The sequence below is a fragment of the Lysinibacillus sp. HST-98 genome (assembly GCF_016757845.1).
In the GTDB taxonomy this organism is placed as follows: domain Bacteria; phylum Bacillota; class Bacilli; order Bacillales_A; family Planococcaceae; genus Lysinibacillus; species Lysinibacillus capsici.
Genome location: NZ_JAENHX010000001.1, coordinates 921,674 through 979,344, shown reverse-complemented (window position 1 = coordinate 979,344; position 57,671 = coordinate 921,674). Strand labels below are relative to the sequence as shown.

The following is a 57,671-nucleotide window of genomic DNA, read 5'->3' as shown; positions in this document are numbered from 1 at the left end:
AGCTTGTGAACAATCGTGACTGGATTGGTAATATAAACACAATTGAATTTTTACGTGATTATGGGAAATTAATTAACGTAAACTACATGTTAGCAAAAGATACGATTGCTTCTCGTCTTGATACAGGAATCTCATTTACAGAGTTTGCCTATACGTTAATTCAAGGTATTGATTACAATCATTTATACAATCACTACAATTGCCGTATTCAAGTAGGTGGCTCTGACCAATGGGGTAATATTACAACAGGGTTAGAGGTTATTCGTAAAACACACGAAGAAGAAACGAAAGCCTTTGGAATTACGATTCCATTAGTAACAAAGGCAGATGGCACAAAGTTTGGTAAAACAGCAGGTGGTGCTGTTTGGCTCGATAGTAAGAAAACATCTCCATATGAGTTCTACCAATTCTGGATCAATGCAGCTGATGCAGATGTCATAAAATACTTAAAAATCTTCACGTTCCTATCTCGTGAAGAAATTGAAGCTTTAGCCGTATCTGTAGAGGAGGAGCCACATTTACGTAAGGCACAAAAGGCACTAGCTGAAGAAATGACTCGTTTAATACATGGTCAAGAGGCATTAGAGCAAGCCATCCGTATTACAGCTGCTTTGTTCTCAGGAGATCTAAAAGCACTTTCAGCTGAAGAAATGAAGGATGCTTTTAAAGATGTTCCTTCTATTGAAATGGCTAAAGATGATAAAAACATTGTGGACCTACTTGTGGAGGCAGGCATTTCCTCTTCCAAACGTCAAGCACGTGAAGATGTATCAAATGGTGCAATTAGTGTAAACGGTGAAAAGGTAACGGATTTAGAATATGTAGTCGATGCGAAGGATCGTTTAGAGGATGCATTTAGTATTGTCCGTAGAGGTAAGAAAAAATATCATATGGTGAAATTTATCTAATTTCTATTTGCAAAACCACATCCCCAAAAAAGTTGGATGTGGTTTTTTAATCATAAGAAACTCGGAAGTTTTATTTGTTCATATTCTTTAGGATGCAGTATTTTTCCAAGCTTTATAGCACCTTCAATAAGTCGTGGAGAAGGACGACAATACAGCCATTCTTCCATTACATGAAGCTGTTCCGATTGAACGGCATGTAGCTCTTTGGCATATGGACGTTTTAATAAATTAGCAGGTTGGATACGCTCAAAGGCTACGCCAACCCAAGCCATCATGATATAGTCAGGCTGGCGTTTAACAACATCTGTCCAATCTGTTTGAACACTAGCAAGCTCAACATCTTGAAATAGATTAGTGCCACCAGCAAGAGCGCTAATTTCTGTTAGCCAATTTATTTTCCCAGGAGTGAAAATAGGGTTTGGCCACCATTCCCAATAGAGGGTAGGTTTCTTCGGAATTGTTTGTGCAATGGAATACATTTTTCCGATGGAATGCATGTACTCTTCAGCAATTGTCTTTGCTTGTTCCTCTACTTGACAAGCTTTCCCTAGTGTCAGAAGATCTTGCGCAATTTCTTCTAATGAGTTTGCATTAAAAATAATATGAGGAATATTTCTTTCTTTTAGTGCCTCAATGTTTTTTTCCATACCAGGTACACTCAAGGAAGCCAGAACAAGATCAGGCTGTAGTGCCTCTAATGCCTCCATGTTAATTGATAAATCAGGCCCAAGCTGTGGTAGATCTTTAACCGATGATGGCCAATCGGAATAATCATCAACTCCAACGAGCTGGTCTGTCAGCCCTAAATAGGCGACTAATTCTGTATTGCTAGGACAAATTGAAATTAAACGCATATTGTTTTCTCCTATTCTTTTTAAGAAAAGTATAGCGAGAGTTCCCGTGATAGACAACGTGTGTGTATCGAGCCCATAAAAAAGGGGAGAAAACATTTGTTTTCTCCACCCTTTGTATAGGTTTATAGGAAACCATCGATTAAGAGAGGGCAACTGCCTCGAGTGACTCTTCTTTTTTCACAATAGGACCCATTGCATTTGTGATGATTTGTTTGATATCCTCTAGTGTTGCTTTACGAGGATTCGTCTCAGCACACACATCTAACAATGCATTTTTTGCTAAGATCTCAATATCCTCATCTTTTGCACCTAATTCACGGAAGCCGCTAGGAATATTTAAATCTTGTGATAACTTCTCAATAGCTGTAATAGCCTTTTCAGCGGCGTCGCGCTTACTTAAACCTTCTACATTTTCTCCTAATAACTCAGCGATACGAGCAAAGCGCTCTGTACGTGCTGTGACATTAAATCGACAAACGTGTGGTAATAAAATTGCGTTGCACACGCCATGCGGTAGGTTATAGAAACCACCCAATTGATGAGCAATTGCATGAACATAGCCAAGTGATGCATTATTAAAGGCCATTCCCGCTAAAAATTGTGCATATACCATTTGTTCACGAGCTTCTATATCAGCTCCATTTGCATAGGCACGAGGTAAATATTCAGGGATTAGTTGAAGGACCTTTTCAGCACATGCGTCCGTGATTGGTGTAGCATTCGTAGAAACGAATGATTCAATAGCATGTGTTAGTGCATCAACCCCAGTAGCTGCCGTAAGAGCAGGAGGTAAACCAATCATTAATTCAGGATCGTTTATAGAAAGTAACGGTGTCACGTGCTTATCAACAATGGCCATTTTTACTTTGCGTGCTGTATCCGTGATAATAGTGAAACGAGTCATTTCACTGGCAGTACCAGCAGTTGTATTAATTGCAATTAATGGCACAAGTGGATTTTGTGATTTGTCAACGCCTTCATAATCATGAATGCGTCCACCATTCGAAGCAATAAGTCCGATACCTTTTGCTGCATCGTGTGCGCTGCCTCCTCCAAGAGAAACAATAGAATCGCAGTTTTCCGCATGATACACGGAAATACCATCTTCAATGTTTTGATCTGTTGGATTTGGTTCTGCTTTAGGGAAAATTGCTACATCAATTCCAGCAGCTGTAATGATGTTTGCAATTTGTTCTGAGAGACCTAATTTGTGTAGGCCCTCATCTGTTACGATTAATGTCTTTTTCACTTCTAAATCATTTAAGCGTTTACCAACTTCTTGAATTGCTCCAGGTCCAAATAAGTTTGTTTTCGGCATAACAAATTGCTTTAGAACGTCTGACATATTTCCAACCCCTTTTAAAAAATTATTATTGCTTGAATGATGGTGAACCACCTTTCGCAATTCATCGTATTCTATTTTTTGTAAAAGTTCAACTCGTATTTTTATTAAAATTGTTAATTTTTTTCGTGTTATTATTTTACAAAAAAGTTAAGGGGATGAAAGAAGGGCCGGAATGTTGTTTTGTAGTAGAATATTGAATTTAATAAGGTTTTAAAAATATTTTACTATGAAAGTAAATTATATTTTTTGGAAAACAGTTCTATTTAGATGATCTGATCTAATGAATAGTAAATAACTGATATTTTGTTTTTAATATAAAGGTAGTGATTATGTTATATTGAAACTATGTAATTGCTATTTTAAAGTACATAAAAATGTCACAATATAAGAGAAAAAATTATTGTTGGTTATAATAATCTGGGCAATGCGTCTGCGCTAAAAAAGTAGTGCATCATTTTGAAGAAATCAGTGAATATAAAAATTCTTGCGTTGGATTAAATTTATAGTTAGAATAGTTGATAGTTAGATAATCTAATTAAAAGGTGATTGTAATGACAAAAAGTAAGAAAACGTACACACATGAAGATGATTTACCTGTATTAGGGGTAGAGCCGTATATGGAACTGATTCAAATGTCTTCTTCAAGTGATACAAATCGAGAAGATGCCAAGCTGGGATTAATGTTGTTATGGTTAAGTGATTATGTGCTGGATGTAGCAGACAATGAGTTAGCTCCTTTTGGCATTACGGAAAGTAAATTAGACTTATTACTATTGCTGACTCTACATGAAGATAGACGAGCGACTCCATCCGCTTTAGCTCAACGATTAGGAATTACGAGAGCATCAGCAACGTCAATGCTTGATTGGCTAGAAAAGAGAAATCTTGTTGTACGGAATCATAGTAAAGAAGATCGGAGGAAGGTCTATGTAAGTTTAACGGATGAAGGTCGTGCTTTTATAACGAAAGTGTTACCGACTTATTGGTCGTCATGTGCTTCTAATTTAATTGCTTTGGACCCTGATGAACGAAAAGTATTTGAAAAGCTAGTGAGTAAATTATTAAAATCTATACAAAGAAAATTAAAGGTGGAACGTTAAACTGTAGCTATGTTGGTACAGTTTAATTTTTAATCATTTAATTAGATTATCTAACTATAAGTTAATCGAACTAAAAGGGTGATGTATGTAATGAACATTCTAATTTCAGGAAATCGAGCAAATTATGCTTTAATGACAACTATTTTATCCTGGACAGGTATGGTAGTGATGTCGAGTCTCTATTTAACAATACCTCTGATAAGTGTATTCAGTGATTATTTTCATATTTCATTGACTAAAGCGGGTTTTACATCTAGTGTTTTTTCACTTGGATTTGCACTAGGGTGTTTTTTCTATGGTGCGATATCAGAAAAATATGGTCGTAAAAATATCATTGTATTTGGGCTTTTTTCATTAAGCGGAATAACGTTACTTCTAGGTTTAATTAATGACTTTTCTTTTATCCTTCTATTGAGAGGATTACAGGGGCTTGCGGCAGCAACATTTTCACCAGTAGCACTTGCCTATACTCTTGAGGTTTTTCCAAATGATCGAAAAGTTGGGGCAGTAGGTTTTATCAGTACGGGATTTCTTGTAGCGGGTATAGTTGGTCAGGTGTTTAGTGGATATGTAGGCGATCATAGTCATTGGCACGTCATCTTTTATGTACTTGCTGTAGTGTATGTTATGACTGCTTTGTTAGTCATGTGGATCTTACCGAAGGGAATGATTCAGAATGAAACTAAAAATATATGGGCTCCTTTGAAGAGAATTGGTATTATTTTCACCAATAGAAATTTGATTTTTAGTTATATCATTGCGTTTGTATTATTAATGTCATTTGTCAGTATGTACATTATTTTAGGGGCTTATTTAACGAGTGATTTCTTTGGTATGAAAAGTCAGAACCTTATTTACATTCGTATCTTTGGGATAGTGGGGATGGTTATGTCACCATTTGCGGGGAAAATAGCAAAGCGTTTTAATGTGCTGTTTGTACTGAAAATGGCCTTAACTCTTTCGATTATTGCACTGACCGCGATGAGCTTTATTTCAACTATAGCTGGTTTAACAATCTGTAGTATTTTATTTGTTGGTGGGATTGCACTTGCTGTTCCTTCATTAGTAACGCTTGTTAGTCAGTTTGGTTGGAATATGGGAGGGATTGCAGTTTCTATGTACACGGTAATTTTATTTGCTGGAACAAGTGTTGCACCGTTCATATCTGTTTATTTCATACAATTTGGTAGCTTTACTGTAGCCTTCCTCCTACTTGCTACAATACTTGGTACTGGATTAGTTTTTGCGCTAATGATTAAAAGCGGAAAAAACGTAGGTTCTAATTGATTGTTCATAGAAAATAGGATCATGACGATTAAACGTTGAAAAAAAGCCCTGAAGCCTTGGTATACAAGGGATTTCAGGGCTTTTATTAGCATCATTTGATTAACGAGAGTAGAATACAACTCACCTAGAAAATGCATTAACATCAATGGTTTACGGTACATATTTAATTTTTAGCCCCAGAATTAGCCCCAATACTATCACTGAAAATCTGAACTGTTTCTTCTTCGAGTTCTTTTAATACATGTCCATATACTTCATAAATCATTGCTGGTGTATTTCCTAAACGTTCGGCAATTACTTTCACATTGACACCTTTATTTAATAATACGGTACAGTGTGTATGGCGTAATCCATGAAGTGTGATTTCAGATAGACTTGCTTTTTCTACCACACGTCTAGTCATATAAAGTAGTCCAGAATCCGAAATTGGTTCACCTGTTTGATAGGAGACGAATATATAACTTGTATCTTTAATTTTCTTTCCGAAAGCAAAAAGAGTGGCTTTACACCATGTATGGTATTTCTCTAGTTGTGCAAGTACAGACTTTTCAACTTTAATCGTACGTAGGCTATTTTTAGTTTTAGGGGGACGTGTCCCTTTTTGATCTCGAGTACGTTCAATAGTAATTGTATTATTTTTAAAGTCGATATTTTTCCATTGAAGTCCGCATGCTTCACCTCTACGAATACCTGTATAGGCGATCAATAGAAGGAAAGTATAATTTGTAATGTTTTCTGTTTCCTTAGCAGTTTTTAAAAACAGGCCTAATTCCTCAGGAGTTAGATAATTTTCATCTGCTTTATTGGAAACGTTCGCTGTTTCATCAAATGCAATTTTGGTAAAACGATTTCGAAGTAAAATTTCTTCTTCTACTGCAGCGTTGATAGCAATTTTAAATAAATTGTGGAGCAATCTAACTGTACTTGGCTTATATGTCTTTTCTAGCTCATTAATATAATGCTTTTGATAGATAGCTTTCGTAAGTTGTTGCAGCTTGAAATGTCCAACTAATGGCTTCATTTGTAAACGGATAGCCATTTCACGTTGTTTACGTGAGGTTACTTTCCATTTCTTTTGATTGGATTCATACCAAATATCTAGCCATTGGCCAACAGTTAGGTTATCATTTTCAATATACTTTGTTTCACCGCGCAGCGTTTGAGCCTTGACTTCCAACAGGGCTTTCAATGCTGCTTTTTCTGTTTTAAAGCCACTTTTCTTCTTTTCTCTCCGTTTATTAGCAGCATCATAATACTTATGCCTAAACATCCATAGCTTTTCTTTATTTGCATTGAAATAGTGATATATTTCAGGTTCTTTTGTTGATTTATATAATTTCACCTTGTCCATTCCTTTCATGCTTGGCGGCGTGTGTACAGGAATAGGTTAGTAGGTGAATACTAATCAAGAATTGTTTTAATCATTAACCGAAGTTTTTCCTGAATGTCATCTGGAAAAGGACCATCATCATTGAAAAAATAAAAACAGCCTTCATTATTTGAATTCAAGTAAATTGGCATCTCAACATTATGATTAAAAGTAGCTTTAACAAATTCAGGAGATGTTGCTTGTTTTAAAATTTTTCCAGTTGAATCCTGATAGACTTCATCATAAACTTGCCAATCAATATTGTAGCCAGCTTCTTTCATAAGAAGGTTATATACTCTTAAAAATTTACTATCGTCATTACCAGATAAACCTTTGGACAGTTGTTTAATCATTGTAGGTTTTGGAGGATTTCTTCTTGAGTTCTCTAATTGTGAAAGATATGAGTGAGACGTATCTGATCGTTCTGCCAATTCTCTAATAGTTAACTTATGTTCTTTCCTTAAGCTTTTTAGACAAGTGGCAAAACTAATATTTTCTGTAGTCATTATAAAACCCCCTTTAAATGAAGTATAAATTAAAACCTTAAAAAAATAAACAAAAGTTAACCAATTTGGTTGCAAAAGTATAACAAAACATGTTAGATTATAGATATAAATTAAATGAAGGAGGAGGAAGGGTGACGAAGTTATTATTGAAAAATGGTGATGAATTGCGTTCTCATATTGCATTAAAAGGACATAGTTTAAAAAGTTTCAGTAACTTGTTAGGAGTTAATAATAATTATTTATCGGCTATCTTAAAAAAGAGAAGGCATCCATCACCAATGTTGGCTAAGAAAATCTCCAATGAATTAGATTCGAAAATTGAAGATTTTTTTTATACAGACATTGTTCACAAAAGTTAACCAAAATATAAGAGGTGAAAAAATGTTACCAGCACATATTGAAGTAAATCTTGATAAAGTAGCTATTCGACAATATATCGAGCAAAAATTGAATGAAGAGGTGAGAGAGGTTCTTTGGCTAGTTGATATAGACAAAATGGCTGATTTAACGTGTATGTCACGTCGATGGTTAGAGGATGTAATTATTTGTGATGTGCGTATGAGAGCAATTGAAGTCAAAAAGAATCGTAAGCGATGGTGGCCATATCGACAAGCTTTTGAAATTATAAATGAAATTACAAGTGAGTGGTGAAATTACACAGTTTGGCGGCGTGTGTACTGAAAGTAGGTGAGTAAAATATATAAAGGATATTTACGGGGAAATGGTAAGCATGCTGCTTCTGCATTCAAAGATGGTAGCAAGCTACTTTCTTACAATACAGCTAGGTTAGAAGATTCCTATGTAGGTATTTTGGATGATGAATTTATTATGGTCGATGTTGATGATATGGATGAAGCTGAAATAGTGCTCGACATAGTAGAAGATAAGGATATTAAATGTTCTGTATTACAAACGAGCAACGGCATGCATTTTTATTTTAAAGGTTATGATTTAACAGCAAACAAAATCAAGTGGTATTCCAACATTGGAATATGTTGCGATTATAAGCTTGGGATAAAAAATACTGCTGATCCACTTAAAATAAATGGCCAGGTTCGCAAATGGCTAAGAAAGTGTGAAGAACATGATCCTTTGCCAACTTGGTTGTATCCTTACAACAAGAAAAATCCTAATTTGACCAAGTTGTCTGATGGTGATGGACGAAACGATAAACTTTTTACTTACATTTTAAAAATGCAGTCGCAGGGCATGGCCAAGAAGGATATTAAAGAAACCATTGCCATTATCAACAATTATATTTTAGAGCAACCCGTTGATAAGAGTGAATTAAACATTATTTTACGTGATGATGCATTCATGAAAGAATCATTTTTTATTAAGGGTGTGTTTCATCACGACAAATTTGGTGATTTTTTAATCAATGAACATCACATTTGCAAAATAGCGAACGTGTTGCATATTTACCATGATGGGGTGTATTCAGATCGAGAGGAAGATATTGAGCGAATGATGGTCAAACACATATCATCACTGACCAGGGCAAGAAGACAAGAAACACTCGCTTATATCCAGCTCAATGCAAAAGAAAAACAATTCGCTTCAACACAATACATTGTTATGAAAAATGGCGTGTTTAATTTAGAGACATGGCAGCTGCAAGACTTTTCACCTGAGATTATTACACGTAACAAAATTCCAATTGCTTATGTGCCAGGTGCTTATTATGAAGTAACTGACCGTACTCTAAATAAAATTGCAGTCCATGACAAAAAGATACGATCTATCTTAGAGGAAATCTTAGGTTATTCAATATTAAGGGATTGTCGTTATTCTTATTCGTTCATTTTGACAGGTAACGGTTCCAACGGTAAATCATCGTATTTAGAAATTCTAGCTGCACTTGTCGGCGAAAATAATCTTTCGTCATTAGATTTAAAAGAGTTGGACCAAAGATTTAAAACTGCAGAACTGTTCGGAAAGCTCGTCAATATTGGTGATGACATTTCAAAAGGTTATATCAAAGAATCATCTATTTTTAAAAAGCTGGCAACTGGTGAACGTTTAAATGTAGAGCGTAAGGGAAAGGATCCATTCGATTTTAAGAATTACGCAAAATTAATATTTTCAGCAAATGAAATGCCACGCATTAATGATTATTCCAACGGATTAGTTAGAAGGTTATTTATTGTACCCTTTAATGCAAAATTCGAGATTACAGATGAAGATTATGATCCGTTAATTAGGCAGAAATTAATTTCAGATGAATCGATGCAATATGTGTTGAATTTAACACTTAAGGCATTAAAGCGGTTGCTTGAAAATAAAGGATTTACAAAATCGAAAGTAGTAGAAAAAGAGCTGCAAAAGTATCAAGAAGAAAATAACCCAATTATTAGCTTTGTTACAAATGAAGATGTGGAGTTGGAGCGATCTGTTGTGGGTGATGTCTATTTACAGTACAAGGTTTATTGCAGTGAAAACGGATTTAATCCAGTGAGCAACATTAGCTTTAGTAAGCAGATTAAACAACTTTTCGGTTATGCTACTAAGCAGCAAAAAATAGACGGTAAAAATAAACGCATCTTTGTTAGTGATTAATTTATAAAATGCGCTACCTTTTTAACGAATAAAATACCTTTTTCATGCGTTTGATATTTTCCCTAGGGAAACACGTTGATATATCAAGGAAGTTTTAAAAAAAGTGATGGAATTTCCATCACAAAAACGACTGAAAATTTACCGTTTTCCATGGTTTTCATTAAAAAAATAGGTTAAATGCGTTACCGGTAACAGATAACTGCTACCTCACAAGTTCAGTCATATCAAGGGTTTAGAGATAAGTAACAGATGGTAACAGATAAATTCAACTTCTTTATATTTTATATATTTATATAAGAATATTTTTTTTATCTTATAAAAGAAAAATAGGGGGTAAATGCGCTACCTTTTTTGAGCTGAAATCATAAGAAACGCTGATATATAAGGGTTTAAGAGGGTAACAGATGGTAGCAGAAGGTAACGCATTTTAAATAACATAGGTGTTCTAATGAGGTGAATATAGTGGAGTTAAATGAAAATAAACGAATAACCAAAGCAATGATTCAGGATGCAAAACGGAAAAGAGATAAAATGTTTCAAGAAATGAGTGATAAAGAAATATTAGCTTATCTGCCAAAAAATAAAGGTTATTTTTATGAATTTGAAAGGATATCTGATATAGGCATTTTTATTCCAGAATGTTGCATATGTGGTGGATTGCATAAACACGGTAAGGAAGAATACAACGGTACACGTATAACCATGTGTAAATTAAAAGGCCTTGTTGGAAGTAATGAAGTCATTCCACATAATTATAGTATTAATATCGATTGGGATGATTTAGATAATGTCAGATTAGCTAATAAGTATGGCATTAAGATACCAGTGGAAGTTAATAAGAAAGAGGCCAATAATGAAAGAGATACGTTGTGCTAAGTGCAGTAAGTTATTACTTAAAACAAATAAAGAGTATGAAGTAAGTACAATTGATTGTGAGTTAGAAGTACAATGCACACGCTGTAAAGCAATCAATCAATCAATACAAAGTTAAATAACATTAGAGACTCATGAAGTCCAGTAGCTGCACAGTGATGTGTATGTTATTGGATTTTTTATTTTCTATTAATAAATATAATTCGTGAGAGTACCCCCCAGGGATGTGGTCTAAAATCGTGAAATTACTGTACACCGACTGCCCCCATTTGTTCTAAAAAAATTCCCTAAATGAAAATTTTTAAGGAGGTGAGGAAATTGAAAAAACTAGCAAATTTAAAAAGTATCACATTAAAGGGATATGTGAATTTAGTCGGCAGACCAAGTGTGATGCTGCATAGCGAGGAATATGGGGATTTTATTGAAATTATTCTACCAGGTGCATTTGAAAAAGCTTTATTGTTGGCTGAAGATGTGGACTTGATATTTAATCACAGGGAGTCGCGGAAAATGGGATCCATTAAACAAGGAAATGTTGAATTGTATGAAGATAATTTAGGATTGCGTATTAAATGTACAATAACAGATCCACTAGTGATTAAACAGGCCAAAAATGGTGAACTAAGGGGTTGGTCTTTTGAATTCAAGCCATATAGACAGCATTGGATCAAGGGAAATGATGGCACTAAAAGAAGATTTATTAGAGATTTATCTTTAAAGTCTGTGTCTCTTTTAGGGATGGGACAGACTCCAGCTTACAACGATACATCAGTGGAAATTAGTGCTACACCTTATAATTCTCTAGATATTATTGGGGAGAAATGAAATTTCTAAAATTGAAAGGAATGAAAGCAAATGAATTTAGAACAATTAAACTCTAAAACTATTAACAAAATTAATTTATACATCGAAAATAAGCAAAAATTAGCACTTAAACTTAACGAAAAGCGTAATGAAGTTAATGATTTACAGGTGGAATATGAACTTGAAGAGCAGGCATACCTCGTTGATTTAAACGAGGGCGCTATTAGTCGAATGAAAGAGATTAAACAAGACATTGCTGGTCTAGAAATCGAAATTAGAGGAATAGAAGTCATTTTAAATGAAAACAGCAAATCGAAGTTTATTTTATCGGATGATGATCGACAAGAGTTATCCAAATCGTTTTCAAAAGTAAGTGAAAAAAGAGACAAACTTTTTAATGATTTTTTGAAGAAAAAAGGAGAAGTAATTGCAGCATATAACAAACTCAAAGAAGAGCATGAAGATGTTAATGATTTATTTTTAGACATTATTACTCTAGTGGAAAATAATCTGGAAAGAGCAGAATATCGACAAACAAAAGCAGCACTTTCAAATATTCAAAATGGGGACATCATCCAAGAAGCGAAGGATATGTTTGAACAGTGTTCCACAATTAAATCCAATCCTGACTGGTTATTCTAGATGTGATTCTTACATTTGGGAAGGGGGTGTAAAACATGAAATTAAGAGCGTTGCAAAGTTTTAGTGGTGCTATAGGTAGTTTCCATGAGGGACAAGTTTTTGAGATTCAAGACTTTAATTTTGCCCAGAATCTAATCAATTCTGGATATGCAGTAGAGGTTGAATCGTGTCCAACTTGTGGAAATACCATAGATAAATAGTTAATACAAGATTAAAAAAACACTTACTTCGGTAGGTGTTTTTGTGAAAGTAAGTTGAATAAAAGTGATTGAGAAGTGGTGAAAACATGTCATTTTGGTTGAAAGATTATGCTAGTTTGCTAGAAAAGCTAGAGTATTTACAGTTTAAACTGACGGATCCAGAACTGAATGAACAAGGAAAGCAAGATACAGAAAGTCAATTACAATTTTGTGTAGAGCGTAAAGCACAGTTCGAACAGCTGATTTCTAGGTTTGATTCATTGGAACAAAAAATTTTATACCGTAAATATGTAGAAGGAAAGACATTGGAATCAATAGCAAGTGAATTAGAATATAGCGCAAATTATATTTATAACAAGCATTCGGAAATTCTAAAAATATTACGGTTTTATGAAAAGTGAGGTGATGGTCTGTGAATCTAGCAATGATTAACGAAGAGTTTGGAGAGCAAATAGCAGCCATTACAGCTGGTACAAGGTATGAAATAAGTAGTGTATCGGATAACGATGTTCCAGTTATGGAAGCCAGGATCCGTAACACCATGTATTGCTTGTGGAAGGATGCAACGTCAAATGAGTTGGCCAAGTATTTAAAACGATCAGCGGAACAATACTTTCAGGAATTGTATGAGTTTTCATACGGTGTTACCTCTTATGATGAAAATGTAAGTATAACTAAAGGAACCGAACGACTCGCTTTAATGATTATTGCGGAGAAAGAGAACAGGAAACGTCAAATAGACCGCTTAGAGAGGGGATATGAGCGTTTTTGCTCTATTATGGATAGTTTACCCACACAAGATGTGGAAGTGCTACAGCAGTACTTTATAGAGCGAAAAAAGGTTGATTATGAACTATTACGTGAGGTTGTGAAAAAGCATCTTAAATTCATTGAGGTATACTATGATGCAGATACAGAAGCTGCAGAGCAACGTTCAAAAGAGATTACTAAAGACATTGATGGCCCAGCTCCAAAAATAAAGTCGATACCGATTCAACAGCTGGAGAAGAATAAGAAAAGAGCTTTGAAGCAGCTTAATAGTTTGTTTAAATAGACACTTACCTTTGGGTAGGTGTTTTTTCTATTATTATGTGATTATTGGTTTTTTATTTGAAATATTTTACTTTTGTGTTTATAGTTTTTATATAAATAGAAGGAGGAAGAATATCCAAGTTCTTTCTCCGTACTATTCGTATAAATCCACTTGAGCATTTTCATAACAGGGATGTAGAACTTTCAAAAACAAGTAAAAAGCGTGTAGAGAGCAATCTAAGCCTTTCTATAATTGGTTTAAAGAATGTGATATTCGTTTAGGAATTTGCAAAAGACTAAACTTAGAAAAATTGCCTTGAATGGTGGTTGGTGGGTATAAGTTCACGAAAAGATTACAAAGAAGATTTTTTGATTACAATAATAATTTTATAAGAATGTAGGTGAGATTTCTTTGGGAAAAACAAAAGTAAATAACCCTAATATTGAATTAAGAGATTTGAAGTTTAATCTTTATCTTGATCCTTCAAAGAAAAAACAGTTTATTAGAATTTTTGATTTGTTAACTGAGACACATGATCAAACTATCAATACAGTGTACAAACATTTGTTAGCAGGACCAGATGAGGTAGAGAAAATTTTTATTGAAGAATTTGAAGCAAAAGAAAACAGTAATTTTAATCCCGATTATTTCGATTATGGAGATTATATGGAGGAAATGCAAAATTATGTATGGGACCGTTTAGACGAACAGTATTTAATGCTTTATCAATTCAAATTAATGTCTTTAAGTAATTTATACCAAGTGTTTGAACAACAATTACGAAAGTGGCTATATGAAGAAATTACTCACCGTACGAACGAACATTATAATCAAGTTAAATTTAACCATGTTAGTAATGGGAATAAAAATACATTTGATAGTTTTTTAAATAATTTCGGAAAATTAAGGGATTCTCTAGAAGAATTAAATTTGACGTTTACGAATCCTTCAGGTAGTGAAGAATTAATTGTAGATACTAATATTTGGAAAATAATAAGAGAGTGTAACCTTTTGTCAAATACATTTAAACATGGGAGTGGATCTTCAGCCGAAAACTTATACAAACTCTGCTCAGAATACTTTGAAAAGGTAAATAAAACACGTTTGATGGATTTTTACAGAACAACAAATTTAGAAAGGGTATTGAATGTTGAAAAGATTTCTTTTGAAAAATACAGTAATGCTATGCAACAGTTTTGGATAAACATGAAAGAACATCAAAGATGTTCAATTAAAATGAATGTTGATATTTCCTCAAAAAAACAATAAAACTAAAAATAATACCATTCTGTATGGGTGGTCAAAAATAATCTTTAACAAAACACTTATTTCGGTAGGTGTTTTTTCATTTATTACCAATATAAAAAGGTAAAACAGGAATAGTCATAAATCTCTTTGAATGAAAAAATAGAAATTTTCAACTTGAATTAAATTGAAAATTTCTATCTTGCTATAGATATTTATTTGATTTTTTCCACATCGTTTTTACCGTACTCTAGTAGAGAAATAAATTATTCTTTGTAAAAAATTGATTCATCGATGGGTTTTATTTGTACATACCCATTGTCCAAGTGTATTATTCGATAGTTATCTCGCATGTCAATGGCTTTATCCTTAATCAATCTTTCATGATGTGTTTCTAGAGGATATGGATTATTTTTGCATAAATTACCTTTAGTGAATTTAAACTTACCCATATATACACCCTCCTATCTTCGGATTATCTAAAGGTATTAAGCGTTTAACAGTCTTTTTACTTGCTTAAAAACTTCATCTTTACTTTTATGTCCTTTAGTATTCCATTTATTCACTCTTGTCTTAGTATTGTCTTTCTTTTTGACTTTATACCCCTCAGTTATCCAATGAGAACCATCGAGTTTTATTTCCAATGAATAAACAAAATTATCATCCTCATACTGATAAACAGAATGAGTGTTCCCACATTCATTATAACTCCAATTTAAATCATCTTCAATAGTGCTAATTGCATTTATCAAATCCAAGATACTTTCATATCTTAAAGTTTCATCATTTGTAAGTGCTTTAGTTATTATTTTTTGAAGTTTATCCGGTATGTGAGGAAGATAATGATTTTTCTTAGGAAACTTGCCTTCGATTATTTGTTGGTCTAGTAACTCCCGACTTTCTTCAAATTGTTCATAAAATATTTTATTCCCATTACACATTCTATATAAAGTAAGGCCAATTTGATAAACATCTGTATAAAAGGAGAATTTTCCTGTTTTAAAAGTTTCAGGCGGCATATGCAAAGGGTATAATTTATCAGGTTGGGCGAATCCGTGTTCATTTAAATATTTAGCTAGACCGAAATCTGTTACTACAGCTTTATTTGAATTACTTATTAAAATATTTGTAGGTTTGATATCAAAATGTATTAATTCTTTAGTATGCATATAGTGAATACCTGAAAGGAATTCTAAAGAGTATTTAACAATTTCATTAACTGTTAGATATCTTTTATCAATTAAACTATTTAAAGAACCATTTTTATAATATTCCATAGCTATATAGATGTAATTATCATCTTGAGTTGCATATCTTACTCCCATAATGTTAGGGTGCTCAGTTGCGTATAACATTTGAGCTTCTAAAAAATAATCTTCAACTTTTGTGAATTCGGATTTACTAATTTTTTTTACGACTAATTCAGCATTTAATTGAGGGTCATATGCAATATTTACTTCTGAATTTCTGCCTTCTTGACCGATGTTTTCTCTGTATTCTAATTTAAGCATTGTATCAACTGTTAACATTTTAATACCCTCTTTTATAGATTTGAAACAGCGCAAGCTGTAACAATACATTCTCTTTCTTCAAGTTTTAAAGTTTCCCATTCTTCAATTTCTGCAAATTTCATCTCTGCATCTAAATAACTTTTTATCGAACTGTCATCTAATAGTGATTTCATTTGTGAGATTTGTAATATAGCATATTTTTCAATCGTACTATTAGCAAATAGTTCTTGTATTACTCCTTCTATATTCATTCTAAAAACAGAAGGGTTTCTTGCAATATTTTCGGTAATTCTTAGTCCAGCAACAGTTATTCCATATTGAGAAATAACTGCTAACAGATTAGTTCTAATAAATGCTAATTGTTCAGGAATTTCTATTGCATTAGGAATGTTCAAATAATTACATCTACATATTTCAAAGTGATCTTCTTTTATTTCAATAACTGAAAAATAAACTCTACTTTGGGTTTTACTCGGTGATACTCTTATACCTAGTGAATACATCAAAATCCTACTTTCTATACATATATTAAACATTAATATATGTATAATACCAAAATAAGGATTTGTTTCCTATGATATATTCATTTTTTATAAAAAAAAACACTGTGTTTTATAAATCATTGTTACTATTTCTATTTCGTGATGTGTAGGGAAATCCTCTTATTAATTAACGCCTTATCGACTTTTTAAGAGTAATGTCCCAGCGAAATGTCCTACCGTTGAAATGCAGGAATCCATTGGGGGAGTAAGCATAAACCTATATATTTTGAATCTTAATCATTTATTCCTTTAATCTTTTAAAACATGCTCTTAATAATTAATATATATAATCAAGCAGCTGCAGAAATGTGGTTGCTTTTTATTATGGAGAAAAGAAAAACAGCTCTCTTAATGAGTAGCTGTTTTTTGCTGTGTTAATTTTACTTTTTTGTCTCTGGAGTGAACTCTAATAAATCAGATAGTTTACATTCAAAGACTTCGCATAGCGTAATTAAGGTTTTTAAATTTGTCGATTTCATTTCCTCATCAGTTCCTTTATACAACCGATTAATAGCATTTCTACTAAGTCCCGACTTCTCCATTAATGCTGATATTCCATCAATACGATGTTCAGCCATTAAAATTCTTAAATTTGATTTTATAACCATTAGAAGACCTCTTTTTTAGTTTGATTATAGCACTTTTGAAGTTAAATTGTTTCTCAAAGCATTAAAAAGTAACCTTGAAAGGTTAAAATATAACTTTACATTAACTTTTCGGAGTGATATATTAACCTTGTGGAGTTAATTCATTAGAGAGTACTTGTTTATCATCAAATATTAATCAGTAAAAGAACTAGTCAGTTGATACAGGAAAGTGAGGTGATAACGATGGCATTTGAATACTTAGCAACTTATAAAACATTTGAATCAATTGCAGATATGGATACAGCTGTTGAGAGTCATATGGCAGCACACTACTATGCCCTAACAGAAAGTGAACGTGCCATCGTTTTCAAACTTGCTAGCCATGCTTTGGAATATCCAGGGGCATGTCACTTGAAAGCTGCCACAATCGCTACAGCGTTGGAGATCAGCACAAAGACGGTTTACCGCGCTATTTCAAAGTTGGAATCGTTAGGGATTATCAAGAAACAATCAACTATGAAGGTAAAGGGAGGTAGAGGTGCAAACATTTATATTATTTTGCCGTACCAATCTGAAACACGCGAGGATCCTGCCGAGCCTATCGAGGAATGTGAGGTTGTTCCATTACAAGAAGTTTATAACCGAGCTTATGCTGATAGGGAAGCGTGCAAAGAGTTCATGAATGAGTATCAACAAATGCTATTTGATTTTATGCATTCATTACCTATTCCAGATAACTTTAAGGATGATCTGCATAAAGTGGTATTGGCATCTAATGTAAGTAGTATTCAGGAATTAATAAACGCCAAAAATATCATTTTTAAAATGGCAAACGATATTAAAGACGGTGTACTGACGGTTACTAGTACATTAAGAGCCGTATTTGTAGGAGCCCACAACAAAGCAGTACAGCGCAAAGGTAAGCATCCAACAACAAACACATCATATATGAAGACAAAGCCTTTAAATGTACGTCCAGTACCGTTTTATAACTGGCTAACCGATAGAGATGGACCAACAGAAGTATTTTAATATGAAGGAAGTGAGTACATATGAAAGTAACAGTTAAAGAATGGAGTGTTATGTCAGACCACAATAAACAATTACTTTTGAACGCGGTGGCAAACAAATAAAACATAATATAGAGGGGAAATGATTAAGGTGCAGCAACAAACACAACACTTATTAGAAACAGTAGTGCTCGAAAATAGTGGTAATGTATATAACTTATCAGCACAGATGATTCAGTTGGAGGTTGTAAAGAACGCAGTATCAAGACTAATGGAAAGAATTGATGAAATCACTTATAAAGGTTGGGATAAAGATCCTAGCATGTCATATCTATCAATCAATGAAATACGTGATACGGTTCGTTTAATTGATATGGGATTCTATCCATTGTTCAAAGAAATAGCTAAAGAAGTTGAAGCAATTCACATTCATTCGGAAGAACTATTCAACACAGTAGTTAATGGTGTATCAGAGCAATCAAATGATGCAGCTGCCAAACCTGATATGAATAGTGTGGAAGGTTGGAACTGCCTTACTATGGAAAACAACATAAAAACATTTATCAAGGAATTTGGTAGAGAACCAGAAAGCTTTGAGGAAGTGTTAACTTATATAACTGAAACCGTAGAGAAAGTTATGGTTAAAAGCGAGGAAAATAAAAAAGTCACTTCTGGAATAGTGGCTAATGAAAACATTGCAAATTGAGTAAAATAACTGGCGGCCACAATTATTGTGGTTGCTTTCTTTTACGAAGGAGAAAAATTAAATTTCAGTTTTTTTATTCTTTGTAGTATTCTTTATAAAATAGTAATAATTATCCAAGGAGATGGTTGAATGGAACTGAGGGATTTTATAGATGATATGATTCACGAAAATCTTAATCTTAATATTGAAATTGAAAAAGAGAATGTAATAATTATAACGCCTACCAATAGAATTAACTATAAAACAGATTCTTTAGATAGGGATTTGGTTTTAAAAGTATTGTTATTTATTTCTCAAATTACATTAGAAAATAAATTTAAGATTGAATCCGTAGAAGAGGAGGAAATTTTTCTTTTAAATGAAAAATACAGTATGGAATTTCTAATTTTGATAAATGATGCAGGAGATTATCAAAATAAATATAATAATATATCTAACGCTATTGATGTATTAGATACAATTCAAAGAGACCATCCTAATGTAAGTATTCGAGGAGTTTATCAACTTGATGAAGTTTTTTTTAGTAACGACGAATGGGTTTCGAATATATGTTTCAACTATGAGTACTTAGATGAATTTATTTTAGACATTACGGCATTTTTTTATTATACATATGAAAAAAATCAGTGTTTATATACAAAAGATTATATGGAGTATATTATAGATTTTCCAGAGCTAGACCCTCTTTTAGGCTATATTGATTTGCCTGAGATTTATGGTTCTCAAGTTTACGACGACAAAGTTTATTTTGAAATTACAAAATTATCACTACCTTTATTTAATCTACTTATGAAAGAACAAGAGTATGGCAGTGAGGTAGAGTATGAACATTATGGAGTATTATCATTAAAGGTATATAATTTAAATTCTGTTTCCAATATTCTTTATAACGATTCTAACTTTAAAGAATATGCACTTAAAATCACTAAAGATTTTATATTTCATCTTTCAATGAAATATAATATAAATTTGAATATTGTTGAAAAAAACATGAATGAAATTGATACAGAAGACCTAGTTTCAACACTTTACGAGAAATTAGAAATGATTCAAGAAAATGATTTAGTTTATAAACAAGAATACGATAAGGATCTTATACAGTATTATTACCAGGCTTCATTAATGGAAGATAGTCCGTTTAAATATCTTGCCTATTATCAAGTAATTGAATGTATTTATGATGAGGTATTAATGGCCACCACTGTAGGAGATATACAACAATTGATCAACTCTAGTTGGTTTAATTCTTATGATAAGACAGATATTCAAAAAATAATTGAAAAAATCAAGTGGCATAACAACTCTAAAAAGGATGAAGACAAACTAAAATTAGTGATGGAGAAGTATTTTAGAAACAATGCATCTGATGATGTTTTCCTTGAGGTTAATAAAGAAATAATTGAACTATGTAAAAAGATGAAAATTATTAAAGACGACATAGAATTTAAAGATTTACAGAAACTTCAAAAGAAAATATATAGATACCGATGTGATTGTACTCACTCTAATCGTACATATCCGATTTCAAAAATTGTTGATAATAATAGTATTCAAGATTATATAAAGTTAATTAAATTAATTTCTGAAAGAATAATTTTAAATTACCATTAACTCAATTGTAGAAAAAAGATTGAGAAGGCATTAGCCTCAATCCACTCACCTATTCCTGTACACACGCTCGCCGTATTTTATTAGCCCCAATCTAGCCCCAATGTTAGCCCCACAACAATGATTTTTAATTCATTAATGTGCATCGTCAATAAAAAGCAAAAACCCTAGAAAACCTTAATATAAAAGGCTTTCTAGGGTTTTCTAAACTACTCTTTGCAGAGTAATTTAATTAACGAGAGTAGTACTCTACGATGAATGCTTCGTTGATTTCAGCTGATAATTCAGAACGTTCTGGAAGGCGAGTGAATGTACCTTCTTTTTTGTCAGCATCAAATGTTAAGTAGTCAGGTACGAAGTTGTTTACTTCGATTGCTTCTACTACTACAGCAAGGTTTTGAGATTTTTCACGAAGAGAAATCGTTTGACCTGGTTTTACGCTGTATGATGGGATATCAACGCGTTTGCCATCTACTAAGATGTGACCGTGGTTAACTAATTGACGAGCTCCACGACGAGTACGAGCTAAACCTAAACGGTAAACTAAGTTGTCAAGGCGAGTTTCAAGAAGGATCATGAAGTTTTCACCGTGAACACCTTTCATTTTACCAGCGCGGTTAAATAGAGTACGGAATTGACGTTCGTTCATACCATACATATGACGAAGTTTTTGTTTTTCTTGAAGTTGTAAACCGTATTCTGATAATTTTTTACGTTGGTTTGGACCGTGTTGTCCTGGTGCGTAAGGACGTTTTTCGATTTCTTTACCTGTACCGCTTAGTGAGATACCAAGACGACGTGATAATTTCCAAGATGGACCTGTATAACGAGACATATTGTTGTCTCCTCCTTTAAATTTGGTTTTTTTGTTGTAAAACAAAAACCAGTAGTACCCGTTCTTACACGCATTTTATTTTCATGTACTTTCGCCTATGCAGCCGTTAGGTTACACAATACACCATCTAATTTTCATTACTGATCATCTAAGTAGTTGTACATCAGAAAATAGAGGAATAAAATACAATCATAAGCTTATACCACTGCTGCGTTTATTTTACACAACTTCCATTGTAACTGCTCAGGACAAGGACGTCAATTGTTAGCTAGTAAAAAAATATAAAAGAACATAGTAGGAAACTCCTCATTACCTATTTTGAATAATATGGGAATAGTTAATGATACGCTGTGTTATGTAAATTGTAAAAGTAAGGGATAATTACATAGTCAAAATGACACAAATTATGTATAATATATTATAAGTTAATAGTAATTGATTTGGACGTTATATAGAAAAGGTGATTTCATGACAGACCATTTACAAACGCTAAAATATATAAAATCTGATGTTTTGAGCTTTTGGGTGAGTTCTTATGAAGAACAAACTAGTTTTAATGGGTATTTTTGTTCATTGAAACAGTTTCTAAAGAAGCGCTTGAAAATTGATAATGCTGCTTTTCTTAGTTTTGAAGGTAATTCCTTAATCCCAATCGAAGAGATGGCTTCATTAACAATTGAAACAAAGCTAAATGCTGTGTCATGGCTGATGATCGAAGCTAGTTTTTATCAACAAAAAGTAGTGAAAATTCCTTATATATTGAAAGCAAGACAGGCCTATTCAATGATGACAGATATGGTGCTTTTCCAAGCAGAGGGCAAAAATCCCATTGGTATATTACTTGTGGAGGCAACAGAGTCTTGGACAGACTTTATGACCTCGGAGTATGGTGAAGAGTGTATAGAAATACTTTCAAAGGTTCTTCAAATGATTAGAGACAATTTAGATGTCAAAATAAATGAAGACCAATATAGAAAACTATATAACATGACTGACTTATTTCATTCAACAATGGATATTGATTTAATTTTAGAAAACGTACTAAAAAATATACGGGATAATTTTCCTGAGTTTAATGTGGAGCTTATTTTATCGAATGATCAAGATCGACACACGACCATCGATATTAAGCTTTTTGATTATTTATCAGAAAGACCTGCTACAATTGAAGCCTTTGTATCAGGGGAGTTAACGACAGAGTTAGCGAGCGATTTAAATTGTCGGTTGTTAAATGCACCGATTAAGGGCAGGCAAGCGATTTATGGCATCTTGCAAGTAAGTGCTCCCACCACTTATCTTTTTTCAACAACCGAAAAAGATTTTGTACGGATGTTGGCACAAGCTTCAGGAAATGCTCTTGAAAATGCAAAGTTATATCATCAATCGCATCGCCTCGTAAGTGACTTACAACTCATTAATGAAACTTCGCATCGTTTAAATATGCGAATTGACATTCATGAAATGTTACTTTTCCTACAAAAGCAGTTACTGAAATCCTTTCAGCCAATGGAAGTATGTTTCGCATTTAAAAAACACGATACATTTGAAATAACAGGTGCAAGTACCACCCTGTTCCATTCAGAAAACGGTCAAAGTTATATAAAACATGTTGAACAGCACTTTGCTCAAACGAATGATCCACTATTTGTTGCCGATTTCAGCCGTCTAACGCCTAATCAAATTGAGTATCGCTCTATTATGGCGATTCCTATACTTATGGAGGAAAAGATTAATGGTTTTAGTATTGTCTTACATAAAGAGCCATATTTCTTTTCATTCGATAGTTTCAAATTAATGCAATCTTTAATTCACCATTCATCATTAGCCATTGCAAACTCAATTTTACGAACACAGCTTCAGGAAATGGTCGATTTGGATCATTTAACCAAATTGTATGCTCGCAGTTACCTCGATCAGTTTGTAGAAAAATCACTTGAATATGATCAATCGGGTATGTTTTTGTTAATTGATATTGATAATTTTAAACGCATTAATGATACGTATGGTCACCAAGTTGGAGATAAAATTCTTGTTCAGATTGCGGTTCAATTAAAAGAGACTATTGGAAGTCGTGGGATTTGTGCAAGATGGGGTGGAGAAGAAATGTCTGTCTATGTCCCTAATATCGATGAAAAAGAAGCTTTAGAATTAGCATCAACCATTGTGGAAGTCATCCCAAGTGCCACAGATCCACAAGTAACCATTTCTGCGGGTCTTATAACATGGGATGAGCGAGATCGACCAGCATTCCAATCTGTGTTTTTACATGCAGATACAGCCTTGTATGAAGCGAAAAACAGCGGGAAAAATCGCTTTTGTACTCACAATGGATCGTTCCAAACGAATTCATAGAATTGATAGAGCAAAATGTAAATGGTTGTTTAAATAAATCGCCCTGAAATGACAATATAAAACATTTCAGGGCAATTTTTAATATTGTATTATAAATGGTTAAGGAGTGTTTTAACAAATTCCTCTAGGCCACTACGATCTTCCTCTGTAAATCGATTCACGATAGGACTATCTATATCTAACACACCAATAATTTCACCTTGCTTCATTAGCGGTATAACAATTTCAGACTGCGATGCAGCATCACAGGCAATATGTCCTGGAAAATCATGTACATCTTTTACAACAACTGTTTCTCTTGTTGCCACAGCTCTACCACAAACACCACGCCCAATAGGAATTCTAACACAGGCAGGAAGACCCTGGAAAGGTCCTAACACAAGCTCATTATCCTGCAAGAGATAAAACCCAACCCAGTTAATGTTCGTTAAAAATTGATTTAACAGAGCGGAGGCATTACTTAAATTGGCGATTTGATTGGTTTCGCCAGTTAATAGTGCATCTAATTGTTTTGATAATGTCAGATACTGGTCAGCAATTGATCCTTCGTAATTAATTTGTGTAAACATACTAAGCACCTCGTTTAAAAGTTATTCATATTGGTAATATAACATTATAGTGTTGATGTAAATCTTCTGCGCTATGTGCATCTGAACCAAATACATATGGTAGTTTAATAGTTTGACTATAATTGATAAGGGCAAATGGTGGATAAGGCTCCTGACAATATTGTTTACTTAAACCAGCACTATTTAAATCTAATTCATAGCCCGCCAATTTCATGCTGTCTAATACTTCTTTGATACGTGGGATGTCATTGATTTTTTCGTTGTGCGCTAGTTGGAATTTATGAATAAGTGATGGGTGCCCAATCCGTTTTGGTTTGTATGGACCAAGATCTGCTCTAATCGATTGTAGGACAGTATCATAATATAAATCATAAACCTGTTCAACAGAGCCAACTTTTTTTGAAAAATCAATAAAGCATTCAGAAGAAAAGTCGATACATACAAAAGTATCTTGCCATTTTAAAAAATGGACTGATAAAATAGCGTCATCTAAAAGATGTCCATAGGTATCAAGGAATTGACGAGTTTCATGTTCGTAGCCTTGGATATAGTCTACTTCTAGTCCGATGCGGATACGAATATCTTGTGCATACTGTTGTTGCAGATGTTGCAATTCTTCAATGTAAGACATGAGATCATCAGGATTCATGCCACTATCTTGTTGCGGGGTTGGATCGACAAAACTTTTGGGCAATGGGGCGTGTTCTGTAAATGTTATATCTGTGAAATGTTGAGAAATTGCTTTTTCAATATATTGCTTGAATGAGTCCGTAGTGCCATGTGGACAAAAAGGACTATGTATATGCCCATCACGTTTCATAATTTACCACTCCTTTAGCTCTATAGATACGCTATTTAAATATTTCTCAATAGCGTAAATACAGTTTTCTGAAAAACACTTAAATTTTAGTACAAAAGGCGAAAACATAGTATATAATAAATACAACTAGCCAATTCGTTTATTGTAGAATAGGAGGCTTACGATGGAGTATATCATCATTCCGATTATCCTACTATTAATTTTAGCCATAGTAGGATTTATGATGCGAAGAAAACATGTTGCAATTATTGCAAAACTAGAAAATGAAAAATTACAAATACAACATAATCCTATAAATGAAGAAATTTCAAAAGTAAAATCTTTAAACATGAACGGTGAAACGGAAGAAATGTTTGAACGATGGCGTAATACTTGGGATGAAGTCATCGACGTACATATGACTAAAATCGATTCTCTTCTATTTGATGCTGAGGATCAAATTAATCGACTTCGTTTTAAAAGGGCAACTTTAATAGAACGTGAAATTGAAGATTACATTGAGAAATGCGACCAAGATAAAAATAAAATTTTAGAAGAACTGAATGAATTAATTGGCAGCGAAGAAAAAAATCGAATTGAAATCGAACAATTAAAAGAATACTATCGCTCTGCAAGAAAGACATTGCTGGCTCATCAGCATTCATTCGGTGTAGCATTACCTGCATTAGAGAAGAAGCTAGAGACATTTGTTCAAAAATTTGAAGAGTTCGATGTCCTAACAAATGAAGGTAATTATTTGCAAGCGCGAGAAATTGTCATTAGCTTAAATCAAGAATCACAGCAGACATTCGAATATATTAATGATGTTCCAACCATCTTAACGGAAATTCAAGTAAAACTACCAGGTGCGGTTCAGGAATTGCGTAATGGTCAGCGTGAAATGGAAGACCAATCTTACTATTTACAGCATTTAGAATTGACAGATGCACTTAATAAATATGAAAAAGAATTTGAGGCATTAAAACTCGAACTTGCAGAGCTGAATTTAAAAGTTGTTAAACCGCGTGTGACAGAAATAAATGAAGAAATCGACCATTTTTATGATTTACTTGAAAAAGAGGTTATTGCTAAAAATTATGTAGATCAAAATTGTGATCGTTTATTAAGTTCTATTAACAATGTCATTTCTTCAACAAAATTAGTGAATGACGAGGCAACGTATGTACAGCAAAGTTATCATTTAAATGAAAAAGATGCCGAAATTCCAAAAGCCGCTTTAAAACAATTGGAAGCACTGCAACGTCGCTATGATCTATTAGCTATGCGAGTTAGGGAAGAAAAATCAGCTTATTCTAGCTTACAGGAAGAGTTAATCGAAATTAGTGAAGAGCTTGAACGAATTCATGAAGAACAAGGTCATCTATCGAATACAATGAAGAAACTTCGAATAGATGAAAATAAGGCACGCGCTCAAGTCGAAAACTTAAAGAAAATATTACAGGATACTGATCGTTTATTGAACAAGGCAAATATTCCAGGAATTCCTGAGGAGATGGATGCAAGACTTGATGAGGCAGCAGAGCACATCTATGTTGTCATGCAAAGCTTGCAAGAAGTACCACTTAATATGGGTACTGTTCATAATAATCTAAATGCAGCAACACTCTGTGTAGAGGATGTTAAAGTAAAGGCACATGAGTTAATAGAAAATGTGATGCTCATTGAACGTATTATTCAGTACGGTAATCGCCATCGCGCATCGAACCCAAAATTGAACGGACGTTTAAGAGAAGCAGAAGAGGCTTTCCATCAATTCCGTTATGCAAAGGCTTTAGAAGAAGCAGGTACAGCAGTGGAAGAAATGGAGCCAGGTGCCTTAAAGCGTATTCAAGAAATGGTGGCCGAAGAATTCATAGCAAAATAATTCAAATAACATTTTGAGCTGTCTAAAAAGTATAGCGATTACTTTTTAGACAGCTTTCTATTTATGCTTAGATTAGGATGTGATTCAGTATGAAACTGTCGATCAAAGAAATGAATGAACATTTTGCAAGTGAAATTTTACGATGGCAATATGTAGCACCTTACAATTTTTACAATAATGAATTATCGGGTGAAAATATACAAGAAATGCTTGATAATCCTTACTTTGCGATCTTTAATAATCATAGTGAATTAATTGGCTATTATTGTACAGGTACGGCAGCACAAGTGCCAAAAGGGCAAGACATCGGAGCGTATGAAGAATACTGTATAGATATTGGAATTGGGTTGAAGCCAAATCTAACAGGTCAAGGATTAGGAACAACATTTTTTTCGTTTATTGTTCAAACAGTTCAAGAAGAACATCATCTACCATTACGTTTAACAGTTGCCCTATTTAATAAGAGAGCAATTCATCTTTATGAAAAATTTGGTTTTGTGAAAGCAATTGAATTTAGTACACCAACAGAGTTTGTCACGATGGTGAAAAAAATGTAGGATATCAATTAAAATTTAAAGAATCGTTAAAGTTAGTGGTCAATCGCCAAAGATTGCGTTATGATAAATACCGTTAAATCAACGTTTTGAAAGTGTGTGAAAAGTTATGGTTAATACAATTTATTTAGATAATAGTGCAACAACTAAGCCTTTAAAAGAGGTTATGCAGGCATTTATGGTTGTGAATGAGCAGTATTATGCCAACCCTGCTTCCATTCATGCTATGGGTGTTGAAGCAAATGATTTATTAATACGTGCGCGTGAGCAAGTAGCAGATATTTTGCAGACAGAGGCAAAAAATGTGCTATTTACTTCAGGTGGTACAGAATCAAATAATGCAGCTATTTTTGGCATAGCACGTAGTAATACGCATATAGGAAAGCATATTTTAACGACTGAAATCGAACATCCATCAGTGCTAGAAACAATGAAACAGCTTGAAAAAGAGGGCTATGATGTTGAATATCTTCGTGTAGATCGAAATGGTGTGATTTCTCTAAATGAGCTTCGTACTAAAATACGAAAAGAAACAATTTTAGTTAGCATCATGCATGTGAATAATGAGATGGGTGCGATTCAGCCTATAAAGGAAGCTGCAAAAGTGATTCATGAAATGAGTCGTGCTGCCTTTCATGTTGATGCTGTGCAAAGCTTTGGGAAATTAGCAATATCCTTTAAAGAAGAAGGACCTGACTGTATTTCTATCTCTGGCCATAAAATACATGGCTTTAAAGGCTCAGGAGTGTTAGCATTCCGTAAACCCATAAGATGGCAGCCCTTTGCTCTTGGTGGAGGTCAGGAATTTGGTATGCGTAGTGGTACTGTAGCAGTTTCGCAAGCTGTTGCTTTAGCGAAAGCGGCTCGACTTGCTGTTGAAACAATGAACGAACGCACAAATAAATACCGTCAATGGCAAGATGAAATCCGCACTCAGCTAGAAAGTTACGGCGAAGCAGTCCATGTGTTATCAACCCCACAGGGAGCTGCGCATATTGTGTCATTTAGTGTTCGAGATTTAAAAGGGGAAGTCATTATTAATGCTATGCAAAAACGTGGTGTCATTGTGTCGACATCAAGTGCATGTTCTTCCAAGCAAACGAAAACAAGTCATGTAGTCGAGGCGCTTCACCTTGATGAGCATTATAAAAAAGGTGTGATTCGCCTTAGCTTTGGCGCACATAACACAATAGAAGATATAGAAAACTTTAAACAAGTACTAGCAGAAGTAATGTTGGAACTCAAAGGAGAAAATAAGTAAATGATTTGGAAAGAAATTTTAATTAGATATGGTGAGCTTTCTACAAAAGGTCGCAACAAAATGGATTTTATCCGCCGCTTACGTGAAAATATTCGTCATGCCTTTGCAGATTTAGGTCAACTGCATATTCGCACAGAACGCGACCGTATGTTTATCGCCATAGAAGACGAAGCACAAATGCAAATGCTAATTACAGGTTTACCTAAAATTTTTGGTATTCAATCATTTAGCCCTGTCGCTGCATGCGAAAAAGATATGGACAGTATGAAAAAGCTCGCTATCACGATTATGGAGACATTTAAAGACGAGCCACATACATTTAAAGTAGAGGTAAAACGTACTGATAAAACATTTCCTTTAGAATCTCATGCCATTCAACGTGAGATCGGGGGCTATGTTTTACCACAATTTCAAAATTTATCCGTTAAAGTGAAGCAGCCTGATATTGAGCTACGTGTAGAAGTTCGCCATGATGCAACTTATATGATGGCACAAGTCATTCCTGGTGCAGGTGGAATGCCTGTAGGATCAAATGGCAAGTCTTTATTAATGCTATCTGGCGGTATTGATAGCCCTGTTGCAGGTTATTTAATGATGAAACGTGGTGTGCGATTAGAGGCAATTCACTTCTTTAGTCCACCTTATACAAGCCAAAATTCATTGGAAAAAGTTAAAGTGCTTGCCAATGAATTAACAAAATTTGGTGCTAGTATTCGTTTACATGTCATTCCTTTTACTGAAATACAAGTTCTTATTAAAGAAAAAGTACCTTCTAACGTATCGATGACGACAACACGCCGAATGATGTTGAAGGTTGCTGATCAGGTGCGTGAGGAAATTGGTGCACTTGCTATTGTAACGGGTGAAAGTCTGGGGCAAGTAGCGAGTCAAACGCTTGAAAGTTTAACAGCAATAAACGCAGTAACAAATACACCTATCCTTCGTCCGCTGATTTCAACTGATAAATTAGAAATTATTGATATTGCAGAAAAAATCGGCACATACGAAACATCTATTCAGCCATTTGAAGATTGCTGCACGATTTTTACACCAGCAAGTCCAAAAACAAAACCGAAGCTTGAAAAGGTTGAGCATTATGAAAGCTTCTCTGACTTTGATAAATTGATCGAGCGAGCAGTGAAGAATCGCGAGGTCTATATTTTCCCTAAGAAAGAAGAACAACAAGATAAATTTGCAGATCTACTATAAGGATTTAAAAGCCGTCTCAAAGCCCATTTTGAGACGGCTTTTTTGTATGGATATTGTTATTCCAATAGAGGTACAATTTACCTCTAAATTTTTTGTATTAAAAATCTAATATCGCACATTCTATATTCACAAGGAGGTGAGAAACATGGCTTCAAACAACAACCGTAGTTCAAACCAGCTTGCAGTACCTGGTGTACAACAAGCACTAGATCAAATGAAATACGAAATTGCACAAGAATTTGGTGTTCAATTAGGAGCTGAAGCTTCAGCTCGTGCCAACGGTTCCGTTGGTGGTGAAATCACTAAACGTCTTGTACAAATGGCAGAATCTCAATTAAAAGGTATGCCAAACAACAACCAATAAATGCTGATTAAGCATTTATAAACTTAAAACCAGTGACCGTAAAAGGCACTGGTTTTAGTTTGTTTATTTGTTCATTTATTTATACGAGTTAGAGATCTAAATGTAGCTACTGTATAATCAACATCTTTGCTTTGACAGATAGCTGAAATAACAGCAACACCATCAACCCCCGTTTGAAATACAGAATGTGCATTTGTGAAATTTATTCCACCAATTGCGACAATTGGTAATTCAGGATAAAGAGAATGAGCCTCCTGTAAAAAAGATGTGCCACATGGTGGTTGTGCATCGCTTTTAGAGGATGTTGGAAAGATTGGACCGATACCAACATAATCAGCTTGATGGTTAATAGCTATTTGCAATTCTTCCTCGCAATGGACAGATACACCAAGAATCATGTTCCCAACTCTTTTACGTGCTACACCTACAGGTAAATCATCTTGTCCGATATGAACTCCATCAGCTCCGAGTCGTATCGCTAGATCAACATCGTCATTAATGATAAAGGGCACATGATATTGATGACATAGTTTTTGACATTGGCGTGCAAATTGTTCATAGGCAAGTCCAGTTAACGCGTGAGGACCTTTTTCGCGAAATTGAAACATTGTAATGCCTGCTTGCAAGGCTTTTTCTAGGATATAGAGTGGTTGTTCTTGAGGAGGAACATTGCTCGTACCCATAATAAAATAAAGCTGCAAATCCTCACGTTTCATGAATAATCACCTCACAGGCTTCCTTATGCTGTTGATAAGCAAAATGATTAGTGGGTCCATGACCATTTCCAATCGATAAATTATACATAATAGCTAATTGGATATATTTTTTAGCTTCTATAATGGCATTTTCCAGAGTAAATCCTTGTCCAAGAAAAGCAGTAAGTGCTGCGGAAAATGTACATCCAGTACCATGCGTATTTTTTGTTTGGATTCGTGGAGACTGCATCGAAAAAGAACGTCCATTTTTAAAAAATACATAATCAATGGCATAAAGTGGATCTGCTAAATGACCACCTTTAATGATGACACATTGTACACCTAGCTGTAACAAGCTTTGAGCTACTTCTTTCATATCTTCAACATGATGTATAGCTCTCCCCGAAAGTGCCTCTGCCTCTGGTATATTGGGCGTAACAATCGTAGCAAGTGGTAGTAAAGTTGAGCATAAGGCATCGATAGCTTCTTGCTGTAGTAGGCTTTCTCCACCTTTTGCAATCATCACCGGATCAACAATCAGTGGAATGTTTAGCTCACTGATCGTGTGTGCAATTGCTTTGATAATATTTGAGGAATAAAGCATTCCGGTTTTAATCGCAGCGATTGGAAAATCTTCTACCAAGGCCTCGAATTGTTTTTTTATAAAGGAAACGTCAATCGGGCAAACACCTGTTACACCCAAAGTATTTTGAGCAGTTAAAGCAGTAATCACAGAAGTACCAAACACTTCTAATTCCTGAAATGTTTTTAAATCAGCCTGTATACCCGCTCCACCACCACTATCTGAGCCAGCGATTGTTGTTACAATATGCATGAAGCTGCACCATCCTTTGATAAGCGATGTATAGCATTGAGTAAGGCTATTTGAAAATCACCAATGTCTGCAGTAAATGCGGATGCCAGTACACCTGCTTTTTTATAGTAAGTAAGTGTTTCCATTAATTGTTGGTAAGGATTATGGCTTACACTATAGGCTGCGCCACAAATTGCGCTAAGTAAACAACCTGTACCCGTTACTTCTATTATTTGTGGATGACCACCAGCGATCCATTGGCTATGCTTGCCATCTGTTATAAAATCGCGTTCTCCTGTGACAATAACAATGCATTGATAGCGTTGAGCCAATGATGTGGCTTCTAATTCCATAGCGATAGTGCCATGACCACTATCGACACCTTTTTGTTGCCAATTTACACCAACTATTGCTGCTAGCTCGCCGAGATTACAGCGAATCACGGCAAAGTGTATGTTTTCCAGTAAGTATCTTACGGTTTCCTTACGATAAGTTGTGGCTCCAACTCCGACAGGATCTAAAATAACAGGAATACCAAGTTTATTGGCTTTTTCACCTGCTAATAACATGGCACTTTTTGTGCGATCGTTAAGTGTTCCAATATTAATTAATAATGCTTGAGCAATGGCCACCATCTCCTCTACCTCCTGGCAGTCATCGGCCATTACTGGTGAAGCACCTATCGCTAATAAACCATTTGCTTGAAAATTTGCCACTACATAATTGGTTATACAATGGATAAGTGGTTGCTGTTGACGAATTGTTTGAAAAATCATTGTAGTCCTCCTTTAGGGATGGACGTAAGCATGCAAAAAGGCTCTTTTTGTGTAAAAATGCACGAAAAGAGCCTTTCATCTGAAAAACGATGTTTATTGCTCCCTACGTCAGTATTAACTAACAGGTTCAAAGGGTCAGGTTTTACCTTCTCAACTCTTATGAGTCCCCCTGCAATCTTGCTTTTAGTTGACCAAAATGTACCATACTTTTCATTTGTATTCAATAGCAAGTTTTCCTATAGATAAAATGTGACCGATGCCATATAGGAGAGTATGATAGTTGTCATGACTTTACCGAAATTAAGCACAAACCATTGAAAATGCTGAAAAAAGAGTTTTATAATGTGTCATAACAAAAGGGGGCAATTGCCATGAAAAGACAAGATTTAGTTGCACCAGAATGGTATAACATAGTAGAGGAAATTGAAAAATATGCTCAGGATGCAACCAAAAATGCTTTAATCATTTATGAAGAAAACCAAGACATCCAATGTATTACATATGCACATTTATTGGAAAAAGCGAATCAAGCAGCACATGTATTCACCAAGCAAGGTTTAAAGAAAGGTGATGTCATTTTAGTGATGGTACCACGTTCAGTGGAAGCATATATTGTGTATATTGCTGCATTAAAAGCGGGTTTAACTATTATTCCAAGTTCTGAAATGTTAAGAACAAAGGATATTGAGTATCGAATTCATCATGCAAATGCTAAAGCGGTTATTGCATTTGAACCCTATATTGAACAGTTCGATAAAGTAGGGAATTTACAAGACATCCAACAATTTGTCATAGGGAATGCACATAAACCTTGGCAGAACATACTTGAAAAAATGCATAATCAATCTACAACCTACATAAATCCTATCCCAACAAAAAGCACAGACAATGCATTTTTAGCCTATACAAGTGGAACAACAGGAAATCCAAAAGCAGCAGTGCATACGCATAGTTGGGGCTATGCTCATTTACGAACAACAGCACCACATTGGTTGGGTGTACAAGAAAATGATATTGTTTGGGCGACTGCAGCACCAGGCTGGCAAAAATGGATATGGAGTCCGTTTCTAGCTACTTTAGGCAGTGGAGCTACTGCATTTGTTTACAAAGGTAAATTTGAAGCAGCTTCTTATTTAGCATTGCTTCAGAGATTCAAAATCAATGTACTATGCTGTACACCAACTGAATATCGTTTTATGGCAGCGCTTGATAATTTACATGAGTATGATTTAAGTGCAATTCGCCAAGCTGTATCAGCTGGTGAGCCATTAAATAGTGAGGTCATTAGAGTATTCTTGGAAACATTTAAATTACAAGTGCGAGATGGCTATGGACAAACGGAAAATACATTATTAGTAGGCACAATGGTAGGGATGGAAGCAAGAGTTGGCTCTATGGGAAAACCTACTCCTGGCAACACTGTTGAAATTATTAATGATGTGGGCAAACCCGTTACAATCGGAGAAGTTGGTGATATTGCTGTTCATCGTGAAACACCAGCCCTCTTTAAAAAATATTTAAATGATCCTGAACGTACAAATTTACAATTTCGAGGGGATTGGTATATTACAGGAGATCGTGCCTATAAAGATGAAGATGGCTACTTTTGGTTTGATGGTAGAGGAGACGATGTTATTATATCCTCAGGCTATACAATTGGCCCTTTTGAAGTAGAGGATGCTTTAATGAAACATCCAACCGTAAAAGAGGCTGCTGTTATTGCGAGCCCTGATAAAGTAAGGGGAAATATTGTCAAGGCATTTATTGTTCTGCGCAATGGTGAAAAAGGTGATGAAGCGCTTATTCAAACACTCCAAAGTCATGTGAAATCATTAACCGCTCCTTATAAATATCCACGTGCTATTGAATTTGTAGAGGAGCTACCGAAAACATCTTCTGGGAAAATTAGACGTGTCGAATTACGACAACATGAAATCAAACACCTCCAATTATAATCATTTCCTAGGAAATAATGTCGAAAATCAAAGTTCATCAAAGGGATGGACTTTGATTTTTTTATTTTTTTTAGGTAAGGTAATATGAGGAAATACATAGTGTAAAGCTTTTTTGTTTAATTATTGCATAAAAAATGAAACAAATTGGCAAGTCATACGTATTACGTGTTGAGGAGGCGGAAAGACATGAATGTAAAAAGGTGGGTTGCTTTAGTAGTGGCAGGTATTCTCTTATTATTTTCGTTAGGAATTAATACCATTTTTGCGCTATTTAAAGCGGATTTCCTAGGTAATTTTGATAGCTTAATGGCAGGTAATAGCTTAGATGTATATGAAAATGTCATTGAAGGTGAAAATTTTGATAAGCGAATTGCTTATTTAAAGGTAGATGGAACGATTCAAGATATCGGCTCAAGTACATTGTGGCAACCAGTTGCCTATGATCATCAATTTTTCTTAGAACAATTAGATAATATTTTATATGATGAGTCCATACAGGGTGTTGTTTTAAGCGTTAATTCACCAGGTGGTGGTGTAAAGGAATCTGCAGATATCTATAAAAAGCTACTAAAAATTAAAGAAGAACGACAAATTCCAATTTATGTATCAATGGATTCTATGGCAGCTTCAGGTGGTTATTATATTTCGGCACCAGCAGATAAAATATTTGCCCATCGTGATACAATCACAGGTTCTATTGGTGTTATCATGCAATCTATTAACTATCAAGAGCTTGCTGAAAAAGTAGGGGTCAAATTTGAGACGTTTAAATCTGGAGAGCATAAAGATATGCTAAGTCCAATGCGTGAAGTGACAGCTGAGGAACGTGCAATGATGCAAGATATGATTAATGAAACGTACGAAGAATTTGTAGATATTGTAGAGCAAGGACGTAATATGTCTGAAGCAGAAGTGAAAAAGGTTGCAGATGGTCGTATTCTTGGTGGTACAAAAGCGCTTGAAGCAGGGTTAATTGATGAAATTGGTGATGAAGAAGCGGCCATTGCAGCTCTTCGTGAAGATTATGGACTTGAAGATGCGGCTTTATTTGAGTATTCATACGATATGGGTGGCTGGCAATCATACGTAGGTATGAAAATTGGCTCCATGTTCGGTCCCTCTGCTGAAGAAAAAATGCTAATGAAAATCATGACGGACTATAGCGCACCGAAAATGATGTATCTATATGGGGAATACTAAGGGGGGAGCACAATGACAAACAATGAAATTGTTATGCAAGGTTCACCCTCTATGGAAAATGGGTTCTATATAAATACCTCAGGAGAATCAGTAAATGAAAAAAACTATGCATTAAAAACTGCTGGTTTTTGGGTACGATTTTGGGCATTTTTATTAGATGGATTCATCATTTCTGCTGTAGGTGGAATACTCGTCAATCCTATCTTCTATTTAATGGATTGGTCTTTATCTGATTCTGTTTGGTATGCGCCAATTTCTATTATTACAGCAATTTTCTACTATAGCTATTTTGTGCTGATGACCAAGTTCTTTGGGCAAACACTAGGGAAAATGGTGTTTGGATTACGTGTAATTTCATTAAAGCACGATCAGCTAACTTGGTCAGATGTGTTATTCCGTGATTGGATTGGTCGTATTATCAATAATATTTTTATGCCACTGTATATTTTGGTAGTGATTTTACCAGAAAATCAAGGTTTACATGATTATTTTGCCGATACAACAGTTGTGCACGAAAAAATCTTTATTGAAAAGGCTTCAACACCGACTACTTTACCAAAACAAGAAGAACATGTAGAAATTACTGTACAAGAAGAAAAAATAGACTTAGCCAAGCTAGAGGAAAAAAATGAACAATAAACATAAGACTGTCTCAAATTAAGAGACAGTCTTATCTATTTCTAAGTATGTAAGCTATCATAGTTGCAATTAATTCCCTTGATTTAGTAATATTATGTACATATGATGATTAGGAGGCGTTTATATGGCACAAGTAACATTTAAAAATGGTCCAGTGACACTAGTAGGAAATGAAGTAAAGGTGGGCGATCAAGCTCCAGATTTTACGGTATTAGCGAATGACCTATCACCTGTAACATTAAATGATTCAGAAGGAAAAATTCGTTTATTTAGTGTTGTACCATCATTAGATACTGGTGTATGTGATGCGCAAACACGTCGATTCAATGAGGAAGCAGCTAACTTAGGTGATAATGTAGTCATTTATACAGTATCTGTGGATCTTCCATTCGCTCAAAAGCGTTGGTGTGGTGCAGCAGGTATTGATGCAGTCCAAACTGTATCAGATCACCGCGACCTTTCATTTGGTGAGGCATATGGCGTATACATTCAAGAATTACGTCTTCTGACACGTGCAGTATTCGTTGTGGATGCAAACAATAAAGTAACATATGTTGAATATGTACCTGAAGCTACAGATCATCCAAATTATGAAGCGGCCATTGCAGCTGTCAAAGCACTAGCATAATAAGCTGCTTTTAGGCTAAGATAATACTAGACAAAGGGGCTGTGACAAGTGTTTGTCACGGCTCTTTTCTGCGTGAAAGGAAGTTAGATATGGAAAATATCGAAAAGTTATTTGGTTTGCTAAATGAGCATGCCGAAAAAATCGAAAAAGAACACAGTATAACATTACTAGAAGGATTATTAGATGGGTTAGAGGCATGGCTTGATGGCGAAGTTGATTTTTCTCAAAAAGATGCAACAAAAGAGGATATTCGTAAAGCTATTCAAATTGCTATTTTAAAAGGGATGCGCAAAGGCTCACAGCCGAATCATCAAATGACTCCTGATACGTTAGGGCTATTAGTGGGCTACTTTGTGGAGCAGATTTTTGCAGAGCGTCTTGAAAATGAAAAGATCTCGATCATGGATCTAGCAGTAGGCACGGGCAATTTATTACTGACGGTTATGAATTTATTAGATGGAAAAGTGGAAGCAACAGGTGTAGAGGTGGATGAGCTACTTATTCGCCTTGCTGCGGCAACTGCTGACTTAATAGAACAACCTATTTCTTTATACCGTCAAGATGCCTTAGAAGATTTATTGGTCAATCCAGTTGATGCTGTTGTTTGTGATTTACCTGTAGGTTATTATCCAAATGAAGAAGTGGCGCTCGATTATGAATTATGTCCAGCGGAGGGGATGAGTTATGCCCATCATTTATTCATCGAGCAATCAATGAATTATACAAAGGATGGCGGCTATTTATTTTTCCTTGCACCCGCTCATCTTTTTGAGTCAGAGCAGTCTAAGCAATTACACAAATACATTCAAAAGCATGCGTGGATTCAAGCGATTATTCAATTACCTGACTCTATGTTTGCGAATAAATCATTAGAGAAGAGCATTGTGATTTTACAAAAACAATCGAAGGAATTGAAAGCTCCTAAAGAAGTCCTATTAGCTAAGGTACCGAATATGCAGAATAAGCAGGCACTTGCGCTATTCTTTGAAAAAGTGAAGATGTGGAAAGAGGGCAAGTAATTGCTCTTAAGTGCAAGTAAAAAGGTATCCTATACAAGGATACCTTTTTATGTATTACAAATTAGTTTTCTGGCGTACGGATAACTAGTACGTCACATTTAGCTGAACGTACGATAGCCTCAGATACAGAACCGATTAGGAAGCGTTCTACTGCATTTAGACCAGTTGCACCACAAATGATTAAATCTGCGTCTACGATGTTAGAAAGCTCTTTTGTTATGATATTTTTTGGAGAGCCATACTCGATGATAAGATTAACATTCGTTAAACCTTCATCTTCAGCTTGCTTTTTGTAACCATTTAATAGTTCTTCAGAAAATGCTTGAGCACGCTCTGCAATGGAACGGTCATAAGCTTCGATAGCAGCAAATGAACGAGTATCGATTACATTTACTAGATTTAATACTGCACCTTCGTTTCGTTTTGCAACATCAATTGATTTACGAAACGCGTATTCAGCTTCTTTTGAACCGTCTACTGCAACAACAATGCTTTTATAATGATTAGCCATTTGAAAAACCTCCCTGATTTGTATATGTTGATTATACCAAATGATTTTCTAAAGGAAATACTTTCCGCAAGAAAAATTATGAAAATGTGAAGGCATTTCATGTAGAAATGTTAATTAATTATAAATATCTAATTCCCACTATTTGCAGTGTGTAAACGTTTTTTTGATTGGTTTCAACTACACATGAATCAACGCCAATAACTTCTACTAAGACTCCTTTTTAGTTTTTAAATATAATAATTTATAATGTTATACAACGTTTGAATATTTGTTATTTTGGAAATCTTATAAATTTTATCTGTATTTGCATTAGTTAAAGCTTTTTTTGCAATTGTTTGGTAATATGGAAGTGCAAGGGGTGCATCAAGTTTAGTTACATAAATGATGCTTATTTCTTATGTTATGGAAGGGGATAGGAAACAATGAAGATTGGTATTCCAAAGGAAATTAAAAACAATGAAAACCGTGTAGCAATGACACCAGCAGGAGTTGTCACTTTAACACATGCAGGGCATGAAGTGTACATTGAAACAGGAGCGGGGCTAGGTTCAAGCTTTACGGATGCTGATTACATTGCAGCAGGTGCTCATATTGTTCAAACAGCTAAAGAAGCTTGGTCCCAAGAAATGATTATGAAGGTAAAAGAACCCGTAGCTTCTGAGTATGATTACTTCTACGAGGGTCAAATTTTATTCACTTATTTACACTTAGCGCCAGAGGTTGAATTAACTCAGGCACTTTTAAATAAAAAAGTTGTAGGAATTGCCTACGAAACAGTACAATTAGCAAATGGTTCATTACCATTGTTAACACCAATGAGTGAAGTCGCTGGTAAAATGGCTACACAAATTGGTGCACAGTTCTTAGAGAGAAACCATGCTGGTAAAGGCATTTTACTAGGTGGTGTATCGGGTGTACAACGTGGAAAAGTGACAGTAATTGGCGGTGGTATTGCAGGTACAAATGCTGCAAAAATTGCTGTTGGCATGGGTGCTGATGTGACAGTTATCGATTTAAGCCCAGAACGTTTACGTCAATTAGAAGATATGTTTGGACGCGATGTTCAAACATTAATGTCTAATCCATATAATATTGCAGAATCAGTGAAAGATTCAGATTTAGTTATTGGTGCTGTATTAATTCCAGGCGCAAAAGCACCGAAACTTGTATCAGAAGAAATGATTCAGTCAATGCAAGCCGGTTCTGTTGTAGTCGATATCGCAATTGACCAAGGTGGTATTTTTGCAACATCTGACCGTGTGACAACACATGATGATCCAACATATGTGAAGCATGGCGTTGTACACTATGCAGTTGCTAATATGCCTGGTGCGGTACCACGTACTTCTACAATTGCCTTAACAAATAACACAATTCCATATGCACTTCAAATTGCTAACAAAGGCTACAAACAAGCTTGCCTTGATAATGCAGCACTGAAAAAAGGTGTGAATACATTAGATGGACAACTAGTTTATAAAGCAGTGGCAGATTCACAAGGACTACCATTTGTCAATGTGGATGAGTTAATTCAATAAACTTAGTTAGAAAGAGAAAAAGGAAGCACATTAGTTGCTTCCTTTTTTGCATTATAGAATGATTAAATCTTTCGGGAATTTTGTTAATACTTCAACGCCATCTTTTGTAACGACAACATCATCCTCAATACGTACGCCTGTTACATCTGATTTATAAATGCCAGGCTCAATCGTAAAGACCATACCTTCTTCCATCGTCATCTCATTTGCACCTGTAACAGATGGGAATTCATGTACAGAAATACCAAGACCATGTCCAAGGCGGTGTGTGAAATATTCACCATAGCCAGCCTCTGTAATTGTATCACGCGCAATTTTGTCTAAGTCCATCGCACGAACACCTGGTTTTACTGCTGCGACAGCATTTGTGTTGGCAGCTAAAACAGTTTGATAAATTTCTTTTTGTGCTTCGCTAGGTTCACCAAAAGCTACAGTACGTGTAATATCTGAGCAATAGCCATCGTAAATAACGCCAAGGTCAAATAGTACCATATCCCCCTTTTCGATTTTACGTGCACCTGGTTTCCCATGAGGAGAGGCCGTTTTTGGACCACTCAATACCATTGTTTCAAAAGACATTTTACATCCTTTATCTTGAATGGCACTTTCGATTGCTGTTAGGATTTCCATTTCTGTTTTACCTTCAGCAATTTCCTTGCAACCGATTTCAATTGCATAATCGGCCAATTCAGCAGCTTTACGTAATTTTTCTAATTCACTTTCATCTTTGATTACGCGCATCGCATTAATCTTTTCGTCAAGACGCACAAAGCTAGCTTGAGGGAAAGATTGCTGTAAAGCTTCCAAGCGCTCAACGATGAGTTGTGCTTTTTCAATAGCAAATGTAGCTGGGGTGATTTGGCGTGCTACGATCGCTTGAGCAAGAACTTCCATTGAATTTTCTGTATCTTGATGACCAATTACCTCATAAGACCAACCAGCAGCCTTTGCATCTGGAATCTCCATTTGTGGACAAATTAGAAAAGGCTCCGCATCTTTAAAAATCATGACTCCTAGTAACCTTTCATGTGGATTACTTTTAAAGCCTGAAACGTAAAAAACATTGTCAGGTGTTGTTACAAACGCTGCATCGATATGATTTTGCTGCAAGTAACGTTGGATTTCTTCAACCTTCGACATCAATATGTCCTCCTTTTATTGCATGGAAAATTTTACGTAAGAAAGCTTCGACTGCCGAAAAAAGTAGCGAGGATTCTTATCGAGTACTGAATAATTATGCTCTAACAGGGTATAAGGCTGTTAGAGAAAACTACCATTATTCTCTGTACAAGCATATCAAAAAAAGGGAAAAAGCGCATGGGTAGCGAATTAAAATGTTGAACTGTATTTGTTAACCGAGGAGGATGTTAAGATGAAAATAAGTTATCATGGGCATTCAGTTGTCAAAATTCAATCAAATGGAAAAACGATATTAATTGACCCTTTTATTAATGGCAATGGGCAAACAGACTTAAAAGTGGCTGATGAAGCGCCAGATATTATTTTACTTACACATGGCCATAATGATCATGTTGGAGATACAGTAGAATTAGCGAAGAAAAAAGATGCGCTAGTGATTGCGCCAAATGAGCTGGCTAATTGGATTTCTTGGCAAGGTGTAAAAACACATCCAATGCATATAGGTGGTGCGAAGGAATTTGACTTCGGTAAAGTAAAGTTTACACAAGCCTTTCATGGATCTTCTTATGTAACAGAAAATAACGAAATTATTTATATGGGCATGCCTGCCGGAATTTTATTATTTATTGAAGGATTAACGATTTATCATGCGGGCGATACAGCTCTTTTTGGTGATATGAAACTAATTGGTGAACGACATCCAATTGATATTGCATTCTTACCGATTGGTGATAATTTTACAATGGGGCCAGAGGATGCAGCCTGTGCAGTTTCGTTTTTAAAACCGAAAATTGTCGTACCGATTCATTACAATACTTTCCCACCAATCGAGCAAGATCCGCAAATTTTTGCAGATTTAGTACAAAATACAGAAGTTCAAATTTTGAAAGCTGGCGAAAAAGTAAACTGTTTCTAATCGTTGGTAATGCTGTACTATATGAATTGACACCACGCTGGTAGTTGAAATGATGGGGAAAGTTAAACAATTTCATCACTTTATATTAAATATTTTCTTAAAAAATATGGTACACTAAGAGCAGAATTGAAGCTTAGGAAATAGGTGATATTTTGTCTACAAAACATGAGAAAATTTTACAATACATCGAATCACTACCCGTGGGCGATAAAATTTCAGTACGGCAAATAGCAAAGGAAATGCAAGTGAGTGAAGGAACGGCTTACCGTGCAATAAAGGAAGCTGAAAATCGTCGCTTAGTAAGTTCTATTGAACGTGTTGGAACAATTCGTATTGAGAAAAAAAAGAAAGAAAATATTGAGCGCTTAACTTTTGCAGAAATTGTTAATATTGTAGATGGCCAAGTTTTAGGTGGTAAATCAGGTCTACATAAAACACTAACAAAATTTGTTATTGGTGCCATGCAATTAGAGGACATGATGCGTTACACGGATGCAGGTAGCTTATTAATTGTTGGTAACCGAATTAAAGCACATGAAAATGCCCTTCGAGCGGGTGCAGCTGTTTTAATCACCGGCGGTTTTGATACTACGGAAGATAATAAGTTGCTTGCAGATTCATTGGATTTACCAATTATTTCAACAAGCTACGATACGTTTACAGTAGCAACAATGATTAATCGGGCAATCTATGACCAATTGATTAAAAAAGATATTCTTTTTATCGAAGACATTTATGTACCAATGACTGACACTGCAGCATTAAAAAATGATGAAACAATTCATCATTTCCAGAAGCTGAATGAACGAACTACCCATGGTGCATTTCCTGTAGTTACCCACCAAAATAAACTGGTCGGTATGATTACTGTAAAAGACGTCATTGGTCGTGAAGAAAACGAGCTTATTGAAAAAGTAATGACGAAAAACCCGATTGCGGGATCCATGAAAATGAGTGTCGCTTCTGCAGGGCATCGAATGATTTGGGAGGGAATTGATCTCTTACCAATTGTAGATGACGACAATATTCTACAGGGTGTTATTAGCCGTCAAGATGTACTGAAGGCGTTGCAATTAGCACAAAGACAGCCACAGCATGGTGAAACGATTGATGATTTAGTGAAAAATGAAATGAAGGTATTAGGTGATGAAGATCTCATAGTTGAATTTAAAGTTACACCACAAATGACCAATCAATATGGAGCAATTTCATACGGTGCTTTTACAACTTTACTGGCTGAGGTCGGTTCATTCGCATTAAAACGACGTAAACGTGGAGATGCAGTGGCAGAGAATATGACTATTTACTTTATTAAACCAGTCCAAATGGAAAGTACGCTAACTGTTAAGCCTCGGATTTTAGATATGAGTCGTAAGTTTGTGAAAATGGATTTTGAAGTGTATAATCAACAAATGCTTGTTGGTAAGGCAATGATGATGTTCCAACTATTAGAACGTTAAGTATTGAAAAGGGATGGCCTAGCGCAATTGCTTGGTCATCCCTTTGTTACATATATTATTGATTAATGCGGAATTCTTCCTCAACAAATTGTCCATAATGACGTGCTTTTTTTATATTTTCTATAATAACTAAGATGCCGAGCGCGGCAAGAATTGCTACAATAATAAATGTAAATAAGCTCGGGAATAAATAAGCTTGATTTAAAGCAAATGACAAAATTAAGGAACCTAAGCCGATGTTCGCTTTGCTTTTATACCAGTTTTTAGAAATAGGTAATGGAGAACGGAATTGTTTTGTTTTAAAATAAAAATAAAAAACAAAAGATATGATAATCGCAAACACAAATATTAAATTGAGCATAGTAAACCTCCTAGCATAACTAGACATTATTGTAACGATAATTATGCGAAAATGCTAACGGTTCTTACTATCATTTTGGGGGAAATTATTGTGAAAAGACAAATCATCGACACAATTGAGGCCAATGAAACCATTATTATCCATCGTCATGTACGTCCTGATCCTGATGCTTATGGCTCGCAGCAAGGCTTAAAAGAGATTATTTTAGCCAATTATCCTGAGAAAAAGGTTTTTGCTGTAGGGGAACATGATGCTTCTTTATCTTTTATGGCACAGCCTGATGAAATAGCGGATGAAGTGTATGAGAATGCTTTAGTAATTGTCACTGACACTGCTAATACAGAACGTGTTGACGACCAACGCTACACAAAAGGAAAAATGGTGATAAAAATTGATCATCATCCAAATGATGATGCTTATGGTGATCTTTTATGGGTGGACACGACAGCAAGCTCTTGTAGTGAAATGATCTATGAATTATATGAAGAAGGCAAGGAAGTAGCAAACTGGAAACTTTCAGATGCTGCTGCACGCTTATTATTTGCAGGAATAGTGGGCGATACAGGCAGATTCCAATTCCCAAGTACAACAGCTAAAACATTTAAAGTTGCTGCGGATCTGATTACATATGATTTTGATCGAAATCAACTATTTGATGGCATGTACGAAATGGAGCAAAAATTACTTAATTTACAGGGATATATTTATCAAAACTTTACAATGGATGAGCATGGAGCTGCCTATGTGAAGCTAACAAAAGAATTACTGGCAGAGCATGACACTGTGCCATCTGAGGCTTCTTTATTAGTAGGCTGCCTTGGCAGTGTTAAAAATATATGTTCATGGGTTGTTTTCATTGAAGAAGGGGATCAGATCCGTGTACGATTACGTTCGAAGGGTCCCGTTATCAATACATTAGCGAAAGAATTTAACGGTGGCGGACATCCGCTTGCATCTGGTGCTACTGCCTATTCATGGGAAGAAGCAGACCTCGTTATTGCAAGATTAAAAGAGATTTGTAAAGCGTATCATTAACAAAGAAAAGGAAGGGATTCATTTGACACATGTATATACAAAGATGCATACGAGCGCGGATTTATTAAAAAGCACAATTCGGCTTGAGCAATTGATTCCTTTTTTACAAGAACAAAAGACACAAGCCTGTGCAATCGTTAATACGAAATTGTACGGGCTTTTGCCTTTTTGTAAAGCATTGCAGCAAGCAAATATCCATGCGGTTATAGGGCTTTCGGTTAACGTTCAGTGGCATGATAAAAAGCTTCCCCTCGTCCTGTATGCGCGGACACAGGAGGGCTATCAACATTTATTAAAGATTAGTAGTGCGATTTCAATTAGACAAGATGATGTGCTGCCGTGGAAATGGCTTGAGGGATATTCAGCAGGCTGTATAGCTCTACTTTCTTCAGACGATTTAACAGATGTAGATGACTGGCAGGCAATGGTTTCTGCATTGTTCCAACTGTTTAACCATCATTTCTATATGGGGATTGCTAGACCTGGAGGGATAAAGGCTGAACAAGAAGATGATTTCGTTTCTTGGTGTGAAGGACATGCTATTGCTCTTGTAGCCTCTCAAAGCTGTTATTTCTTGCGTCCAGAAGATCATTTTGCTTATGAAGTAGCAAGAGCAATTGATACAGGAGAAAAGCTTGGTAATACTATGCAAACAGCTGATGTACAGGGCTATTTTGCCCCAACAGTATTCGAATGGCAAAATTGGTTTGCGGATCGTCCAGATTGGCTTGATGCCAGTACGAAAATGCTTGCTTGCTGTAAAGCTGATTTACCAAAAATGCCTGTGCAAATGCCTAAATTTCCTGTACCTGAAGGTGAAACAGCTGAAAGCTTGCTTGTTAAAGAAGCATTTACTGGATTAGAAGAGCGATTCAAGCAACTGGCAATACCCGTTGCTTACCATGAACGATTACAGTATGAACTTGAAATTATTTGCTCTATGGGTTTTGCTGACTATTTTTTGATTGTGGCGGATTTTATGCGATATGCAAAAGAAAATCGAATTTTGACGGGACCTGGACGTGGTTCCTCTGCAGGTTCGCTTGTGGCATATAGTCTTTCGATTACACAAGTAGATCCACTTGCCTATGGTTTATTATTCGAACGCTTTTTAAATCCTGAAAGAATTACCTTACCTGATATTGATATCGATTTTGTTGATAGTAAAAGGCATCAAGTCATTCAGTATGTTGCTCAAAAGTATGGCAAAGCAAATGTCGCACAAATTATTACATTTGGTACATTGTCTGCAAAAGCAGTTGCCAGGGATGTTGCACGGGTATTTGGCTTTGATGCGGAAATGCTAGAAAAAATTTCGAAGATGATTCCAAATAAGCCAGGAATTACATTACAAAGAGCTGTAGCTGAGTCACAGGACTTTCAAGGCTGGCTAGCGGAGAATGATAAGCATTTGCGTTGGTACGAGGTGGCATTAAAATTGGAGGGACTACCAAGAAACTCGTCTATACATGCAGCTGGTATTGTCATCGCTCCATCGCCTTTAGTGAATACTGTACCGATTGAAGAAGGGCATGATGGTATTTATAGTACGCAATGGCCAATGGGAGATATTGAAGCATGTGGTCTCGTCAAAATGGATTTTTTAGGCTTGCGCAATCTCACTATTTTAGAGCAAATACGTTGGTCAATTTATAAAGCTGGTGGTCCTTGGATAGAATTCGAGCGAATCCCAATGCATGATGACAAGACGTTTCAACTATTACAAAGAGGGGATACGCTGGGGATCTTTCAATTAGAATCAGACGGTATGAAGCAAGCCTTGCGTGATATCGGTCCTACAAGTTTTTTAGATATTGTGGCTGTAAATGCACTTTATCGCCCAGGTCCAATGGATTTTATTCCTGTCTATGCAAAACGGAAAGCTGGTAGAGAAATGGTAACGATGCCACATCCAGTGCTAGAGCCTATTCTACAAGAGACCTTTGGTGTGATCGTCTATCAAGAGCAAATTATTAAAATTGCATCCGTACTGGCCGGCTTTACAATGGGGCAGGCAGATTTGCTTCGCCGCGCAGTGAGTAAAAAAAATCGACAAGTTTTAGAGGAACAACGCACAGCATTTGTTCAGGGGGCGCTACGCCAAGGCTTTGAACAGCATTTAGCTGAAGAAGTATACGAACTGATTGTACGCTTTGCGGATTATGGTTTCCCGAAAAGTCATGCTGTGGCCTATAGTGTTATTTCCTATCAAATGGCTTATTTAAAAGCGCACTTCCCTCAAAGCTTTTATGCAGCGTTATTATCAAATGCCACTGGAAATGTAGAAAAGATTCAACAATTTGTCCATGAGGCGAAAGATAAGGGCATCCCATTTTATCCACCTTCATTAAAAAATAGTACGAAATATTTTACGGTGGAAAATGAAGGCATTCGCTACAGCTTATCAGGAATTAAGGGTGTGCCTCATACATTTATAGAAAAAATACATGGACTCCGTCAAACAAATCCAGAGGTATTAAATAACCTATTTGATCTAGCTGTTGCCTTAAGTGCGCAGCATTTTAAGCCAAAAGTGTTGGAATCATTGATATATGCCGGGGCGCTTGATTATTTAGAAAGAGATAGAGCAGTCCTCATCATGACAGTAGAGGCTGCTTTGAAACAGGCGGAACTTTTAAGGCCTACTGAAGATATTGATTTGGCATCAGCAATGGCATTTAGTTTTGGTAAACCAAAATATATGCAGGCAGGAGCAATGTCCCAGAAGGAAAAATTGATGCATGAAAAAGAGAGCTTGGGCTTTTATATTTCTACACATCCTGTTGCACAGGAAAGACTCTTATGGGTGGATATCAATAGTACCTGTCGAGAGTTAAGGCAGAAGCGTGATGGTACCTCCATAAAAATGATTGGTCTGATTGAAGAAGTGAAGAAGATCCGTACAAAAAAAGGTGAGCAAATGGCTTTTGTTCAGCTACAGGATGAGTTTGGAACAGTTTCCATTACATTTTTCCCACAAACCTTCCAATTGGTCCAAGACCTGCTGGTAGAGGAGGAAATGTTGTGGATTGAAGGTGTTTTAGAAAGACGTTTTGGCAAGCCGCAAATCAAAGTAAAACATGCGCAAACGACGAAAAAGATATAAAATGAAACAAGAAATTAGAAACTGCATTAAATTTTATGCAGTTTTTTCTTTACTTTTGCACAGTTATTTTGTAAGCTAGAGTCAACGTTAAAAAGTGGTCAGACCACTTTTTTGATAAGGGGAGTTAGTCGTATGGATAAAAAAACCGAACAAAAAAAAGTGTTTTTAGAAATCGTCCAACAACTACGTCAACTCATTAAAATGGAAAAAATTCAAGCAGGTGAGAAGCTACCTTCTGAACGAGTTCTATCAGAGCGTCTAGGTGTCGGGCGATCCTCTGTGAGAGAGGCTTTGCGAAGCTTAGAGTTGCTAGGGCTTATTGAAACAAGACATGGTGGTGGTACTTTTCTTGCGTCCACACATAAGCATCAGCTCGTAGAAATACTGTCGATGTTTATATTAGAAGATGAAAAATCAAAAAAAGATGTCGAATTAACGCGACAAATTCATGAAATGGAAGCAATCCGCGTAATAAGTTGTACAGAGATTCTTCGCACACTACCTGTGTGGGATAGTTTTTTTGTGAAACTAGAAATAGAAGGTACAATTAATTGTCGAGATATTTTAAGAGAACTATTAATTACGACAGGTAATCGTCTTTCATTAAAAATCTGGTTTCAATTAGCAGCTTATGATGGCGACCGTTTAAATCGAAACTCAACAGAAAATGAAAAATTAATCATTCAAACGATGTTGAAATCGATGCAGCTGGGTTACGAAAAAGAAGCATTAAAAGCTTATGAGCAGTGGATGAGTACTGTACAGAGCATTTAGACAACAACAAAGGGGGAGTCGAACATGGCAATACGTAGCTTATTTAGTGGTAATCGAAAAAAGAAAGAGGACGGGCAAGAAAAGGCATTTCCAGAAGGGTTAATGACAAAATGTCCTGAATGTCGTCACATTCAATTAACAAAAGAATTAGAAAAAAATCATAAAGTATGTACAAAATGTAGTCATCATTTCAAAATGACAGCACAAGAGCGTGTGGAATATTTCTTAGATGAAGGTTCATTCGAATCCATGGATGATCATTTACAAACAAGTAATCCCCTTAATTTCCCAGCATATGTTGAAAAAATATCAGCAGACCAAGAGAAAACAGGCTTGAATGAGGCTGTCCTAACAGGCGTTGGTACAATAGATGGTGAGGAAATTGTCGTAGCGATTATGGATTCGCACTTCCGTATGGGGTCTATGGGCTCTGTAGTCGGTGAAAAAATTACGAGAGCAGTAGAGAAGGCAACAGAACTAGGTGTACCATTTATTATCTTTACCGCTAGTGGTGGTGCTCGTATGCAAGAGGGCGTATTATCGTTAATGCAAATGGCGAAAACTAGTGTCGCATTAAAACGCCACAGTGATCAAGGCTTATTGTTCATATCTATCTTAACGCATCCAACAACAGGTGGAGTTTCGGCAAGCTTTGCTTCTGTTGGTGATATAAATATTGCAGAGCCACAGGCATTGATTGGCTTTGCAGGGCGACGTGTAATTGAAGAAACTGTACGAGAAAAACTGCCTAGTGATTTCCAAACAGCAGAATTTTTATTAGAGCATGGTCAGCTTGATGCCATTTTCCATCGCAAAGATTTACGTAAACAAGTTTCTTTACTTGTAAAAATGCATACGAAAGGCGGCGTACAACATGTCTAAAAATTTAGCATTTGAAGAACCAGTCGTACAATTACGTGAGAAAATTGATGAATTAAAAACAATCGCTGCTGAAGCAGAAGTTGATATGTCGGGTGAAATCGAAAAGCTTGAAACACGTTTATCACAATTAGAGCAATCGATTTATGCCAATATGAAGCCGTGGGATCGTGTGCAAGTGGCAAGACATCCAGAAAGACCTACAACGCTTCAATATATTGAAGCAATGTGTGAAGATTTTATTGAATTACATGGTGATCGTACATTTGGTGATGATGCAGCTATTCTTGGTGGGATTGCCATTTTCGAAGGGCAACCAGTCACAATTATTGGACATCAACGTGGTAAGTCTACTAAGGAAAATATACGTCGTAATTTTGGTATGCCTCATCCAGAGGGTTATCGAAAAGCACTACGCTTGATGAAGCAAGCTGAAAAATTCAAAAGACCGATTATTTGTTTTATTGATACAAAAGGCGCTTACCCGGGGAAAGCTGCTGAAGAACGTGGTCAAAGTGAAGCAATTGCTAGGAATCTTGTAGAAATGGCTGGCTTAACTGTGCCTGTAATTAGTATCGTTATTGGTGAAGGAGGAAGTGGTGGTGCACTAGCGTTAGGTGTAGCAAACCGTGTCTTTATGCTCGAGAACTCGACTTACTCTGTTATTTCGCCAGAAGGAGCGGCATCTATTTTATGGCGTGATGGTAGTCTGGCTAAGCAGGCAGCAGAAGCAATGCGTATCACAGCACCCGATTTGAAAGAACTTGGTGTAATTGATGGCATTATCCCTGAAATTATTGGTGGAGCACATCGCAATGTAGCAAAACAGGCCCTTTCTATTAAAGAATGCATTAGTGACACACTTCATGCATTAAATTCTTTAAATGGAGAACAATTAGTAGAAGATCGCTATGAAAAATTTAAAAAAATTGGACAGTATACAGAAGTGTAAATCTGTTTGTAAAAAGATGAATGTTGTATAGCTTAACAGGGTATAAAATTTAAAAGCTATAAATTTGCTCGTTTAGAGACACAATTTGTAGCTTAACATATTAAAAAGCTATAAAAATTAAAGAAGATAATAGCGCATAATAAACGCCAGACTTCTTGAAAAAATGTTAGATTTAGGATGTTTTTAGATGGAAAGAGTGTGTGAAAGCGCATTCTTTTCATTTTTTATGTAAAAGTTATGTTTTTGTATCCCCAGAACCCTTACATAGTTTGTTTTTTCATGTTAATGTGAATAATAATAGTAACTGCAGGAGGTTCGACAATGAAAAAAATTGCTGTATTAACTAGTGGTGGAGATGCGCCTGGAATGAACGCTGCTATTCGAGCGGTCGTTCGTAAGGCAGCATTCCATGGAATTGATGTTGTCGGAATTAAGCATGGTTATGAAGGCTTAGTAAAAGGATTTATGGAAGAACTTGATTTAGGTGCAGTTGGTGGTATTATCCAACGCGGTGGAACGCATTTGAATTCGGCAAGATGCCCAGAATTTAAAGAGGATGCTGTTCAGCAACGAGGTATTGAGAATTTACAATCTGCCGGTATTGAAGGACTTGTTGTCATTGGTGGTGATGGGTCTTATCGAGGTGCCATGGATTTGGTGAAAAAAGGCTTCCCTGTTGTAGGGGTACCTGGGACAATTGACAATGATATTCCAGGAACTGAATATACGATCGGCTTTGATACAGCCCTAAATACAGTTGTAGAATCCATTGATAAAATCCGAGATACTGCTACATCCCATGAAAATTCTTTCATTGTAGAGGTCATGGGACGTGATGCAGGAGATATCGCTTTATGGGCAGGTCTTGCTGCTGGTGCTGAAACAGTTTTAATTCCAGAAGAAGATTATAATTTAGACGATATTGTCGCACGCTTAGATCGTGGTGCTGCACGTGGTAAAAAGCATAGTATTATTATTGTTGCAGAGGCTGTTATGTCAGGAAGTGAGCTGGCAAAACTGTTAAAAGAAAAAACAGGAAAAGAAACGCGTGTTTCAGTATTAGGTCATATCCAACGTGGTGGCTCACCTACAGCAAGAGATCGTGTATTAGCGAGTCAGTTTGGCGCACATGCAGTTGAATTACTTATGGAAGGCAAGGCTGGTCGAGCAGTAGGTATTCGCAATCATCAAGTCATTGATTATGACATGCCAGAGGCTTTTGAAAAGAATCATGAGGCCGATGTAAGCCTATATACACTAATGAAAGAACTATCAATATAATTTGTTATAAAACGGAGTGGGCAAAAATGAGAAAAACAAAAATCGTATGTACAATTGGACCTGCAAGTGAGTCACCAGAAATTTTAGAAAAATTAATCGAAGCAGGTATGAATGTAGCCCGCTTGAATTTTTCACACGGATCACATGAGGAACATGCAGGGCGTATTCATTTAATTCGTGAAGTGGCACAAAAATTAAATAAACCAGTAGGAGTTTTACTTGATACAAAGGGACCAGAAATTCGAACACACAACATGAAAAATGGCGAGCTTCATTTGTCGGCAGGTCAAGTTATTGATATTTCAATGACAGAAGTAGAAGGTACTGAGACGAGCTTTTCTGTCACATATGAGCGCTTAATTGAAGACGTTGAGCAAAATTCAATTATTTTACTTGATGATGGTCTAATTCAACTACGTGTATTAGCAACGGATATGGAAAAAGGATTAATTCATACAATTGTTGAAAATGCTGGCGTTCTAAAAAATAAAAAGGGTGTTAACGTACCAGGTGTTTCTGTACAATTACCAGGTATCACAGAAAAAGACGCACAAGATATTTTATTTGGTATCGAACAAGGTGTTGATTTTATTGCTGCTTCATTCGTTCGTCGTGCAAAAGATGTTCTTGAAATTCGAGAATTGCTGGAACAAAATGGTGGTAGTCATATTCAAATCATCCCAAAAATTGAAAACCAAGAAGGTGTCGATAACATCGATGAAATCATCCTAGTATCTGACGGTTTAATGGTTGCTCGTGGAGATCTTGGTGTTGAAATTCCAGCAGAAGAAGTGCCACTTGTACAAAAGAAATTAATTCTAAAATGTAACCAAGTTGGTAAACCGGTCATTACGGCAACTCAAATGTTAGATTCCATGCAGCGTAACCCACGACCAACACGTGCAGAAGCAAGTGATGTAGCCAACGCAATTATTGATGGAACAGATGCTATCATGTTATCTGGTGAAACTGCCGCAGGTCTTTATCCAGTTGAATCGGTACAAACGATGAATAAAATTGCACAACGCACTGAAAATTCATTAGATTATCGATCAATTGTTTCTACACGTAGTCGTGAGAAAGAAGCAAATATGACGGAGGCAATTTCACAAGCTGTAGCTTATACTTCTATCAATTTAGGGGTGAAAGCCGTATTAGCACCAACTGAAAGTGGTAATACAGCGAGAATGATTGCAAAATATCGACCAGGAGTGCCAATTGTTGCCGTAACAGGCTCTACAAATACAGCTCATACATTAACACTAGTATGGGGCGTATACCCAATTGTGTGTCAACGCGTGACAACAACAGATGAAATTTTAGAACTAGCTGTGGATGAAAGCTTGAAGCATGGTTTTGTTACACATGGAGACGCTGTTGTAATTACAGCAGGTGTACCTGTAGGTGAAGCGGGTACAACAAACTTAATGAAAGTTCACATTATTGGAGATTTACTTGCACGCGGACAAGGGATCGGAAAAGCATCAGTTGTTGGTAAAACAGTGGTTGCTAAAAATGCTGCTGAGGCACTTGCCTACGATACAGACGGATGCATCCTTGTTACAGTCGGTTCAGATCGTGATATGATGCCTGCTTTAGAAAATTGTATTGGCCTAATTACTGAAGAAGGTGGGCTTACTAGCCATGCAGCAGTTGTAGGGTTAAGCCTAGGTATTCCAGTAATCGTTGGTGTAAAAGAAGCAACTACATTAATTCGTCATGGTCAAGAAATTACAATGGACGCTGAAACAGGTGTAATTTACAAAGGACATGCAAGCGTTCTTTAATAATTAACAAAAAGCTCTAGTGGTTTGTTGTACTAGAGCTTTTTCATAAAGGTTGTACACACTCTTTATGGAAACTATTCATTTCTTCCTTTAACAGAAGTTTCTTTCTCTTAGAATAGGTATATTCATTTTTTTATGAAACTAAACGGGCTATAATAACGTATAAAAGGTATAGCTTTTCAAGTAGAAAGGAGAAAAATATGCGAAAAATTTTTCTTGGTTTCATTATCTACACATTAGCCGAATTGACGTTATTAATAGTCATTGGACAAAATATTGGTGTTTTAAGTACATTATTGCTCATTATTGCTACGAGTGTGATTGGGATTTATGTCATGAAAAATAAAGGTATGAACTCTGTTCAAAATGTGAAAAATACATTGGCACGCGGAGAAGCGCCAGGAGCTGCATTAGTGGATACTTTCTTAACTTTTGGTGGTGGTTTGCTTTTAGCATTACCTGGATTTTTAACAGATGTCCTAGGCTTATTCCTACTCATGCCATTTTCTCGAAAAATGTTCCAACCCATTGTCTATTACTGGATGCGTAAAAAAATGAAAAATGGTCAATTCATCATCGTTCAAAGATAGAGTTTTCTTTTAGTTTTACAGCTAGAAATAAAAAGATAGGGCTCAGTAATATACCATAAAAGCCAAATAATAGAATAGAGGCAGCGCTGATAAAGAATGTATGGAAAGTGCGAAGCTGAAGCGTATTGGACCAAAGCATCGAATCGGCTAGCTGCCTTGTTAATTGTACAAATAAATAGAGTAGTAAAATGGCCACACATAAAAAGGTATTGCCATTGAAATAAAAATAAATGCTCATTGGCACAAGAAAAACCCCGATACCGAAAAACGGTAGTACATCTGCAAATGCTACAATAAATGCTTTAATAATGGCTTGTTCAAATTGAAGGATCATAAAGCCAGCACAAAGAATGAGTAGGGTAATCGTAAATAATTGAAACTCCACAAATAAGAAATAATGAAAAAGTTGCATGATTTTTGCAAAATGAGATTGCCATTCTTGACGATATTTTTTAGGCACATATTGAAAGAACCAATAGCGTGATTTACGTGTTTCTAGTAGCGCAAAGTAATAAGCAACCAAAAAGATGAAAACCTCAATGACATGCTTCATTAATAATTGGAAAAGATCTGCTGTATATACGATGATGGAATCGAAAATGGACAGTGATTTTTCTTTTAAAACTTGTACAAATATGGATTCATATTCACTGAAAAGCGGGAAATTTTGTAATGTCTCTCGAATTTCTGGGAAAATGACGATAATACTGTTAATAGATATGACAACAAGTAGAAAAATACAGGTTAATATTAAAACCTCCACAATAATTGCTGCAATCCAATACGCAATCCTACAATATCTGTGTAAAAAATTTATGATAGGATACGTTGAAAATGATAAAAAAATTGCGAGTGACACAGGTAATACAAACCAAAGTATGACTAAATAAAAAATAAATAGCAAAACGCTCGTAGTTCTTTCGTATGAAAAATACTTTAAATTCCTCATTTTTACAAATTCACCCCAAACCAATCGATAAATTAATGTCAAAATATACAAAAAAATCTCTTTAGGACAATTATATAGTCGTTCGGACGTCTTTTTCTTTATTCGGAGGATTTTCATTCACAAAGCTGTCAAAAATGATTATAATAGCAATGTAAGCGATTTACTTAATGGTTCATATGAGCAAAATTCGTAAATGCAACATAAAAAACGCATTTGCAACAAAAAAATAAGTATGAGGGAGCGATAATTTATGTCAGCAACTAAAGGTTTAGAAGGTATCGTAGCAGCGGAATCTAAAATCAGTTCAATTATCGATGACACACTTACATATGTTGGTTACAACATTGATGATTTAGCAGAAAATGCGTCATTCGAAGAGGTAATTTACCTGTTATGGCATACTCGTTTACCAAAAGAGGACGAGCTAGCTGAACTAAAACAACAATTGGCAGACAACATGTCAATTCCGCAAGCGATTGTCGACCAATTTAAAACATACCCACTTTCAACTGTACATCCAATGGCTGCGTTGCGTACTGCAGTATCTTTACTTGGTGTATTCGATGAAGAAGCGGATGTTATGGATCCAGAAGCAAACTACCGTAAAGCAATTCGTCTACAAGCTAAAATTGCTACAGTAGTAACTGCATTTGCACGTGTTCGTAAAGGTTTAGAGCCAGTTGCGCCAAAACCAGAATTAGGATATGCGGCAAACTTCTTATACATGTTAAAAGGTGAAGAGCCAGAAGCTATTGAAATTGAAGCATTTGACAAAGCATTAGTGTTACACGCTGACCATGAATTAAATGCATCTACATTTACAGCACGTGTATGTGTAGCTACATTATCTGACGTTTATTCAGGTGTAACTGCGGCAATCGGCGCTTTAAAAGGACCACTTCATGGTGGAGCAAATGAGCAAGTTATGAAGATGTTAACTGAAATCGGCTCTCTTGAAAATGTTGAATCTTATATTCAAAATAAATTAGACAACAAAGAAAAAATCATGGGCTTCGGTCACCGTGTATATCGTAAAGGCGACCCTCGTGCTCCGCATTTACGCGTAATGTCTAAAAAATTAACTGAGCTAACTGGTAAACCAGAGCTTTACGAAATGTCAGTTAAAATCCATGACATGATCGTAGAACAAAAGAAATTACCTGCAAACGTAGATTTCTTCTCTGCGTCAGTGTATGATTCTTTAGGTATTGATCATGACCTGTTCACACCAATTTTCGCAGTATCACGTACTTCAGGTTGGGTGGCACATATCCTTGAGCAATATGCTAATAACCGCCTAATCCGTCCACGTGCTGAGTATGTTGGACCAGGCATGCAAAAATATGTTCCAATCAGCGAGCGCTAATTTGGAAAATATGCTAGAATGTTTGGGACTGTGTTATCACTAACACAGTCCTATGATTATGAATTTAGGAGGCAACAGAATGTCAAACAAAATTGTAGTTGAAAATGGCGTACTTAATGTACCAAACAATCCAGTAATTCCTTTTATCGAAGGTGATGGAATTGGTCCAGATATCTGGGCTGCAGCATCACGCGTAATCGACGCAGCTGTAGAAAAAGCTTACAACGGTGAAAAGAAAATTGAATGGTTAGAAGTTTTAGCTGGTGAAAAAGCATTTAACCAAACTGGTGAATGGTTACCACAAGAAACTTTAGACAAAATTAACGAATACTTAATTGCAATCAAAGGTCCTCTTACTACTCCAATCGGTGGTGGTATCCGCTCTCTAAACGTAGCATTACGTCAACAACTTGACTTATATGTATGCTTACGCCCAGTACGTCACTTTGATGGAGTGCCTTCTCCAGTTAAACGCCCAGAAGACGTTGATATGGTTATCTTCCGCGAGAACACAGAAGACATCTACGCTGGTATTGAATTCGAATCTGGTTCAGAACAAGCTCAAAAAATCATCAACTTCCTACAATCTGAATTTGGTGTAAATCAAATCCGCTTCCCAGAAACTTCTGGTATCGGTGTTAAACCTGTATCTAAAGAAGGTACTGAGCGTTTAGTACGTTCTGCTATCGAATACGCAATTAAACATAAACGCCCATCTGTTACTTTAGTTCATAAAGGTAACATCATGAAATTCACTGAAGGTGGATTCAAAAAATGGGGTTA

58 protein-coding genes and 1 riboswitch (2 of these 59 running past the window's edge) are annotated in these 57,671 nt (G+C 35.7%); of the genes, 40 read left to right on the top strand and 18 right to left on the bottom strand.

Translation table 11 applies throughout. The annotated features are described in order from the left end of the window. Nucleotides 1–908, top strand: partial view of a tyrosine--tRNA ligase gene (tyrS, locus tag JIN86_RS04910; RefSeq protein WP_004226134.1) — the 3' portion only. 361 nt of this gene lie to the left of the window's left edge; 908 of the gene's 1,269 nt are visible here — the last part of the coding sequence; the start codon falls outside the window, past its left edge; the stop codon is at nucleotides 906–908. Between the two features lie 50 nt (nucleotides 909–958). Here the strand turns inward: tyrS and JIN86_RS04905 are convergent, their stop codons facing one another. After that, nucleotides 959–1,762, bottom strand: coding sequence for a cobalamin-binding protein (locus JIN86_RS04905; RefSeq protein ID WP_004226135.1), 804 nt, complete (start codon nucleotides 1,760–1,762; stop codon nucleotides 959–961). Nucleotides 1,763–1,901: 139 nt separating this feature from the next. Continuing rightward, the gene (locus JIN86_RS04900; RefSeq protein WP_004226138.1) at nucleotides 1,902–3,107 is read right to left on the bottom strand and encodes an iron-containing alcohol dehydrogenase; all 1,206 of its coding nucleotides are present in this window, start codon (nucleotides 3,105–3,107) and stop codon (nucleotides 1,902–1,904) included. Between the two features lie 551 nt (nucleotides 3,108–3,658). Here JIN86_RS04900 and JIN86_RS04895 point away from each other — a divergent pair. Beyond that, on the top strand, nucleotides 3,659–4,207 hold the full coding sequence (locus tag JIN86_RS04895; RefSeq protein WP_202341359.1) for a MarR family winged helix-turn-helix transcriptional regulator: 549 nt from the start codon (nucleotides 3,659–3,661) through the stop codon (nucleotides 4,205–4,207). Nucleotides 4,208–4,297: 90 nt separating this feature from the next. Continuing rightward, nucleotides 4,298–5,494, top strand: coding sequence for an MFS transporter (locus tag JIN86_RS04890; protein WP_202341358.1), 1,197 nt, complete (start codon nucleotides 4,298–4,300; stop codon nucleotides 5,492–5,494). 163 nt (nucleotides 5,495–5,657) lie between these two features. Here the strand turns inward: JIN86_RS04890 and JIN86_RS04885 are convergent, their stop codons facing one another. Continuing rightward, nucleotides 5,658–6,836, bottom strand: a complete 1,179-nt coding sequence (locus tag JIN86_RS04885; protein WP_483306272.1) for a tyrosine-type recombinase/integrase — start codon at nucleotides 6,834–6,836, stop codon at nucleotides 5,658–5,660. Nucleotides 6,837–6,895: 59 nt separating this feature from the next. Beyond that, nucleotides 6,896–7,369, bottom strand: coding sequence for a helix-turn-helix domain-containing protein (locus JIN86_RS04880; RefSeq protein ID WP_202341356.1), 474 nt, complete (start codon nucleotides 7,367–7,369; stop codon nucleotides 6,896–6,898). A 131-nt stretch (nucleotides 7,370–7,500) separates the two neighbouring features. On the opposite strand from JIN86_RS04880, the gene JIN86_RS04875 reads away from it, so the two are divergent. The 10 genes from JIN86_RS04875 (at nucleotide 7,501) to JIN86_RS04830 (ending at nucleotide 14,749) form a co-directional block, all read left to right on the top strand. After that, nucleotides 7,501–7,728 carry a helix-turn-helix domain-containing protein gene (locus JIN86_RS04875; RefSeq protein ID WP_202341355.1) on the top strand — a complete coding sequence of 76 codons (228 nt, stop codon included), beginning with the start codon at nucleotides 7,501–7,503 and terminating at the stop codon, nucleotides 7,726–7,728. 22 nt (nucleotides 7,729–7,750) lie between these two features. Beyond that, complete coding sequence (locus JIN86_RS04870; RefSeq protein ID WP_202341354.1) at nucleotides 7,751–8,020, top strand: hypothetical protein; 270 nt, start codon at nucleotides 7,751–7,753, stop codon at nucleotides 8,018–8,020. A gap of 45 nt (nucleotides 8,021–8,065) precedes the next feature. Beyond that, nucleotides 8,066–9,928 (top strand): DNA primase family protein, encoded by a 1,863-nt coding sequence (locus JIN86_RS04865; RefSeq protein ID WP_202341415.1) that lies wholly within the window; start codon nucleotides 8,066–8,068, stop codon nucleotides 9,926–9,928. 462 nt (nucleotides 9,929–10,390) lie between these two features. Further along, the gene (locus tag JIN86_RS04860) at nucleotides 10,391–10,804 is read left to right on the top strand and encodes a hypothetical protein (protein ID WP_202341353.1); all 414 of its coding nucleotides are present in this window, start codon (nucleotides 10,391–10,393) and stop codon (nucleotides 10,802–10,804) included. Nucleotides 10,805–11,119: 315 nt separating this feature from the next. Further along, nucleotides 11,120–11,626 (top strand): HK97 family phage prohead protease, encoded by a 507-nt coding sequence (locus JIN86_RS04855; protein ID WP_202341352.1) that lies wholly within the window; start codon nucleotides 11,120–11,122, stop codon nucleotides 11,624–11,626. Nucleotides 11,627–11,656: 30 nt separating this feature from the next. Continuing rightward, on the top strand, nucleotides 11,657–12,247 hold the full coding sequence (locus tag JIN86_RS04850; protein WP_202341351.1) for a hypothetical protein: 591 nt from the start codon (nucleotides 11,657–11,659) through the stop codon (nucleotides 12,245–12,247). A gap of 35 nt (nucleotides 12,248–12,282) precedes the next feature. After that, a complete protein-coding gene (locus JIN86_RS04845) occupies nucleotides 12,283–12,447 on the top strand; it encodes a hypothetical protein (protein WP_202341350.1) in 165 nt (54 codons plus the stop codon). Nucleotides 12,448–12,533: 86 nt separating this feature from the next. After that, entirely contained in the window at nucleotides 12,534–12,848 is a 315-nt protein-coding gene (locus JIN86_RS04840) for a sigma-70 RNA polymerase sigma factor region 4 domain-containing protein (protein ID WP_202341349.1), read from the top strand. 11 nt (nucleotides 12,849–12,859) lie between these two features. Continuing rightward, nucleotides 12,860–13,501, top strand: coding sequence for a hypothetical protein (locus JIN86_RS04835; protein WP_202341348.1), 642 nt, complete (start codon nucleotides 12,860–12,862; stop codon nucleotides 13,499–13,501). 390 nt (nucleotides 13,502–13,891) lie between these two features. Continuing rightward, complete coding sequence (locus tag JIN86_RS04830; protein ID WP_202341347.1) at nucleotides 13,892–14,749, top strand: hypothetical protein; 858 nt, start codon at nucleotides 13,892–13,894, stop codon at nucleotides 14,747–14,749. Between the two features lie 242 nt (nucleotides 14,750–14,991). On the opposite strand, the gene JIN86_RS04825 is transcribed toward JIN86_RS04830, so the two are convergent. From JIN86_RS04825 to JIN86_RS04810, 4 genes are all read right to left on the bottom strand, one after another. Beyond that, nucleotides 14,992–15,177: a hypothetical protein gene (locus tag JIN86_RS04825; protein WP_202341346.1), complete on the bottom strand. Its 186-nt coding sequence runs from the start codon at nucleotides 15,175–15,177 to the stop codon at nucleotides 14,992–14,994. A 36-nt stretch (nucleotides 15,178–15,213) separates the two neighbouring features. After that, nucleotides 15,214–16,254: a serine/threonine-protein kinase gene (locus JIN86_RS04820; RefSeq protein WP_202341345.1), complete on the bottom strand. Its 1,041-nt coding sequence runs from the start codon at nucleotides 16,252–16,254 to the stop codon at nucleotides 15,214–15,216. A gap of 14 nt (nucleotides 16,255–16,268) precedes the next feature. Beyond that, nucleotides 16,269–16,739, bottom strand: a complete 471-nt coding sequence (locus JIN86_RS04815; RefSeq protein ID WP_202341344.1) for a hypothetical protein — start codon at nucleotides 16,737–16,739, stop codon at nucleotides 16,269–16,271. A 419-nt stretch (nucleotides 16,740–17,158) separates the two neighbouring features. Continuing rightward, nucleotides 17,159–17,386, bottom strand: coding sequence for a helix-turn-helix domain-containing protein (locus JIN86_RS04810; protein ID WP_202341343.1), 228 nt, complete (start codon nucleotides 17,384–17,386; stop codon nucleotides 17,159–17,161). 222 nt (nucleotides 17,387–17,608) lie between these two features. Here JIN86_RS04810 and JIN86_RS04805 point away from each other — a divergent pair, with 222 nt between their 5' ends. The 3 genes from JIN86_RS04805 to JIN86_RS04795 all read left to right on the top strand — a co-directional run bounded on the left by JIN86_RS04805 (nucleotide 17,609) and on the right by JIN86_RS04795 (nucleotide 20,692). Further along, nucleotides 17,609–18,397: a helix-turn-helix domain-containing protein gene (locus tag JIN86_RS04805; RefSeq protein WP_202341342.1), complete on the top strand. Its 789-nt coding sequence runs from the start codon at nucleotides 17,609–17,611 to the stop codon at nucleotides 18,395–18,397. Nucleotides 18,398–18,526: 129 nt separating this feature from the next. Then, nucleotides 18,527–19,081 carry a hypothetical protein gene (locus JIN86_RS04800; RefSeq protein ID WP_202341341.1) on the top strand — a complete coding sequence of 185 codons (555 nt, stop codon included), beginning with the start codon at nucleotides 18,527–18,529 and terminating at the stop codon, nucleotides 19,079–19,081. Between the two features lie 129 nt (nucleotides 19,082–19,210). Continuing rightward, on the top strand, nucleotides 19,211–20,692 hold the full coding sequence (locus tag JIN86_RS04795; RefSeq protein WP_202341340.1) for a regulator of G-protein signaling domain-containing protein: 1,482 nt from the start codon (nucleotides 19,211–19,213) through the stop codon (nucleotides 20,690–20,692). A gap of 229 nt (nucleotides 20,693–20,921) precedes the next feature. Here JIN86_RS04795 and rpsD read toward each other — a convergent pair whose 3' ends face one another. Next, complete coding sequence (gene rpsD / locus JIN86_RS04790) at nucleotides 20,922–21,524, bottom strand: 30S ribosomal protein S4 (RefSeq protein ID WP_004226141.1); 603 nt, start codon at nucleotides 21,522–21,524, stop codon at nucleotides 20,922–20,924. A gap of 573 nt (nucleotides 21,525–22,097) precedes the next feature. On the opposite strand from rpsD, the gene JIN86_RS04785 reads away from it, so the two are divergent. Beyond that, nucleotides 22,098–23,876: a sensor domain-containing diguanylate cyclase gene (locus JIN86_RS04785; protein ID WP_232735596.1), complete on the top strand. Its 1,779-nt coding sequence runs from the start codon at nucleotides 22,098–22,100 to the stop codon at nucleotides 23,874–23,876. 89 nt (nucleotides 23,877–23,965) lie between these two features. Here JIN86_RS04785 and JIN86_RS04780 read toward each other — a convergent pair whose 3' ends face one another. Then, on the bottom strand, nucleotides 23,966–24,445 hold the full coding sequence (locus JIN86_RS04780) for a GAF domain-containing protein (RefSeq protein WP_202341339.1): 480 nt from the start codon (nucleotides 24,443–24,445) through the stop codon (nucleotides 23,966–23,968). 25 nt (nucleotides 24,446–24,470) lie between these two features. Beyond that, the gene (hisJ, locus tag JIN86_RS04775; RefSeq protein ID WP_004226145.1) at nucleotides 24,471–25,265 is read right to left on the bottom strand and encodes a histidinol-phosphatase HisJ; all 795 of its coding nucleotides are present in this window, start codon (nucleotides 25,263–25,265) and stop codon (nucleotides 24,471–24,473) included. A gap of 163 nt (nucleotides 25,266–25,428) precedes the next feature. On the opposite strand from hisJ, the gene ezrA reads away from it, so the two are divergent. The 5 genes from ezrA (at nucleotide 25,429) to JIN86_RS04750 (ending at nucleotide 30,517) form a co-directional block, all read left to right on the top strand. Continuing rightward, nucleotides 25,429–27,129 carry a septation ring formation regulator EzrA gene (gene ezrA, locus JIN86_RS04770; RefSeq protein WP_009371407.1) on the top strand — a complete coding sequence of 567 codons (1,701 nt, stop codon included), beginning with the start codon at nucleotides 25,429–25,431 and terminating at the stop codon, nucleotides 27,127–27,129. 89 nt (nucleotides 27,130–27,218) lie between these two features. Next, nucleotides 27,219–27,686, top strand: coding sequence for a GNAT family N-acetyltransferase (locus JIN86_RS04765; protein ID WP_202341338.1), 468 nt, complete (start codon nucleotides 27,219–27,221; stop codon nucleotides 27,684–27,686). Between the two features lie 106 nt (nucleotides 27,687–27,792). Continuing rightward, nucleotides 27,793–28,944 carry a cysteine desulfurase family protein gene (locus JIN86_RS04760; RefSeq protein WP_004226151.1) on the top strand — a complete coding sequence of 384 codons (1,152 nt, stop codon included), beginning with the start codon at nucleotides 27,793–27,795 and terminating at the stop codon, nucleotides 28,942–28,944. Continuing rightward, nucleotides 28,945–30,153, top strand: a complete 1,209-nt coding sequence (gene thiI, locus JIN86_RS04755) for a tRNA uracil 4-sulfurtransferase ThiI (protein ID WP_004226153.1) — start codon at nucleotides 28,945–28,947, stop codon at nucleotides 30,151–30,153. A 145-nt stretch (nucleotides 30,154–30,298) separates the two neighbouring features. Beyond that, the gene (locus JIN86_RS04750) at nucleotides 30,299–30,517 is read left to right on the top strand and encodes an alpha/beta-type small acid-soluble spore protein (RefSeq protein ID WP_004226165.1); all 219 of its coding nucleotides are present in this window, start codon (nucleotides 30,299–30,301) and stop codon (nucleotides 30,515–30,517) included. A 71-nt stretch (nucleotides 30,518–30,588) separates the two neighbouring features. Here JIN86_RS04750 and thiE read toward each other — a convergent pair whose 3' ends face one another. Genes thiE through thiM form a run of 3 tightly spaced genes read right to left on the bottom strand, consistent with a single transcriptional unit; the run spans nucleotide 30,589 to nucleotide 32,802 of the window. Beyond that, the gene (gene thiE, locus JIN86_RS04745; protein WP_004226167.1) at nucleotides 30,589–31,233 is read right to left on the bottom strand and encodes a thiamine phosphate synthase; all 645 of its coding nucleotides are present in this window, start codon (nucleotides 31,231–31,233) and stop codon (nucleotides 30,589–30,591) included. Continuing rightward, nucleotides 31,223–32,047, bottom strand: coding sequence for a bifunctional hydroxymethylpyrimidine kinase/phosphomethylpyrimidine kinase (thiD, locus tag JIN86_RS04740; protein WP_202341337.1), 825 nt, complete (start codon nucleotides 32,045–32,047; stop codon nucleotides 31,223–31,225). Before thiD ends, thiE begins: the two co-directional genes overlap by 11 nt. Then, complete coding sequence (gene thiM / locus JIN86_RS04735; RefSeq protein WP_202341336.1) at nucleotides 32,035–32,802, bottom strand: hydroxyethylthiazole kinase; 768 nt, start codon at nucleotides 32,800–32,802, stop codon at nucleotides 32,035–32,037. Before thiM ends, thiD begins: the two co-directional genes overlap by 13 nt. An 83-nt stretch (nucleotides 32,803–32,885) precedes the next feature. After that, nucleotides 32,886–32,983: riboswitch (TPP riboswitch) on the bottom strand. 190 nt (nucleotides 32,984–33,173) lie between these two features. Here thiM and mbcS point away from each other — a divergent pair. The 5 genes from mbcS (at nucleotide 33,174) to JIN86_RS04710 (ending at nucleotide 38,243) form a co-directional block, all read left to right on the top strand. Beyond that, on the top strand, nucleotides 33,174–34,757 hold the full coding sequence (mbcS, locus tag JIN86_RS04730; protein WP_202341335.1) for an acyl-CoA synthetase MbcS: 1,584 nt from the start codon (nucleotides 33,174–33,176) through the stop codon (nucleotides 34,755–34,757). A 186-nt stretch (nucleotides 34,758–34,943) separates the two neighbouring features. Continuing rightward, nucleotides 34,944–35,957, top strand: a complete 1,014-nt coding sequence (gene sppA / locus JIN86_RS04725) for a signal peptide peptidase SppA (RefSeq protein ID WP_004226182.1) — start codon at nucleotides 34,944–34,946, stop codon at nucleotides 35,955–35,957. A 12-nt stretch (nucleotides 35,958–35,969) separates the two neighbouring features. After that, nucleotides 35,970–36,596, top strand: coding sequence for an RDD family protein (locus JIN86_RS04720; protein ID WP_202341334.1), 627 nt, complete (start codon nucleotides 35,970–35,972; stop codon nucleotides 36,594–36,596). A gap of 124 nt (nucleotides 36,597–36,720) precedes the next feature. Then, nucleotides 36,721–37,224: a thiol peroxidase gene (gene tpx, locus JIN86_RS04715; RefSeq protein ID WP_004226187.1), complete on the top strand. Its 504-nt coding sequence runs from the start codon at nucleotides 36,721–36,723 to the stop codon at nucleotides 37,222–37,224. An 89-nt stretch (nucleotides 37,225–37,313) separates the two neighbouring features. Then, nucleotides 37,314–38,243 carry a class I SAM-dependent methyltransferase gene (locus JIN86_RS04710; protein WP_004226189.1) on the top strand — a complete coding sequence of 310 codons (930 nt, stop codon included), beginning with the start codon at nucleotides 37,314–37,316 and terminating at the stop codon, nucleotides 38,241–38,243. A 61-nt stretch (nucleotides 38,244–38,304) separates the two neighbouring features. On the opposite strand, the gene JIN86_RS04705 is transcribed toward JIN86_RS04710, so the two are convergent. Then, nucleotides 38,305–38,754: a universal stress protein gene (locus JIN86_RS04705; protein ID WP_004226191.1), complete on the bottom strand. Its 450-nt coding sequence runs from the start codon at nucleotides 38,752–38,754 to the stop codon at nucleotides 38,305–38,307. A gap of 422 nt (nucleotides 38,755–39,176) precedes the next feature. On the opposite strand from JIN86_RS04705, the gene ald reads away from it, so the two are divergent. Beyond that, nucleotides 39,177–40,292, top strand: coding sequence for an alanine dehydrogenase (gene ald / locus JIN86_RS04700; RefSeq protein WP_004226195.1), 1,116 nt, complete (start codon nucleotides 39,177–39,179; stop codon nucleotides 40,290–40,292). 51 nt (nucleotides 40,293–40,343) lie between these two features. On the opposite strand, the gene JIN86_RS04695 is transcribed toward ald, so the two are convergent. Continuing rightward, entirely contained in the window at nucleotides 40,344–41,432 is a 1,089-nt protein-coding gene (locus JIN86_RS04695; RefSeq protein ID WP_004226198.1) for a M24 family metallopeptidase, read from the bottom strand. Between the two features lie 232 nt (nucleotides 41,433–41,664). Here JIN86_RS04695 and JIN86_RS04690 point away from each other — a divergent pair, with 232 nt between their 5' ends. Next, nucleotides 41,665–42,348, top strand: a complete 684-nt coding sequence (locus JIN86_RS04690) for a metal-dependent hydrolase (RefSeq protein WP_009371402.1) — start codon at nucleotides 41,665–41,667, stop codon at nucleotides 42,346–42,348. A 152-nt stretch (nucleotides 42,349–42,500) separates the two neighbouring features. Continuing rightward, entirely contained in the window at nucleotides 42,501–43,808 is a 1,308-nt protein-coding gene (locus tag JIN86_RS04685; RefSeq protein WP_009371401.1) for a DRTGG domain-containing protein, read from the top strand. Nucleotides 43,809–43,863: 55 nt separating this feature from the next. On the opposite strand, the gene JIN86_RS04680 is transcribed toward JIN86_RS04685, so the two are convergent. Continuing rightward, nucleotides 43,864–44,169, bottom strand: coding sequence for a YtpI family protein (locus JIN86_RS04680; protein ID WP_004226211.1), 306 nt, complete (start codon nucleotides 44,167–44,169; stop codon nucleotides 43,864–43,866). A gap of 90 nt (nucleotides 44,170–44,259) precedes the next feature. Here JIN86_RS04680 and JIN86_RS04675 point away from each other — a divergent pair, with 90 nt between their 5' ends. The 8 genes from JIN86_RS04675 (at nucleotide 44,260) to JIN86_RS04640 (ending at nucleotide 54,573) form a co-directional block, all read left to right on the top strand. Beyond that, nucleotides 44,260–45,204, top strand: a complete 945-nt coding sequence (locus JIN86_RS04675) for a DHH family phosphoesterase (RefSeq protein WP_004226214.1) — start codon at nucleotides 44,260–44,262, stop codon at nucleotides 45,202–45,204. A gap of 22 nt (nucleotides 45,205–45,226) precedes the next feature. Then, the gene (gene dnaE / locus JIN86_RS04670) at nucleotides 45,227–48,310 is read left to right on the top strand and encodes a DNA polymerase III subunit alpha (protein ID WP_202341333.1); all 3,084 of its coding nucleotides are present in this window, start codon (nucleotides 45,227–45,229) and stop codon (nucleotides 48,308–48,310) included. 132 nt (nucleotides 48,311–48,442) lie between these two features. After that, a complete protein-coding gene (locus JIN86_RS04665; RefSeq protein ID WP_004226221.1) occupies nucleotides 48,443–49,084 on the top strand; it encodes a FadR/GntR family transcriptional regulator in 642 nt (213 codons plus the stop codon). A 24-nt stretch (nucleotides 49,085–49,108) separates the two neighbouring features. After that, the gene (gene accD / locus JIN86_RS04660; RefSeq protein WP_004226223.1) at nucleotides 49,109–49,966 is read left to right on the top strand and encodes an acetyl-CoA carboxylase, carboxyltransferase subunit beta; all 858 of its coding nucleotides are present in this window, start codon (nucleotides 49,109–49,111) and stop codon (nucleotides 49,964–49,966) included. Continuing rightward, nucleotides 49,959–50,915, top strand: coding sequence for an acetyl-CoA carboxylase carboxyltransferase subunit alpha (locus tag JIN86_RS04655; RefSeq protein WP_004226227.1), 957 nt, complete (start codon nucleotides 49,959–49,961; stop codon nucleotides 50,913–50,915). Before accD ends, JIN86_RS04655 begins: the two co-directional genes overlap by 8 nt. A 321-nt stretch (nucleotides 50,916–51,236) precedes the next feature. Next, nucleotides 51,237–52,196, top strand: coding sequence for a 6-phosphofructokinase (gene pfkA / locus JIN86_RS04650; RefSeq protein WP_202341332.1), 960 nt, complete (start codon nucleotides 51,237–51,239; stop codon nucleotides 52,194–52,196). A 26-nt stretch (nucleotides 52,197–52,222) separates the two neighbouring features. Then, on the top strand, nucleotides 52,223–53,983 hold the full coding sequence (gene pyk / locus JIN86_RS04645; protein WP_004226229.1) for a pyruvate kinase: 1,761 nt from the start codon (nucleotides 52,223–52,225) through the stop codon (nucleotides 53,981–53,983). A 200-nt stretch (nucleotides 53,984–54,183) separates the two neighbouring features. Next, a complete protein-coding gene (locus tag JIN86_RS04640; protein WP_004226232.1) occupies nucleotides 54,184–54,573 on the top strand; it encodes an FxsA family protein in 390 nt (129 codons plus the stop codon). Here JIN86_RS04640 and JIN86_RS04635 read toward each other — a convergent pair. Then, nucleotides 54,557–55,522, bottom strand: coding sequence for an AI-2E family transporter (locus tag JIN86_RS04635; protein WP_192807135.1), 966 nt, complete (start codon nucleotides 55,520–55,522; stop codon nucleotides 54,557–54,559). The genes JIN86_RS04640 and JIN86_RS04635 overlap by 17 nt on opposite strands. A 250-nt stretch (nucleotides 55,523–55,772) precedes the next feature. Here JIN86_RS04635 and citZ point away from each other — a divergent pair, with 250 nt between their 5' ends. Together citZ and icd are read left to right on the top strand one after the other, a co-directional pair. After that, entirely contained in the window at nucleotides 55,773–56,888 is a 1,116-nt protein-coding gene (citZ, locus tag JIN86_RS04630; RefSeq protein ID WP_004226238.1) for a citrate synthase, read from the top strand. 79 nt (nucleotides 56,889–56,967) lie between these two features. Continuing rightward, a protein-coding gene (gene icd, locus JIN86_RS04625) for an NADP-dependent isocitrate dehydrogenase (RefSeq protein ID WP_004226242.1) crosses the window boundary here: on the top strand, nucleotides 56,968–57,671 show its 5' portion. Its footprint extends 559 nt past the window's final position; the window shows 704 of its 1,263 coding nt (coding positions 1–704); the start codon lies at nucleotides 56,968–56,970; its stop codon lies off the right edge, out of view.

Excerpts from the sequence above, each read along its gene's own strand:
- JIN86_RS04805 (WP_202341342.1), top strand. The coding sequence starts at position 17,609 with ATGGCATTTGAATACTTAGCAACTTATAAAACATTTGAATCAATTGCA.
- rpsD (WP_004226141.1), bottom strand. The coding sequence starts at position 21,524 with ATGTCTCGTTATACAGGTCCATCTTGGAAATTATCACGTCGTCTTGGT.
- JIN86_RS04705 (WP_004226191.1), bottom strand. The coding sequence starts at position 38,754 with ATGGCTAATCATTATAAAAGCATTGTTGTTGCAGTAGACGGTTCAAAA.
- JIN86_RS04890 (WP_202341358.1), top strand. The coding sequence starts at position 4,298 with ATGAACATTCTAATTTCAGGAAATCGAGCAAATTATGCTTTAATGACA.
- citZ (WP_004226238.1), top strand. The coding sequence starts at position 55,773 with ATGTCAGCAACTAAAGGTTTAGAAGGTATCGTAGCAGCGGAATCTAAA.
- JIN86_RS04825 (WP_202341346.1), bottom strand. The coding sequence starts at position 15,177 with ATGGGTAAGTTTAAATTCACTAAAGGTAATTTATGCAAAAATAATCCA.
- JIN86_RS04680 (WP_004226211.1), bottom strand. The coding sequence starts at position 44,169 with ATGCTCAATTTAATATTTGTGTTTGCGATTATCATATCTTTTGTTTTT.
- ezrA (WP_009371407.1), top strand. The coding sequence starts at position 25,429 with ATGGAGTATATCATCATTCCGATTATCCTACTATTAATTTTAGCCATA.
- JIN86_RS04640 (WP_004226232.1), top strand. The coding sequence starts at position 54,184 with ATGCGAAAAATTTTTCTTGGTTTCATTATCTACACATTAGCCGAATTG.
- JIN86_RS04820 (WP_202341345.1), bottom strand. The coding sequence starts at position 16,254 with ATGTTAACAGTTGATACAATGCTTAAATTAGAATACAGAGAAAACATC.
- JIN86_RS04795 (WP_202341340.1), top strand. The coding sequence starts at position 19,211 with ATGGAACTGAGGGATTTTATAGATGATATGATTCACGAAAATCTTAAT.
- JIN86_RS04900 (WP_004226138.1), bottom strand. The coding sequence starts at position 3,107 with ATGTCAGACGTTCTAAAGCAATTTGTTATGCCGAAAACAAACTTATTT.
- pfkA (WP_202341332.1), top strand. The coding sequence starts at position 51,237 with ATGAAAAAAATTGCTGTATTAACTAGTGGTGGAGATGCGCCTGGAATG.
- accD (WP_004226223.1), top strand. The coding sequence starts at position 49,109 with ATGGCAATACGTAGCTTATTTAGTGGTAATCGAAAAAAGAAAGAGGAC.
- JIN86_RS04710 (WP_004226189.1), top strand. The coding sequence starts at position 37,314 with ATGGAAAATATCGAAAAGTTATTTGGTTTGCTAAATGAGCATGCCGAA.
- tpx (WP_004226187.1), top strand. The coding sequence starts at position 36,721 with ATGGCACAAGTAACATTTAAAAATGGTCCAGTGACACTAGTAGGAAAT.
- JIN86_RS04895 (WP_202341359.1), top strand. The coding sequence starts at position 3,659 with ATGACAAAAAGTAAGAAAACGTACACACATGAAGATGATTTACCTGTA.
- thiM (WP_202341336.1), bottom strand. The coding sequence starts at position 32,802 with ATGATTTTTCAAACAATTCGTCAACAGCAACCACTTATCCATTGTATA.
- mbcS (WP_202341335.1), top strand. The coding sequence starts at position 33,174 with ATGAAAAGACAAGATTTAGTTGCACCAGAATGGTATAACATAGTAGAG.
- JIN86_RS04765 (WP_202341338.1), top strand. The coding sequence starts at position 27,219 with ATGAAACTGTCGATCAAAGAAATGAATGAACATTTTGCAAGTGAAATT.
- JIN86_RS04760 (WP_004226151.1), top strand. The coding sequence starts at position 27,793 with ATGGTTAATACAATTTATTTAGATAATAGTGCAACAACTAAGCCTTTA.
- JIN86_RS04845 (WP_202341350.1), top strand. The coding sequence starts at position 12,283 with ATGAAATTAAGAGCGTTGCAAAGTTTTAGTGGTGCTATAGGTAGTTTC.
- pyk (WP_004226229.1), top strand. The coding sequence starts at position 52,223 with ATGAGAAAAACAAAAATCGTATGTACAATTGGACCTGCAAGTGAGTCA.
- JIN86_RS04880 (WP_202341356.1), bottom strand. The coding sequence starts at position 7,369 with ATGACTACAGAAAATATTAGTTTTGCCACTTGTCTAAAAAGCTTAAGG.
- JIN86_RS04635 (WP_192807135.1), bottom strand. The coding sequence starts at position 55,522 with ATGAGGAATTTAAAGTATTTTTCATACGAAAGAACTACGAGCGTTTTG.
- hisJ (WP_004226145.1), bottom strand. The coding sequence starts at position 25,265 with ATGAAACGTGATGGGCATATACATAGTCCTTTTTGTCCACATGGCACT.
- ald (WP_004226195.1), top strand. The coding sequence starts at position 39,177 with ATGAAGATTGGTATTCCAAAGGAAATTAAAAACAATGAAAACCGTGTA.
- thiI (WP_004226153.1), top strand. The coding sequence starts at position 28,945 with ATGATTTGGAAAGAAATTTTAATTAGATATGGTGAGCTTTCTACAAAA.
- JIN86_RS04655 (WP_004226227.1), top strand. The coding sequence starts at position 49,959 with ATGTCTAAAAATTTAGCATTTGAAGAACCAGTCGTACAATTACGTGAG.
- JIN86_RS04665 (WP_004226221.1), top strand. The coding sequence starts at position 48,443 with ATGGATAAAAAAACCGAACAAAAAAAAGTGTTTTTAGAAATCGTCCAA.
- JIN86_RS04750 (WP_004226165.1), top strand. The coding sequence starts at position 30,299 with ATGGCTTCAAACAACAACCGTAGTTCAAACCAGCTTGCAGTACCTGGT.
- JIN86_RS04690 (WP_009371402.1), top strand. The coding sequence starts at position 41,665 with ATGAAAATAAGTTATCATGGGCATTCAGTTGTCAAAATTCAATCAAAT.
- JIN86_RS04870 (WP_202341354.1), top strand. The coding sequence starts at position 7,751 with ATGTTACCAGCACATATTGAAGTAAATCTTGATAAAGTAGCTATTCGA.
- JIN86_RS04720 (WP_202341334.1), top strand. The coding sequence starts at position 35,970 with ATGACAAACAATGAAATTGTTATGCAAGGTTCACCCTCTATGGAAAAT.
- JIN86_RS04840 (WP_202341349.1), top strand. The coding sequence starts at position 12,534 with ATGTCATTTTGGTTGAAAGATTATGCTAGTTTGCTAGAAAAGCTAGAG.
- thiD (WP_202341337.1), bottom strand. The coding sequence starts at position 32,047 with ATGCATATTGTAACAACAATCGCTGGCTCAGATAGTGGTGGTGGAGCG.
- thiE (WP_004226167.1), bottom strand. The coding sequence starts at position 31,233 with ATGAAACGTGAGGATTTGCAGCTTTATTTTATTATGGGTACGAGCAAT.
- JIN86_RS04780 (WP_202341339.1), bottom strand. The coding sequence starts at position 24,445 with ATGTTTACACAAATTAATTACGAAGGATCAATTGCTGACCAGTATCTG.
- JIN86_RS04905 (WP_004226135.1), bottom strand. The coding sequence starts at position 1,762 with ATGCGTTTAATTTCAATTTGTCCTAGCAATACAGAATTAGTCGCCTAT.
- JIN86_RS04695 (WP_004226198.1), bottom strand. The coding sequence starts at position 41,432 with ATGTCGAAGGTTGAAGAAATCCAACGTTACTTGCAGCAAAATCATATC.
- JIN86_RS04850 (WP_202341351.1), top strand. The coding sequence starts at position 11,657 with ATGAATTTAGAACAATTAAACTCTAAAACTATTAACAAAATTAATTTA.
- JIN86_RS04815 (WP_202341344.1), bottom strand. The coding sequence starts at position 16,739 with ATGTATTCACTAGGTATAAGAGTATCACCGAGTAAAACCCAAAGTAGA.
- sppA (WP_004226182.1), top strand. The coding sequence starts at position 34,944 with ATGAATGTAAAAAGGTGGGTTGCTTTAGTAGTGGCAGGTATTCTCTTA.
- JIN86_RS04810 (WP_202341343.1), bottom strand. The coding sequence starts at position 17,386 with ATGGTTATAAAATCAAATTTAAGAATTTTAATGGCTGAACATCGTATT.